This window comes from Bradyrhizobium sp. USDA 4532 (genome assembly GCF_024171315.1).
Taxonomy (GTDB): domain Bacteria; phylum Pseudomonadota; class Alphaproteobacteria; order Rhizobiales; family Xanthobacteraceae; genus Bradyrhizobium; species Bradyrhizobium australafricanum.
On the sequence record NZ_JALJZN010000001.1, the window covers coordinates 509,317 to 564,430 of the forward strand.

Consider the following 55,114-nt stretch of genomic DNA (forward strand, 5'->3'; position numbering starts at 1 on the left):
TGATGCAATGCCCTGAAATATGCTGATGGTCATCGAACGCCCGAAGCCTACTACGCGGCGCAGGAGCTGACTATCGCTTTCCGTCCCGGCAGGGATTGGGCCCTTGCGACGTGGCACGACTAGCGGTCGACGTGTGGGTTGAGCTTCTTCGCCGCAGCGATATCAGCTTCGCCAGCCGCGACGTCGCCCTTCAGGCGGGCAGGGTCCGCCCGTGGGTTGCTCAAGAAACTAACGTCAGCGCCTGGCGGGCAGATGAGGGATGCGCGGTCAGAACTGGCGTTTGTCGTCAACCTGCGGATAGATTTATCGCCATGCAGTTCGACACCAAGATCGCGGTCGTGATCCGCACCGACTTGGAAGTCTGGCAGAAGCTCAACGTGGCGTCGTTTCTTGCCGGCGGCATCGCGGCTTCCTTCCCCGAATGTATCGGCGAGAATTACCAGGACGGGTCGGGGACCAGATATCTCTCTTTGATCGGCCAGCCGATCCTGATCTACGGCGCCGACGGGCCCGCGCTGTCGCGGGCGCTGGAGCGCGCGCTGGCGCGCAACGTGCAGCCGGCGCTCTACACCGAGGACATGTTCAAGACCACGCATGACGCCGCCAACCGCGAGGTGGTGAGGGCGGTCGCGCGCAGCGAGCTCAACCTGGTCGGCCTCGCTATTCGCGCCGAGCGCAAGGTGGTCGACAAGATCCTCGATGGGCTGAAGTTTCACACCTAGCGGACAGCGCGCGTGTGCGGTCCGGCGCTTATCGGCTCGCCTCCTTGTCCGGCATGATCTGCAGCAACGGCGTCGGCGCAATCGATATCTGGCCGGTGAATGGTCGATCATGCGCGGCAATCAGCAGAACCGATGTGGCCACGCCGGTCGCGAATAGTCCCATCGCGATGGCGGATCCCAACCGGTTGTCGCAGTGAACAAGGGCAATGACCAATAGCTCGCAGATGGCCTGAAGGTAGAGGCACCACCATTTGATCGAGTCGACTTCCGTCTGGCTGACGATGATCCGTTGTCGTCGCGCATCGAGTGCCGAATTCAGATTGGTGATGATCTCGTGCTGCGTCGTCTGCTGGCCCGGGTTTTGCGCGGGCGTTGATACGACAAGCCGCAACGCCGCGGTCAGCGCAGGAGGAGCTGCCTTGAGCGATGCAGCCTGGCGCGCCATCATCGGCCATTCCACGGCGACCGTTTCCTCGACGTAGTCGCGAACGAGGCCGCGCAGGCGCGCCTCCTGCTCCGGCGGCAGGCCGCCGGCGAGCAGGATGACCGCCCGCAACGAACTGGCTTCGCGGCTCACCGCCGCGGTGGCGCGGTCGCTGTCATTCCAGACCTGTGCCGCGGTGAATGCGACAAACAGGCCGAAAAGGATGCCGAGCACCGGCAACATGCCGGGAGAGATCGATTTGAAAGACGTTGCGCGCTCCTTGGTCGACAGGATCGCAACGCCTGCGAAAATGAGAATGGCAACAAGGTAGGTGAAGCCGAAGACGATGAAGGCCATCCACGGCACAGAAAGGTTGTGTAACCAATCGCTCATTGGTGTTCCCCCAGCGGACCGCTTGTATCAAATTCCCCCCAATCTCGCCGGGGAGAGCACGAAGTGAGCCGTAGCGCATCGCGCAGGGAAAGCCGGATTGCTCCGGTTACACCTGTGGTGCCACCCCTGTGCCTTTTTGTTGCACAGGGCCCGCGGGTGCGATCGGCACCCGGCTTTCCCAGCGCCCACTGTTCCCCATAGGGCGGACATAAGCAGCAAATTCGGGCATTTGCGCCGCGAGATCGCGAATCTATGCGCACCCTGAGGGGCCGGGAAGGCCGACAGGAACGCTTCCGGCCGGCAGGCGTTTTCTCTGAACATGACAATGACTGACTGGTCAGTCATATTATGGCCATGACAAAGCGCATCGAAAAGACGACCCGCTCCCGGCCCGCCAAGCGCCGGACCACCGCGATCCGGGCTGCCGCGGCGAGGATCCCGAAGGTGGCCTCGGCAAAGCTGCCCGAGGCCAAGCCTGCTGCGAACCGCGCCGAGAAATCGGCGGAGCGGCGCGCTGCGATCGTCGAGGCGGCGATGGACGAGTTCATTGCGCGCGGCTTCGCCGCGACGCGGCTCGACGATGTCGCCAGGCGGGCGGGCGTCGCGAAGGGCACGCTCTATCTGTACTTCAAGGACAAGGAGTCGATGTTCGAGGAGTTGATCCGCACCGCAGTCGTGCCCTTGGTCAATCGCATGGCCGCGCCGCCCACCATCACCGGCCCGGTGCGCGATGCGGTGGAGAGGTTTGCCGAGACCTTCATCCGCGAGATCGTGTCGACCCGGCGCGGCGACATCGTCCGTTTGATCGTCTCCGAAGGGCCGCGCTTCCCGACGATCGCCGACTTCTATTTCCGCGAGGTGGTGTCGAAGGGGATGGCCGCGATGCAGGCGCTGATCCAGCTTGCGATCACGCGCGGCGAGATCAGGCAGCGCCAACTCGCGCAGTTTCCGCAACTCGTCGTGGCGCCCGCGATCGTCGCGGTGATCTGGCAGGGCCTGTTTGCCCGGCACGCGCCGCTCGATGCCCTCGCGATGTTCAAGGTTCATCTCGATCTGATCTTCGGCGAACGGAGCAAGCCATGACCGGCTCGCGCATGATGAAGCTCGTGACCGCAGTCGTGCTGGCGGCGGCGCTGGCCGGTTGCCAGGAGAAGCGTGATCCCGGCTTCCAGGGCTGGGTCGAGGCCGACATGATCTTCGTCAGCCCCGATGAATCCGGCCGCGTCATCAAGCTCAATGTGCGCGAAGGCGACGAGGTCAAGCCCGGCGATCTGCTCTATTCGGTCGACGACGATTTGCAGCGCGCCGATCTCAACCAGAACAATGCGACCCTCGCCAATGCGCGGCAGAGCTATGACCGCGCGGCCTCGCTGCGCGGCACCGGCGCCGGCACCCAGGCCAATCTGGATTCCGCGGTCTCGGCGCTGCGCGTCGCGGAGGCGCGGGTCAACACCTCGCAGACCCGGCTCGACCGTCGCAAGGGCTTTGCGCCGATCGCGGGCTCGATCCAGCAGATCTATTTCCGCGAGGGCGAGATGGTGCAGGCGCAGCGCCCGGTGCTGTCGATCATGCCGCCCGGCAACATGAAGCTGCGCTTCTTCGTGCCGGAGGCCGAGCTGCCGAAGCTTGCGCTCGGCGACGAGGTGAGGGTGACCTGCGACAATTGCGCCGCCGACCTCACGGCAAAGATCTACTTCATCGCCACCACGGCGGAGTACACGCCGCCGGTCATCTACAGCCTCGATGAGCGCAACAAGCTGGTCTATCTGATCCAGGCGCGGCCGAGCCGGCCCGATGTGCTGCGCGTCGGTCAGCCGATCAGCATCTACCTCAATCCCAAGACGCCGGTGGCGGAGCGCAGATGAACGGCGGCTCCACCAGCGCGCGGTCCGACGCACCCTCCATCGCGATCGATGTGAAGGGGCTGACCAAGTCGTTTGGCGGACGCGAGGTCGTCCATGACCTGTCGATGCAGGTCAAGCGCGGCTCGATCTACGGCTTCCTCGGTCCCAACGGCAGCGGCAAGACCACGACCATCCGCATCCTGTGCGGCCTGCTGACGCCCGACAGCGGCGAGGGCACCTGCCTCGGCTACGACATCCGGCGCGATGCCGACAAGATCAAGCGCAAGGTCGGCTACATGACGCAGCGCTTCAGCCTCTACCAGGATCTGTCGGTGCGCGAGAATCTCGAATTCGTGGCGCGGCTCTATGGCATGCCGGACGCGCGCGGCGCCGCGGCCGACATGATCGCGCGGATCGGGCTGAAGGGCCGCGAGGAGCAGCTCGCCGCCAACCTTTCCGGCGGCTGGAAGCAGCGGCTGGCGCTCGGCGCCTGCACGTTGCCCAATCCGCAATTGCTGCTGCTCGACGAGCCGACCGCCGGCGTCGATCCCAAGGCGCGGCGCGATTTCTGGAACGAGATCCACGCGCTCGCCGCCGAAGGCCTCACCGTGCTGGTCTCGACCCATTACATGGACGAGGCCGAGCGCTGTCACGAGATCGCCTACATCGCCTACGGTCATCTCTTGGCCCATGGCACGGTGGACGAGGTGATCGCGGCGTCCGCGCTGTCGACCTGGACGGTGACGGGCGAGGATTTCAACGGCCTGATGGCCGAGCTCACGGACAAGCCCGGCGTCGACATGGTGGCGCCGTTCGGCACCAGCCTGCACGTCTCCGGCCGCGACAAGGCGGCGGTCGAGGCCGCGATCGCGCCCTATCGGGACAATTCGAAGTGGCATTGGCAGGCCAGCGAGCCGTCGCTCGAAGACGTCTTCATCGATCTGATGGGGCGCTCCAAGGATAATTTCCAAGGATAATCTCCAGGGATAATTGCGATGAGCGCAACGGAATCGATCCAGAACAGCGAGGCGAGGGAGCCGGCATTCGGCTTCTGGCGGCGCAGCTACGCGATGCTGGTCAAGGAGTTCATCCAGCTTCGCCGCGACCGCGTCTCTTTCGCCATGATCATCATGCTGCCGGTCATGCAGCTGACGTTGTTCGGCTACGCCATCAACACCACGCCGCGCAATCTGCCGACCGCGGTGCTGACCCAGGAAGACAGCGATCTCGGCCGTTCGATCCTGAAGGCAATGGAGAACACCGCCTATTTCCATTTTGTCCGCGAGGTCCACACCGTCGAGGAATTCGACGAGCTGCTGCAATCCGGCAAGGTGCTGTTCGGCGTCGAAATCCCGCGCGGCTTCGAGCGCGCGGTGCGGCGCGGCGACAGACCGGCGCTGCTGGTCGCCGCCGATGCCACCGACCCGGTCGCGTCGGGCTCGGCGCTCGGAGCACTCGGGCCGCTGGTGCAATCGGCGCTGGCGCATGATCTGCACGTCGGCGATCCCCCGGACATGCCGTTCGAAATCCGCGCCCACGCCCGTTACAACCCGGCGGCGGACTCGCGCCTCAATATCGTGCCCGGTCTGGTCGGAACTATCCTGACCATGACCATGCTGATCTTCACCGCGCTCTCGGTGACGCGCGAAATCGAGCGCGGCACCATGGAGAGCCTGCTGTCGATGCCGATCAAGCCGGTCGAGGTGATGTTCGGCAAGATCATCCCCTATGTGCTGGTCGGCTTCATCCAGGCCACGCTGATCATCGCCATCGGCATTTTGCTGTTCGGCGTGCCGGTCCTCGGCAGCCTCACGCTGCTGGCGCTGCTCACCACGCTGTTCATTACCACCAATCTGTCGATCGGCTACACCTTCTCGACCATCGTCCAGAACCAGCTGCAGGCGATGCAGCTCTCGATGATGTTCTTCCTGCCGAGCATCCTGCTGTCCGGCTTCATGTTTCCGTTCGCGGGCATGCCGGTCTGGGCGCAATATATCGGCGAGGGGCTGCCGCTGACCCATTTCGTGCGCATCGTGCGGGCCATCATGCTGAAGGGCGCGGCGATGCAGAACCTGCAATACGACACCGCCGCATTGGTCGCCCTGATGCTGTTCGCCATGACGATCGCGGTGACGCGCTTCCGCCGTACGCTCGATTGAGGCTATGATGGATGCCATCAATGATCGTCATTTCGGGGCGATGCGAAGCATCGAACCCGGAATCTCGAGATTCCGGGTTCGCTTCGCGCCCCGGAATGACGGGGTGGGAGGCATGGCGGAATCTTCGGACAAAAACAGCGTAGCGGCAGACACAACCGTATCCGCCGACTTCCATCACGCCCTGATGCGCGAGGTGATGACCACCGAGTTGCTCCGCATCAAGGTGCTGATCGCTACCGCCGCTGCCCTCGCGGCGATCAGTCTGCTGGTGTATTTCTTTGCGCCCGATGCGGTCAGCCGCGTCTGGCACGGCAACCTCAGCCCCGTCTACGTCTTCTACGTCACCATTCCGCTGATCCTGTTCGAGTTCTGGGTGCACGGGGCGATCAGCTGGCACATGCGCAAGGGGCGCGACCTGCCGGTGGTCCGGCGCTACATCGGCGTGCTCGTCGAGACGTCGCTGCCGACCGTCGTGCTGGCGCTGCACATGAATAGCATGGGGCCGCAAGAGGCGCTCGGATTCGTGGCGCCGCTGATCTATTTCGTCTTCATCATCCTGTCGACGCTGCGGCTCGACTTCTGGCTCTCGACCTTCACCGGCTTCGTCGCGGCGGTCGAGCTGTTCTATATGGCGGTGTTCTTCCATCCCTCGGGCGGCGGCGCGGCCGAGACCAGCATCTACTATCACGCCGCGCGCAGCGCGATCATCCTGATCTGCGGCATGCTGGCCGGCGCAGTCGGCATGCAGCTGCGCCGGCAGTTCGCGGCCAGCATCGCGGCCGCCACCGCGCGCGATCGCATCACCAACCTGTTTGGCCAGCACGTCTCGCCGCAGGTGGTCGAACGTCTGATGACGGAGGGGGCCGGCACCGGCAGCGACATCCGCCGTGTTGCGGTGATGTTCGTGGATTTCCGCAGCTTCACGGCCGGTGCGCGCACCCGCTCGCCGCAGGAGGTGGTCGACAGGCTCGATGGCGCCTTTGCCGTGCTGGTCGATATCCTCGATCGCCATGGCGGCATCGTGAACAAGTTTTTGGGCGACGGCTTTCTCGCGCTGTTCGGTGCCCCGTTCGAGACCGGCGACGCCGCGCATCAGGCGGTCGCCGCCGCGCGTGAAATGCTCGCCGCGAACGAGCGCACCAACGCGGCGACGAGCTGGCCGCTGCGCATCGGCATCGGCGTCCACATCGGCGAGGTCGTCGCCGGCAATATCGGCTCGCCCCGGCGCAAGGAGTACACCGTGATCGGCGACACCGTGAATTTTGCCGCGCGGCTCGAGGCGCTGAACAAGGAGCTCGGCTCGCAGTTTTTAATTTCCTCCGCGGTGCGCGAGGCGCTCGGCGATGACTGCAAGGACGCGGTGTCGCGCGGCGAGATCCCGGTGCGGGGCTACGAGCACCCGGTGCACGTCTGGCAGTTGGGGTAGGCGGCGACGCTCACATGATCCGAGGCAATCACGCACGGCTCCTCAAGCCGCGCGAGCTGCCTGCATGTGACTTGCCCGCGATTGTACCGAGTGCTCTGAAGGGCATCGCTCGGGCCGTGGTACGGTGACGTCATCGGAATGACCGGAGCACGAGGACAAGCAGGATGCAGCGGCGCTATATCACCGTCGACGTTTTCACCGACCGCGCCTTCGGCGGCAACCCGCTCGGCGTGGTGCTCGACGCCGAAGGGCTCTCGACCGAAGAGATGCAGGCGATCGCGACCGAGTTCAACTATTCCGAGACGACCTTCGTGCTGCCGCCGCAGGACAAGGTCAACGACGCCCAGGTTCGCATCTTCACGGTGCGCTCGGAAATTCCGTTCGCCGGCCATCCCAATGTCGGCACCGCCTTCGTGCTGGCAAGCCGGGCCGCGAAGGCGCCGGCGCGCTTGAGGTTCGAGGAGAAGGCGGGCCTCGTGCCGGTCGAGATCCTGTCCGACGGCGGCAATGTGGTCGGGGCCGAGCTGACCGCGCCGCAGGCGCTACAGCGGACCAATGAGGTCAGCGCGGCCGCCGCCGCCGCGTGCCTGTCGCTGACGGCGGCTGATGTGAAGACCAATCGGCACGCGCCGCAGGTCGTCTCGGTCGGGCTGCCATTCCTGGTGGTCGAGATCGCCTCGCGCGAGGCGCTGAGGCGCGCCCGGCCGGATGCTGCGGCGTTCGCCAGGACGCTGGCCGAGATCGGCCGCGACGTGGTCTATTTCTACACGCGCGACGTGCCGGCGAGCGAGCAGCCGCTCGACCTGCAGGCGCGCATGTTCCATCCGGGCGCCAGCGGCCTGTCCGAGGATCCCGCCACCGGCAGCGCGACCGCGGCTTGCGCGGCGCTGCTCGCCGATATTGATCCCGCGCGCGATGGCGAATTGCGGCTGCGGATCGGGCAGGGCGTCGACATGGGCCGGCCGAGCCTGTTGCTGACGCGCGTGCGCAAGCAAGGCGGCGTGATCACTTCGGTGCATGTCGGCGGCGGCTGCGTGACGATGATGGAGGGAACGCTGAACGTGCCGGGCGAGGCAGGCTAGAGCTGCGGTGCCGCCAGGTTCTCGATCCTGACGCCGTCGCGCTCTTCAATGATCTCGGCGATCCATCGACGGTGGCAGTGCTGGTGGTCGCGCTCGTAGCAGAGGATGCAGACCGGGCCGGACTGCTTGACCAGCGCCGACAGCTCGTCGAGCTCTTCCTTGGCCTGCGCCGTCTTTAGGTGCGCCGAATAGATCTTGTGCAGCAGCGCATATTGCCCGCTGCGTGCCGCTTCCCGTCCGCTTTTCGGGGTGCCGAGACCGCGCAGATGGACGTAGCCGATGCCGCGCTCGTCGAGACCGGCGGCGAGCTGGGTCTTGGAGAAGCCGGGCCGGCGCGAGGAGGCGATGGCGCGGACGTCGACCAGCAGCTTGACGCCGGCCTGCTCGAGCTCGTCGAGCACCGCCTTCGACGGCGTCTGCTCGTAGCCGATGGTGAACAGCTTCCTGGCCTTCGCCATCGGTTCTCGCTCACTTCACCCGTTCGATCAGTTCCATCGCGCCGGCCGGCGCGCGGACCTTGCCCTCGTGGATCACATAGGCGAACACGTCGCGCGGCGCCTTCTTGGGCGCGGTCTTCTCGACCTTCGGCAGGTCGTCGGGCTCGCTGCCGGCGGCCCAGTCCTGAAACCGCTTGGCCCAGGCGTCGAGCTGCTTCGGCGGATAGCAGGTCTTCAATTCGTCATTGCCCTTCTGCAGCCGCGCATAGACGAAGTCGCTCGCGACGTCGGCGATCGCCGGATATTTGCCGTGCTCGGCGAACACCACCGGTACCTCGTGCTCGCGAATGAGGGCGACGAATTCGGGCACGCAAAAACTGTCGTGGCGGACCTCGACGACGTGGCGCAGCGCGCGGCCGTCGAGCTTGCGCGGCAGCAGCTCGAGGAACTTGCCGAAATCGGCGCCGTCGAACTTCTTGGTCGGCGCGAACTGCCAGAGCACCGGCCCGAGCCGGTCCTTCAGCTCCAGCACGCCCGAATCATAGAACCGCTTCACCGAATCGCCGGCCTCGGCGAGCACGCGGCGGTTGGTGGCGAAGCGTGGTCCCTTCAGCGAGAAGATGAAGCCGTCGGGCACTTCGCTGGCCCATTTGCGAAAGCTCTCCGGCTTCTGCGAGCCGTAATAGGTGCCGTTGATCTCGATCGAGGTCAGCTTGGAGGCGGCGTAGGACAGCTCCTTCGCTTGCGCGAGCTTCTCCGGATAGAACACCCCGCGCCACGGCTCGAAGGTCCAGCCGCCGATGCCGATATAGATGTTGCCTGCGTCGGTCTTGGTTTTGGTCGCCTTGGTGGGAGCTTTGGCCACGACTGCACTCATCGTGAGGGAGGGAACAGGAAGCAAGACTAATCAAAATAATCGTGATTGGCCAGTTTGCCAGATCGGCACGGCGGCGCTTATCGTCGCTGTCGCTCTTCGCTACGATGCGCCGAAATGGAGAACAACAATGCGCATGCTGGTTGCGGCCGCCCTCTTGATCATGTCCTCCGCCGCCATATCCTCCGCTGCAATGGCCGATGAGGTCGACGATGCGCACAAGCTCGCGATCACCGGCCGCGACGCCTACTGGAATTGTCTCGCCCGCGAATATCCCCGCGACAGCAACAAGGCGATGTCCGACCAGGAGTTCACCTCGCTGATCGCCAATGTCTGTCCGTCGGAGCGGCAGAACTTCCGTGTGTCGCTGATCGACTTCCTGTCGCTGCAATTTCCGAAGCAGGACGCCGACGCGAATCTGACGACCGCCAACCGTGCGATCGAGCTCGCGCAGAAGGACATCGTGACCGCCTTCACCCGGCGCAGGGCCGCGGCCAAATAGGTTCCCAAATCCTGTTGCGGCCGGCCGATTTTTGATATCAATCCGCGCAGGCGAGGGGATCATCGGCATGAGATCACAATCGACGGCAGGTTTCTTGGGCGCACTGGTCGCGGCCGTCGCGCTGGCGGCGGCGTTCATCTACGGGCCGTCGCCGAGCCAGCTCCGTAACCCGACCCGGTCCGCCGCACAGCCGCAGGCGGCTCCAGCTGCCGAGGCCGCGCCGGCAGCCCCGGCGCCACGCGGCCCGGTGATCCGGGAAGTCCCGAACAACTAGCGCCTCCTGCGCCCCTTGCGGACCGCCTGGGACCTTCCTATCTTGCTTCCAACGGCGACGTTGCAGCTTCAGGGCTCCGGCGCCGGACGACCACGACATTGATTGGCTGCGCCGGATGTACGCGCGCCCCTTGTTCGTGGTCGTTGGCATTTTCAGGGGTGTTTTGCCCCGTTTTCCCGCTTTCCGAGCGTGCGTTTGGGTCGGCCTGCCTTGGCAGCGGGAGAGGCTGCGGCTATACGCTGGCGCTCATGAACCAAGCCATCAAGCCGAGCCCCGAAACCTCATCGCAGGCAGCAAGCTTGCCGCTGCTTTCGGTGGTCGTCCCGACCTTCAACGAACGCGACAATGTCACGGTGCTGTACCGCCGGCTCGACGCGATCCTGAAGGACGTGTCCTGGGAAGTCATCTTCGTCGACGACAATTCGCCCGACGGAACCTGGGACGTGGTGCGCGCGCTGGCGCGGAAGGATTCCCGCGTGCGCTGCATCCGCCGGATTGGCCGGCGCGGCCTGTCCGGCGCCTGCATCGAGGGCATTCTGGCCTCGAGCGCGCCCTATGCCGCGGTGATGGACGCCGACCTGCAGCATGACGAGACCCAGCTGCCGAAGATGGTGGCGCTGCTGCAGAGCGGCGAGGCCGAGCTCGTGGTCGGCAGCCGCTACATCGAGGGCTACAAGGCCGACGGCTTCAACAAGCAGCGCGCCGGTGCCAGCGCGTTCGCCACCGAGATCGCGCGCCGCGCGCTGAAGGTCGAGATCGCCGACCCCATGAGCGGCTTCTTCATGATCCGCCGCGACCGTTTCGAGCAGCTCGCGCCGCAGCTGTCGACGCAGGGCTTCAAGATTCTGCTCGACGTCGTAGCGACTGCGGAGGGCAAGCTGCGCGCGGTCGAGATTCCCTACACGTTCGGTGCCCGCCAGCATGGCGAGAGCAAGCTCGACTCCATGGTCGCGCTCGACTTCCTCGGTTTGGTGCTGGCGAAGCTGACCAATGATCTGATCTCGCTGCGCTTCATTTTGTTCGCGGCGGTCGGCGGGCTCGGCCTGGTGGTGCACCTCACCGTGCTGTTCATCGCGCTCGAACTGTTCAAGGCGCCATTCCCGGAGGCCCAGGCCACCGGTGCGATCGTCGCCATGACCAGCAATTTCATCCTCAACAATTTCCTGACCTATCGCGATCAGCGGCTGAAGGGCTTTGGCATCCTGCGCGGCCTGCTGCTGTTCTATCTGGTCTGCAGCGTCGGCCTGCTCGCCAATGTCGGCGTCGCGTTCTCGGTCTACGACCAGGAGCCGATCTGGTGGCTGGCGGGCGCAGCCGGCGCGCTGATGGGCGTGGTGTGGAATTACGCGATGTCCGGGCTGTTCGTCTGGCGCAAGCGATGACGGTGGCATGAACGCGGACGAGGCGCGGCTGGCCCGAAACACCGCGCTTGCGGTGTGCGCGCTGGTCGTGTTGCGGCTGGCCGCCGCTGCATGGACGCCGCTGACTTTCGACGAAGCCTATTACTGGATGTGGTCGAAGTCGCTCGCCGGCGGCTATTACGACCATCCGCCGATGGTGGCGGTGGTGATCCGGCTCGGCACCATGATCGCGGGCGATACGCCGTTCGGCGTGCGGCTGGTGTCGATCCTGCTCGCACTGCCGATGAGCTGGGCGATCTACCGGGCGGCCGAGATCCTGTTCGGCGGCCGGCGCATCGCCGCGAGCGCAACCATCCTGCTCAATGTCACGCTGATGGCCGCCGTCGGCACGCTGATCGTGACGCCAGATGCGCCGCTGCTGGTCGCTGCCAGCCTCCTGCTGTACGCGCTGGCAAAGGTGCTGGAGAGCGGTCGCGGCGAATGGTGGCTTGCGGTCGGCGCCAGCGCCGGCGCGGCGCTGCTGTCGAAATACTCGGCGCTGTTCTTTGGTCCGGCGATCCTGATCTGGCTTGCGATGGTGCCGAAGCTGCGGCGCTGGTTTCTGTCGCCCTGGCTCTATCTCGGCGGCCTGGTCGCGCTCGGCCTGTTCAGCCCGGTCATCCGCTGGAATGCCGACCATCACTGGGTGTCGTTCATCAAGCAGATGGGCCGCGCGCGGATCGAGGATTTCCGGCCGACCTACATCGCCGAGCTGATCCCGACCCAGTTTGCGTTCGCAACGCCATTGGTCTTCATCCTCGGCGTGATGGGCCTCTACGCGCTCTATCGGCGCCGCGCCGGCGCGCTGGAGGCGCGCGTGCTGGTCAACACGATGTTCTGGACCATCGTCGTCTACTTCACCTGGCACGCATTGCATGCGCGGGTCGAGGCCAACTGGTTCGCGCCGGTCTATCCCGCCTTTGCCGTAGCGGCCGCGGTCGCGGCAGTCCAGGTGCAGTGGGCGCCGCGCGAGCAGCGCACGGTCGATTTCTGCCGCCGCTGGGCCGCGCCCCTCGGCGTCGTGCTGTTCGCGCTGCTGATCGTGCAGGCCAACACCGGTTTGCTCTCGGGCTACCGCCGCGACGCCACCGTGCGCAGCGTCGGTGTCGGCTGGCCGGAGCTTGCGGACGAGATCGAGGCGACCCGCGTGCGGACCGGCGCGAGCTGCGTGCTGGCGGCGGATTACGGCACCACCGGCTGGCTCGCCTTCTATCTCCCCAAGGGCACCTGCGTCGCCCAGCAGGGCCAGCGCATTCGCTGGGTCAACATGTCAGAGCCGAGCCCTGAGCAGTTGTCCGGCAAGCTGCTCTATGTGCATGAGGTCGAGCAGGCGATGCCGGCCTCGCTGCGCGACAATTTCGCCCATATCGAAACGGTGGCCGAAGCCAAGCGCATGCGGGGGCCGCTGACCATCGAGACCTACGCGCTCGACCTGCTGGAAGGCGCAAAGGGCGAGATCCTCGACCGTTCCTCGCCGCCGGAACTGCAATAAATCCTCGCCGTTGAGTGTCGGATCGTCCGGGGCCGGCTCGTCTTCCAGACAGCCCGTCAACCACGCGAGGTTCCAACCATGACCAGTTCCGTCCTCAAGCCCGCCACCGAGCTCGCCACGACCAATGTTAGGCGCTTTCCCAATGAGAGCGCCGAGTATCGCCGCGCCCGCCAGGAATTGCTCGTCGAAGAGATCGAGCTGCGCCGGCATATCGAGCGCGTCGCCGCGCTGCGCCGCGCATTGCCGCCGGGCGGCGAGGTGGCCAAGTCCTATGAGTTCATCGGAGAGGCCGGTGCGACATCGCTCGCCGATCTGTTCGGCAGCAAGCCGACCCTCATCATCTACAGCTACATGTACGGCCCGCAGCGCGAGAAGCCGTGTCCGATGTGCACATCGTTCATGGGCACGTGGGAGGAGAAGCTGCCCGATATCGAGCAGCGCGTGTCGTTCGTGTTCGTGGCGCGCTCGCCGATCGCACGCCTGATCGAGGCGAAGAAGGCGCGCGGCTGGACGCGTCACAGGATCTACTCGGATGCATCGGGCGATTACACGCGCGACTATGTCAACAAGGATGACAGCGACCTGCCGGGCTACAATGTCTTCACACGCCACAACGGCACGATCCGTCATTTCTGGGCCGGCGAAATGGGGGCGGGCACGATGGACCCCGGCCAGGACCCGCGCGGCGCGCCGGACATGGATCCGCTGTGGACCTTGCTCGACACGACGCCTGAAGGACGCGGCAAGGACTGGTATCCGAAGCTCAGCTACTGAGAGATGGTTTTTGCTCGATCCCCGCGCGATTACGGGGCGATCTGCAAGGAAATTCTCCCCTGAATATATTCCGGTATGCCGCGCTGGAGCGGCATACCGGAATGTCCCATGATGGGACAGAAAAGCCGCTTTGGCGGTCCAATGTCATCTTAAAAAAGCCCTACGCCACAGGCACTTCCCGCGCTGCAGGGGATCGCATCCGGTTAAGTCGCATTTAACTAAAAGTCGCCTTAATGGCCGTCTGTGCCCCCGCGCGACGTTGAGCCGAACACCCGTTCGACCCCGCGTCGAGTGAGGGACAAAGGTGGACCTGTTTTGAGCGCCGGGCGTATGGGTACGAGTGCGTATGTTCTTGGGGCGCCAAGCCGCAAGAAATCCTCCCGAAAAATTCTCCCACAGCATTTCCTCGGCAGCGCCGCGGTGGCGGGGCTGGTGCTTGGCTGCGCCTGGACCGTTTACGCCAACATTTTTGCGGCGAGCGTCTATCCCTCCGTGGGCAATGCGTCGTTCGATGCGCCGGTGGTGAAGCGGCCCGTCGCGGTCGCTGCGCGGCCGACGCCTGCCTTCAACGAGGTGTTCGCGTCCCTGACGCCAGCACCGGCGGCGCCCGCGAAGACCGAGGTCGCGAAGTCGGAAGCCCCGGCATCGTCGCTTATGTTTAACGATCGGTTTGCGGCCGCCTCGCCCGAGGGCGTCGCATCCAGCGTCGTGGCTGACGCCGCATCGCAGATCGACCCGATCAAGCAGGCCGCTGCGCCCAAGGTCGCCGAAGCGGCGAGGGCGGTCGTCTCCGCGGAGCTTGCCGAGACATCGAAGGCGTTGCCGGCGCCGAAGTCGGTCGAGACCGCCAAGAAGCAGGCCGCCGCCAATCTGAAGGTGGCGCTCAACGATCCCGCTGCGGACGTTCAGCCCAAGGGGGCCGATAAGGCGTCCGAGGCGAAGCCTGCCGAGTCCAAGCAGGCTGCGAAATCCGGCGGCGTTCGCGACATGGCCGCGCGCGCCAAGGCCGCGGTGATGTCGATCGCATCGAACGACCGGCAGACCATGGTCGAAAAACTGTGGGGCAAGCGGGAGTCGAGCGGCGGACTGCTCTCCTTCGCTTCAGCCGACGCGAACGTGACCGGCAGCATCCCCTCGACGTTGGACCAGAACCCGATGCTCGGCGGCTCGCCGCCCTATGACCGTCAGACCGCAGTCTACGACATCTCGGCCAAGACCGTGTACCTGCCCGATGGCACGCGCCTCGAGGCGCATTCGGGCCTCGGCTCCAGGCTCGACGACCCCAGATCCTCGCATCTGAAGATGGTCGGCGTGACGCCACCGCACATTTACGAACTCAAGCCGCGCGAGGCGCTGTTCCACGGCGTGCCGGCACTGCGGCTCAATCCGATCGGCGGCGAGGGCAAGATCTTCAACCGCGACGGCCTGCTCGCGCACACCTTCATGCTCGGTCCGAACGGCGACTCCAACGGCTGCGTCTCGTTCAAGGATTATTACGCGTTCCTCGACGCCTACCGTAACAAGGGCATCCGCCGTCTCGCGGTGCTCGCGCGGATTCAGTAGTCAGAGCGGGCAGCGGCCCACCGTTGCGGCCTGATCGACGTCTGGAACCCGATGCCATAGTCGCTATATTGTGCTGATCCAGGGCGAGTCCAAGCTCGGCAACGGATCTGGTGCAAGCGAACATGTCTCCTACACCCTCCATCGAAACCCCGCCGCCGATCACGACCGAAGCGTTCGTCGATGCCGCCGCGGCCGTTGCCCGCCTCGAAGAGATCTACGTGCGCAACACTGAATTCCTGCGCAATCGCTTTGAGGCCTATGTCAACGGCGTGCCGTTCACGACGCGGGTGCGGGCACATTACCCGTTCGTCCGCATCACGACCTCGTCGCATGCGCGGCTCGACTCGCGGCTTGCCTACGGCTTCGTCGCAGGACCCGGCGTCCACGAGACCAGCATCACGCGCCCCGATATCTTCCGGACCTATCTCACCGAGCAGATCGGGCTTCTGATCAAGAACCATGGCGTGGCGGTCGAGATCGGCGAGTCGAACGAATCTATCCCGATCCATTTCGCCTATCGCCGCGACATCAATATCGAGGCGGCGCTGACCATCGCCGACAGTTCGGCGTTCACAAGGTCGCTGCGCGACATCTTCGATACGCCCGATCTCGCGGCGATGGACGATGCGATCGCCGACGGGACCTTTGAGCTGACGCCGGGCGTGCCGGAGCCGCTGGCGCTGTTCCGCGCGGCGCGGGTCGATTACTCGCTGCGCCGGCTCTACCACTACACCGGCACCGACCCGGAGCACTTCCAGAATTTCGTGATCTTCACGAACTACCAGTTCTATGTCGATGCCTTCGTGCAGCTTTCCCAGGAGCGCCTTGCGTCGGGCGAGGCCGGTCTCGAGGCCTTCGTCGCGCCCGGCAATGTGATGACGCACAATGCGCGGCTCGGCGGCGGCATCACCGGGACCCCGTCCGAACGCGTCCCGCAGATGCCGGCCTTTCATCTGGTCCGGCCCGGCTATCGCGGCATTACCCTTATCAATATCGGAATCGGTCCGTCCAATGCGCGCAACATCACCGATCACGTCGCGGTGCTGCGGCCGCATGCCTGGCTGATGATCGGGCACTGCGCCGGACTGCGCAACACGCAGCGGCTCGGCGATTATGTGCTCGCCCATGGCTATGTGCGCGAGGACCACGTGCTCGATCACGAGCTGCCGCTCTGGGTGCCGATCCCGGCGCTTGCGGAGATGCAGGTCGCGCTTGAGGAAGCCGTCGGCGAGGTGACCGGGCTCACCGGCTTCGAGCTCAAGCGGCTGATGCGCACCGGCACGGTCGCCAGCGTCGACAACCGCAACTGGGAGATCAGCGGGCCGCAGGTGATCCGGCGCATGTCGCAGTCGCGCGCGGTCGCGCTCGACATGGAATCGGCGGCGATCGCCGCCAACGGCTATCGCTTCCGCGTACCCTACGGCACGCTGCTATGCGTCTCCGACAAGCCGCTGCACGGCGAGATCAAACTCGCAGGCATGGCCAGCGAATTCTACCGCCAGCGCGTCGGCCAGCACCTTGAGATCGGTCTCAAGGCGCTGGAGCGGCTCAAGCAGCAGGAATCCGAACGCCTGCATTCGCGCAAGCTGCGCAGCTTCGCCGAGGTCGCGTTTCAGTAGCGCAACGCCGGGCGGGGCGGCCCTCAGGCAAGCGCGTTGCCGCGGGCGATGATCGCGAAGCGGTCGGACAGTTCGGCGAGCGCGACGTCGTGAATCAGCCTTGCGGCAATCGTGCCGCCGACGCCGTCGGGCAGGTCGCGGGTGGCGCAGCTGTCGGCGTCGATCGTGGTGCGGAAGCCGAGATCGAGCGCGGCGCGGGCCGTCGAGCTCACGCACATATGCGTCATGAAGCCGGCCAGCACCAGCTCCTTGCGGCCGGTCGCGGCAAGCTGCGCGTTGAGGTCGGTGCCGGCGAACGCGTTCGGCAATTGCTTCTCGATCACGATCTCGCCCGGCCGCGGCGCCAGCGGCGCGACGATCGCGCCACGCTCCGCGCTGCGGTCGAACAGGCTGCCCGGCTGGCCCTTGTGCGCGATGTGGATGATCGCGGCGCCGCTTTCACGGGCGCGCGCGAGCAATGCGGTGGCGCGCGCAATCGCCGGGTTGGCGTCGGGCAGCGCCAGCGGACCGGCCAGATATTCGTTCTGGATATCGATCAGCACCAGGCAGCTGTCGCCGAGGCGGGGCGGGGTGAGGTCGATACCGGCAAGCTGCATCAATGTCTTGGCTGACGTCATGGTCGTTCTCCAGCGGATGTATCGCCGAAAACATAGCCCGGGATCGGCCTGCCGTTATGCAGGGATACTGCAGCCAGTGGCTGCGTTATTGCAGGTGGCCGCCGCAGGATGTAGCCTGCCGCCATGAACTGGGACGATCTTCGCATCATCGCGGCCGTCAGGGATGAGAGCACTTACGCGGGCGCCAGCGCGCGGCTGCGCATCGACGAGACCACGGTCGGGCGCAGGCTGGCGCGGATCGAGCGCGCGCTCGGCCTGCGCCTGTTCGAGGCCGTCGATGGCGTTCGCAAGCCGACCCGGCAGTGCGACATGGTGCTCGCGCATATTGAGGCGATGGCCGCGCATGCCGAGGAGATCGGCCGGATCGGCGAAAGCCTGCCTGGTCCGGTCGGGCGGCTGCGCATCGCCTCCACCAGCGCGATCGCCGAGGAGGTGCTGGCGCCGCGCACAAGTGAATTCCTGCGCGCCCATCCAGGCCTGACGCTGCAGTTTCTGACGTCGAGCGACAATGTAAAATTCTCGCGCTGGGAGGCCGATCTCGCGATCCGCTTGCGCAAGCCGGACAAGGGCGACTTTGCGATCTCGAAGCTTGCCGAGGTCAGGTTGTATTTCTTCGAGCCGGCCGCGACGACAGCGGGCGAAGCGATGCTGTGCGCCTATCCCGACGAGCTTGGAGGGATTCCGGAAATGCAGTTCCTGCGCGCGAAGCGGCTTCGCGCGCGCTGCGTCACCGACAATGTCCGGATCATCCACACGCTGATTCAGTCGCATCACGCGGTCGGCGTGTTGCCGGAGCACAGCTGTGCCGACCTGCTGACCGACCAGCGTTTGCGCGCCACGCTGCTGCCGAAGCGACGCGACGTCTGGCTCCTGGTGCAGAACCATCTCAAGCGCGACGCGGCGACGCGCGTCACCATCGACTGGCTGCGCGCCTGCTTGTAGGATGCCACGCAGAGGGGGTGAGGTGCCCTCGCAATGACGGGACGTGCCGCGACGCGTGGGTCACAGCAGCGCCCCGTCATGAAAAAATCACACGCAGCCCTCTTGCAACCCGGACGTGCTTCGTCTATTAGCCCGCTCCTTCGCTTCGGCCACGGGTTCGGGCTCGTTGAGATCCCGACTGGCGCGAGCCGCTTTGCGGTGTCGTGTTCCGCCGAAATGAAGATCGCGAGATGAAGCTCATGGTCGAGCGTCGGGGATGAAGTCCCGAAGGCATCGGTTCGAATCCGGTCTCTCACAAAGGATAGCTCAGTTGGTTAGAGCAGGTGAATGATACTCATCGGGTCGCGGGTTCGATTCCCGCTCCAAGCGCTCCGTTTCAGCCTGTAAAGCTGATACCTCTGAAGGGGACCGGACGCGCGTTTCAGTCGCAGTCCGGCCGTCCTGCCGCAAGGCATTTCGTCCGAACATCGACACTGTGAGACCGGCTTTGCGCCGCGGTGGATACCGCTTGCGCTGATGCCGGGTGGCTCCGCTCGGCCGCGCGACATTCGTCGCGCGAACGCGCGCGTGCGCCCGTCATCGCGCAAGCCTTAAGCCACGGCCCGCTTGGCTGACAGGAAGCCGCGTTCGCGTCCTCACGTCCTTTGCCAAATGCAACCCGCTCTCAGGCCCATGGGCCTGATGGCAAACGATGGAGGCGTGTCATGACCTGGCACTTCTTGACGACCAATTTGACGGTGAAGGATGGCGAGCGCGCGTTGCTGACGCGCAACGGCCGGCTCGAGCAGGTGCTCGCGCCCGGACGTCACCGCCTGTTCGATCCCCTGCATCAGCTCAAGGCCGAGCTGTTCAGCGTCGTGCGGACCGAATTCCCCGCGGATCGCTTCGCGGTGATCAAGGCCGCGCGGCCTGATCTCGCCGACGAGCTGTTCGAGGCGGTGGAAACCCGCGCGAACGAGATCGCGATCGTCAGCCTCGACGGCCGTCCCGTGCAACTGATGACGCCTTGGCAGACGCGCGTGTACTGGAAGATCGCGACGTCGGTCGAGGTCGAGCGCATCGACGTCACCAGCGATCCCAGGGTCACGGCACGCCACCTCGCGATGATCCAGCCCAACCGGGCCGGCGTCATCACCGAGGCGGTGGTCGAGAACCACGAGGCCGGTCTGCTCACGGTCGAGGGCAAGCTGGTCGAGCGGCTCGCGCCCGGCCGGCACGCGTTCTGGATCGCGGGCCGCAAGATCGAGGTCAAGCGCCTCGATTTGCGTCCCCAGGCGGTCGAGATCACGGCGCAGGAGATGCTGACCAAGGATCGCATCGCGCTGCGCGTAACGCTGACCGCGTTCCGCCGGATCGTCGATCCCGAGCGGGTCGTGGCAACGGTGCCCGACGTGGATGCGTGGCTGTACCGCCTGGTGCAGTTCGCGATCCGCGAGGCGGTGGCCGGCCGCACGCTGGACGAGGTGCTGTCCGCGAAGACGGCGCTCGATACGGAGCTTCGCGACTTCGTCCGCGATCGTGTCGCGGACAGCGGCGTCGAGGTCACCGAGCTCGGCGTGAAGGACGTGATCCTGCCCGGCGAGATCCGCGAGCTGGTCAACAAGGTGGTGGAGGCGGAGCGGGTGGCGAAGGCCAACCTGATCCGCCGCCAGGAGGAGACCGCGGCGACGCGTTCGCTCCTGAACACCGCCAGGCTGATGGAGGAGAACCCTCTGCTGCTCCGGCTCAAGGAGCTGGAGTCGCTCGAGCGTCTGGTCGAGAAGGTCGGCCGCATCGACCTGCATGCGGGGGAGGGCCAGGGCCTCGATGCGCTGCTGACCAAGCTGGTGCGTCTCAAGGCGCCCGAGAGCGCGTAAGACAGGAAGGGCCGCCCACGGGCGGCCCTTCGATTTTTTCGCCGGGACGGACCGCCGGCACTCGTACGAATGTTAGCGTGCAGACGGCTGTAACCGGGCACCGCCACTGCACAATTCGCATCTCCTGCGTCACGCCGCAAAACAGAGGTGCCACTCCGGTCAGATTGCGATAACGTTCATGCACCGTGGTCCATTCGGCCAGCCGTCAACCCGTCGGTGAAGCCAGTGCAGCAGATTGCGGAATGGCTCGAGAAGCTGGGACTTGGGCAATACGCGCTGCGTTTTGCCGAGAACGGGATCGACCTCGGCGTTCTTCCCGAACTGACGGATGAAGACTTCGACAGGCTCGGCGTCCTGCTCGGCCATCGCCGCAAGATGCTGCGCGCGATCGCCGATGTCAATCAAGCCGAACTGATCGCCGCGCCGGTTTCACCGCACGATGCCGAGCGCCGCCACCTCACCGTGATGTTCTGCGACCTGGTCGGCTCGACGGCGTTATCGGCACGTCTCGATCCCGAGGACATGTGGGAGGTGATCCGCGCCTATCGCGCGGCCTGCGCGCAGGTGATCACGACATATGACGGCGCCGTTGCCAGATTTATCGGCGATGGGATCCTTGCTTATTTCGGCTATCCCCGCGCCCACGAGGATGATGCGGAGCGCGCGGTGCGCGCCGGCCTCGACGTCATCGCCGCAATCGGCAAGCTCGAGACCCGCGCGGACGAGGGGGTTGCGGTGCGGATCGCAATCGCGAGCGGGCTCGTCGTGGTCGGCGACCTCGTCTCCGGCGGCGCGTCGGAGGAGCAGGCGCTGGTCGGCGATGCGCCGAACATCGCCGCGCGGCTGCAAAGCCTGGCGGAGCCGGGCGTGGTCGTCGTGGCGGCCTCGACCCGCCGGCTGCTCGGCAATTTGTTCACGCTGCGCAACCTCGGCCGCCGCGAGGTCAAGGGCATCTCCGAGCCGATCGCGGTGTGGGCCGTCGAAGGCGAGCCGGCATCGGAAAGCCGTTTCGAGGCGGTGCGCACCGCGCGCTCGATCGGCTTCGTCGGCCGCAAGGCGGAGATCGAATTTGCGCTGTCGCGCCAGCAACTGGCGTGGCAGGGCCAGGGCCAGGCCGTGCTGATATCGGGCGAAGCGGGTATCGGCAAATCGCGCATCGTGGCGATGCTCTCCGACAGCCTGGCGCCCGGAACACACCGCCGTGTGCGGTATCAATGCTCGCCCTATCACACCAACAGCGCGCTGCACCCCTTTGTCGGCCAGCTCGAGCGTGCCGCCGGCATCAGGTCGGAAGATGCGCCGGAGCAGAAGCTGGACAAGCTCGAAGCCATGCTGGCGCTCGGCACGCAGCACGTGCCCACCGTGACACCGCTGATCGCAGCGCTGCTGTCGATCCCGACCGGCGAGCGCTATCCGCCGCTCGGCCTCAGCCCGGCGCAGCAGCGGCGGCAGACATTCGCAGCGCTGCTCGACCAGCTCGAGGGCCTCGCCCGGCAGCAGCCGGTGCTTGTCGTCTGCGAAGACGTGCATTGGGCCGATGCCACGTCGCTCGAGCTGCTCGACCTCGCGGTCGACCGGATCAGGGGGCTGCCGATCCTGATGCTCATGACGTTCAGGCCGGAGTTCGAGCCGCCATGGGCGGGGCTCGCCAATGTCAGCCTGCTGCGGCTCGATCGGCTCGACCGGCAGGATACGCGCGCGCTGATCGAGCAGGTGACCGTCGGCCGGTTGCTGCCCGGCGAGATGATGGCGCAGATCGTCGAGCGGACGGACGGTGTCCCGCTGTTCGTCGAGGAGCTGACCAAGATGGTCATGGAGTCGGGGCTGCTGGTCGAGAATGCCGGGCGCTATCGCCTCGACAATCCGCTGCCGCCGCTGGCGATCCCGGCAACGCTGCAGGACTCGCTGATGGCACGGCTCGACCGGCTGGCGCCGGTCAAGGAGGTGGCGCAGATCGGTGCCGCGATCGGCCGTGAGTTCTCATATGCGCTGCTGCGCAGCGTGGCAGGGCGCGACGATCTGACGCTTGCCGCGGCGCTTGCTCAGCTCGAAGAGGCCGAGCTGCTGCTGCGCCGGGGCGTGCCGCCGGACGCAAGCTACAGCTTCAAGCACGCGTTGGTCCAGGAAGCGGCTTACGAGAGCTTGCTCAAGAGCCGCCGGCAATTGCTTCACAAGCATATCGGCGATGTGTTGCGCGACAAGTTTGCCGAGATGGCCGAGATCGAGCCGGAAGTCGTCGCCTACCATTTCACCGAGGCAGGGCTCGGCGAGACCGCGCTGGCGTGGTGGCGCAAGGCCGGTCAGCAGGCGCTGAAGCGCTCGGCCTATTGTGAGGCGATCGCGCATCTCGGCAAGGCGGTCGCCATCGCCGATGAACTTCCCGACGAGCCGGATCGGATGATCGGCCGGCTCCATCTGCAAATCGCCTACGGCCGCGCGCTACGGGGCAGTCTCGGGCACAGCGCCCCCGAGACGGTCGCCGCCTGGACCCGCGCCCGGCAGTTCGCCTCCGATATCGATGATCCGATCGAAATGGCGCCGATCCAGTCGGGCCTCTTCAACGCCTGCTTGACCCACGGCGAGCTCGCGCCGATGCGGGAGTTGGCGGAGGCGATCATGGGCGCAGCGGAGCGGCACCCGCAGTCGCCGGTGGCGAGCGTCGTCGCGCGCTGGACCAGCGGGGTAACCTGCTGGTTCGCGGGCGAGTACCTGAACGCGGGCATCCATCTCGAGCAGGCCTTCGCGGCCTATGCGACCGAGCCGGATCCGGCAACCTTCAAGGCGTCGACGCTCGACTTGCCGTTCGTCATCATGAGATTTCTCGCCCTGGTGCTTTGGCCGCGCGGCGAGATCGATCGGGCCCGGCAGCTCGCGGGCGCCGCGGTGGACGTCGCCGGGAAACAGCGCGCGCTCGCGCGCGCCAATGCGCTGGTTCACAAGGCCGTCTTCGACGGGCTGTGCGGCAGCAGGTTGCGTCAGACCGAGACGATCCTGGCCCTGGGCCTGGCGCGCGACCACACGATGCCGTTGTATGTCGCCGCCGGCACCTATCTCAACGGTCTGGAGAAGTGGCGTGCCGGCGACCGCGCCGCAGGTCTCGCGGAGATGCAGCGTGGCTGGTCGTTGCTTCACGAGAACGACTGCTACCTCTGTGAACCGTTCTGGGGATTGCAGATTGCCGTGGCGAATGCGGAGGCCGGGCATGTCGATGCCGGGCTCGACATCATCAATGAGTTGATCGAGGCGACGGAGCAGTCCGGGCAGCACTGGCTGGATGCCGAGCTGTACCGCGTGCAGGCTGGGCTGCTGTCGCATCGTCACAGCCCCGACATGTCCAGCGCCGAGGATGCCTTCCGTCGTGCCCTCGAGATTGCTCGAAGGCAGCAGACCAGGACGTTCGAGCTGCGCAGCGCGCTGGGACTTGCACGTCTTTACAGCCGCAGCGGCCGCGCAGAGGAGATATCTCAATTGCTGGCGCCGGTGCTCGCCGGTTTCGATCCGGCGCTTGATCTCGGCGAGATCAAGGACGCGCAGGAACTGCTCACGCAGGCGCATCGGTGGCCGGACCGCCACTCGCGCGCGTCTTGACGGGTGCCGCAGCGGCGGCGCGGTCGCACCGCGTCCGCCCACGCCCGCGCAGATGGTGAAAGAGAAGGGTCGGATCTGGCGCGCGGCGCGAGCGATGCGAAACTGGAACTGTTGGGTTCCCGAAGTTCTACGGTGTAACGATGCGCATTTTGCTATTGCGTCCGGCGGCGCATTTGCATCTAACTTTAAGGACGCCGCCGCGGAGAATTCCGCCTTGCGGTCAAGCGTTTGGAATATGTTTTTGATCCCGTGTTCGAGTGAGTATGCTGTGCGACCCTTGACGTTCCCGCAGGTGAGCATTTCCGGTGGAACTTGTAATCGCCTTCTCGCGACATTGTCGCCGGCGGATCTGGACCTCCTGAGACCCGAACTTGAGACCGTTGCGCTCGAACAGGATGCAGTCCTGGCGCGCGCCGGTGACGAGATCGACCACGTCTTCTTTCCTCACAGCGGCGCGATCCTGTTGATGATCGACATGGCGGATGGGCAGACGGTCGCAACCGGCGTGGTCGGATGCGACGGGGCCGTGGGCAGTCTTTCGGTTCTCGGAGCCTCGCCGTCAGGCATTACCGCCGTCGTTCGTGCGGCTGGTACCGCCTCGCGGGTTCCGGCGGCGCGCTTTCACGCCGCTTTCGGGCGCAGTCCGGGGATTCGGCAGGCAATCCAGAAGCACGTCAGATCGATGCTGATCCAGTTTCAGCTCGGCTCCGCTTGCAATGCGCTCCACCCGGTCGAGGCGCGGATGGCGCGCTGGCTGCTTCAGCTTCGCGACCGCGTCGACAGCGACGTCCTCCCGCTGACCCAGCAAGCGCTGTCGCAAATCCTCGGCGTGCGACGAACGACGGTGACCTTGCTGATGGGCAATCTGCGCAAGCGCGGTGCGATCAGGTCAGATCAACGAGGCCAGATCGAGATCGACCGGGCGCGGCTATTGGCGGCGGCGTGCGAATGCCATCGCGTCATGCGTATCGAGGCCGAGGAGATCTTCTCGGGCGACAGGGTTCGAACGCGAGGAATGGCGCCGGCTAACGATCCGGGTATCCCGGAAATCGAGGCTGACGACGCCGTGTGAGCGCGTTCCCTGCTGCGATCAGCTTCCCGGCCGCCGATCAAGCTCCCGCGTCGGGGAGGATACCCTTTCGAGCTCCGCAATCTCACGCAGCACCTTTGCGGTCTCGCGCAACTCATTGCGCTTCGGACCGGGCTTCAGCCGTCGTGCTTCATCGAGAAAGTCCTTGGCCTGCAGCAGCCAGGCAGATGTTTCGGTCGAGATCTGTACCTGCGCCATGGTGTCCCTCCATCGCGGTCGTCAAAAGTGGTGGCCATTTCAGGCCGGTGAACCGCCGCCGCGGCGCCGCCGCACGCGGATGCTCGGCTCATCGACCCAGGCGTCCCGCGCAAACCAGGCGTGATCCGCGCGGCAAAATGGACAGGGCGTGCGCGAGAAGAACACGGTACTGCGTCGAAAGCTCTCGCGATCGGTCTTGATTCCGGTGGAAATCGCGTGCCCGGTTTGCGGACATCTGACCATCACCATGCCCATGAGCGCCTCCCTCCCATATTGCCTTTTGCTTTTTGCCTGTTGCCTTGCAGAATAGTCCGGCCGGTTGGATTGGCCTGATCGGTGCGCGGGGTAGTTGGGGGGCATCGCGCACCTGCGGCGGTTGACGGAGCATCGGGCAGTGGGGGCTGCATGCTCTCGTCACTGGGCTTCTTCCAACCGGCCAGGTCCCTCCTTGAACGAATCCTCGATGTGACTTCAACGCCGCTTCTTCAGGCGGCTCGGCTGAAAACCTTGTCGCTTTCGCTCACTGCACTGCCTCCCTCGCAAGTGAAAGCATTCTCCGCAACGCTTGCCCGCGTCACGGGAGCTGACGCTCCGTGCTCAATTCAGATTGTTGGAGTGAACTTCGATCTTGTCCCGAAGCTACTGTGGGGGACGAAGATGACGCTGTCGGTTCGGTTTGCGACTCTCGCACGAAATTTTTTTTGAAATTGTCAACTCAGACCAACGTATGTTTACGGAGAGTGTTGTGCATAACCTGCATGCCGTGAGCAATGTGAGGCGCTTGCATCAGCGCGAGGTTGTGGAAGTATTCGCATTGGCCGCGCTGCGGTAAGTCGCCCGGCGAGCCTGCCCCAAACAAAAACCCCGGCATCGCTGCCGGGGTTTTGCGTGTGTGCCGAGCATGACCGGCAGCTTGGAGGTGGAAGTCCTCTATCCAGCCTGATGACGGTGAAGGATTAGCGAAGCGCAAGGGCGTCATCGCGAGGTGGGGTCTGAAGGAAGCGTGGAGCAAAGCCGCGGCCCGATGGACAAAAACCGGATAAACGAGGCCTACCCGGCCGGACGAGCGAGCACGTGATCGCGAAGTCCACGGTCATCGGGGCCGGGGTGGTAAATCCGGCGGGCGTGCGGCGAAGGCGGTCGATCTTACCTCGGGAGATCTGCGCTGCGTCTCGGCAACGAGACTGAGGTCGTCGTAAGGCGATCTGACCGCAGTGCAGAAGTCAGCAGAGGGCATAGTAGGCGGAACGAGTTTCGCCGAAGGCCTGAACGCTGGAAGTGACGAGTAGATGCAGCGATATCGCATCGGCCATGCGACTGAATTCCGGGCAACTGGCCTCGGAACGGCGGGAAGGGGTGAAACCCTGACTGACGCTGATCAGAGGAGTCGAAGCTGGCGCGACGATTGCTGACACCCAAACTACGGCGGCAACAGAACAACTCTTGCCGCTTAATCCAGCGAACCGCCGTATACGGACCCGTATGTACGGTGGTGTGGGAGTTGCGCCTTGCAAGCGCGTTGAAGTCTGCCGTCTGAGATGACGGCCGCGGCAAAGCCTAGCGAGCAGCCGCGAACCGAGTCTTGCGTGGCGTCCGGTAACGGCCGTTGCGAAGCGTAGACAGGGAGGTTGTAGGCCGGAATGAAGTGAACGGGAAAATAGCCCCGAAATCGAACGTGATCGGAGTAGCCGACCCTGTCTCTCAAAGGGGAAGGCGGAACCGCAGGCCGCGACAACGCGAGCGGTCAGAGGTGCTCCCGGGGTTCGTACCGCCAGCATGCAATCAAAGGAAGCAGCGTGAACAAGGGAGATCCATCCGGTTCAAGCGCAAGCTTGTAAGACCTGCCAAGCCGCTGAGGTGAGAAGGGTCTGACGACCGGGTGGAAGTCAGACTGACCGATAGTACTCCGAGGACGGGAGAGCCGGCCACATGGGGAAGCGGTCAGCGGTAGTTGAATTGTTCTTGGGCGACATGGGCTCCATTCAACGGGAGTTACGGCCTTCTATGCAAAGAGAAGATCAGCTGACCATGGAAACGAAACTTGAACAAATAGCAGTGAAAGCTCGGCGCGAGACAAATCTTCGCTTCACCTCGTTGGCCCATCACATCACGCGCGACCGAGTGCAAAAGAATCTATTACAGATTCCGAAGCGCTCCGCCGCCGGGGTGGACGGACAGACGGTGGAGGCGGCGAAGGAGAGCTTCGAGGACTGGATAGGGCCAATGCTCCAATCCATCCATCGCCAGGGATATCGGGCGCCGAACATTCGGCGGGTCTATATCCCCAAGCCCGGTAAGACGGAGAAGCGCCCCCTCGGGGTTCCAACTGTCGCCGACCGGGCGCTCCAGCGCAGCACGGCTGAGGTGCTGGCCGCTATTTACGAGCAGGACTTCTTACCCTGCTCGTTCGGCGGCAGGCCGAAGCTCAGCGCCCATCATGCCTTGGCGACCCTCAATGAGGTGATCGCCGGCGGCATGATCAGCTGGGTGTTGGAGGCGGATTTGAAGAACTTCTTCGGGAGTCTCGATCATGATCGGGTCCTCCGGTTTGTCGAACATCGAGTCGGTGATCCGCGCCTGATCAGCTTGATCCGGCGCTGGTTGAAAGCGGGCATCCTGGAAGACGGAGCGGTGCACCCGAGCGAACAAGGAACGCCACAAGGCGGATCGATCAGTGTGCTTTTGAGCAACCTCTACCTTCATTACGTTCTCGACCTCTGGTTCGAACGCGTGGTGAAGGGTCGGTTGCGGGGCGAAGCCCGACTGGTGCGCTATATCGACGACTTTGTGATCTGCTTCCAATATCGATCGGACGCCACCCGCGTACAGGAGGCCTTGCGTCTTCGGTTGGGGAAGTTCGGCCTCACTCTAGAGCCGACCAAGACCAAGTTGGTCGAGTTTGGTCGGTTCGCGCAAAGACATGCGGGCAAACGCGGCAGAAACCGCCCGGAAACAATCTACTTTCTGGGGCTGACGCTCTATTGCACGCGAAACCAAAAAGGCAACTTCAAGGTTGGGATGCGCACCGAGAAATCTCGGCTAAAGCGCAGCCTTATGTCTCTGCAGGAGCTGATGCGGCAAATACGGCATTACAAGATCAGTGACCAGGCCGATGAAATCAACCTCGTCCTGCGCGGCTACTATGGCTATTACGGCGTCGCCGGAAATCTCCGGAGCCTCGTAAAAGTCTATCGGGCCGTGGAGCGTTACTGGCGCGGAATGCTGCGCAGCCGCAGCTGGGCAGGCCGACGCCTCACTTGGGACGCCTTCAACCAAATCAAAGAACGGACACCGTTGCTGAAGCCTAAGCTGCGCCTCCCTTATCGGGAGCTGCAAGCGCTTGCAGTGCTGTGAACCAACTGTCGAAGAGCGTCGGTGCGGGAAATCCGCACGCCACGTTCTGTGGGAACCGGGGGCGGGCGACCGCCTCCGGTGACCCGGTGGGAGGGGCTGCGAGGCTCCCCCCTATCCCGATTTCGTTGTCGTTGAGCGAGATCCCGGCTCTGCGGTGCACCGCTTCGCGCTGCACCGCGTCCGGGACGACTTCGTCGCTTAGAAGTCCATGCCGCCCATGCCGCCGCCCGGAGGCATCGCGGGGCCGCCGGCGTTCTTCTTCGGCAGCTCGGCAACCATCGCTTCCGTGGTGATCAGGAGCGCGGCAACCGAGGCAGCGTTCTGGATCGCGGTGCGCACGACCTTGGTCGGGTCGATGATGCCCTTCTTGACGAGGTCGGCATAGTCGCCGGTCTGGGAGTCGAAGCCGTAATTGTAGGTCTTGTTCTCCAGGATCTTGCCGACGATGACCGAACCGTCTTCACCGGCGTTGATCGCGATCTGGCGAGCGGGAGCCGACAGCGCCTTGCGCACGATCTCGACGCCGGTCTTCTGGTCGTCGTTCTTGGTGCGCAGGCCCTTGAGCTGCTCGGAGGCACGGAGCAGGGCGACGCCGCCGCCCGGGACGATGCCTTCCTCGACAGCCGCACGGGTCGCATGCATCGCGTCATCAACGCGATCCTTGCGCTCCTTCACCTCGACCTCGGTCGCGCCGCCGACGCGGATCACCGCGACGCCGCCCGCGAGCTTGGCGAGACGCTCCTGCAGCTTCTCACGGTCGTAGTCCGAGGTGGTCTCCTCGATCTGCGCCTTGATCTGGGCAACGCGGGCGTCGATGTCGGCCTTCTTGCCGGCACCGTTGACGATCGTGGTGTTCTCCTTGTCGATCATCACCTTCTTGGCGCGACCGAGCATCTGCAGCGTGACGTTCTCGAGCTTGATGCCGAGGTCTTCCGAGATGGCCTGGCCGCCGGTCAGGATCGCGATGTCCTGCAGCATGGCCTTGCGGCGATCGCCGAAGCCCGGAGCCTTGACGGCCGCGACCTTCAGGCCGCCACGCAGGCGGTTGACGACGAGAGTGGCGAGAGCTTCGCCTTCGACGTCCTCGGCGACGATGACCAGCGGCTTGCCGGTCTGCACCACGGCCTCGAGCAGCGGCAGCAGCTCGTTCAGCGAGGAGAGCTTCTTCTCGTTGATCAGGATGTAGGCGTCGTCCATCTCAACGCGCATCTTGTCGGCGTTGGTGACGAAGTAGGGCGAGATGTAGCCGCGGTCGAACTGCATGCCCTCGACGACGTCGAGCTCGGTCTCGAGCGACTTGGCTTCCTCGACCGTGATCACGCCCTCGTTGCCGACCTTCTTCATGGCGTCGGCGAGGAACTTGCCGATCTCGGCATCGCCATTGGCCGAAATGGTGCCGACCTGGGCGATCTCCTCGTTCGAGGTGACCTTCTTCGAGTTCTTCTGGAGGTCCGCAACGACGGCTTCGACCGCGAGGTCGATACCGCGCTTCAGGTCCATCGGGTTCATGCCGGCGGCGACCGACTTGGCGCCTTCCTTCACGATCGCCTGGGCGAGCACGGTTGCCGTGGTGGTGCCGTCGCCGGCCGCGTCAGCGGACTTGGAGGCGACTTCGCGCACCATCTGGGCGCCCATGTTCTCGAACTTGTCGTCGAGCTCGATCTCCTTGGCGACGGTGACGCCGTCCTTGGTGATGCGGGGAGCGCCGAACGACTTCTCGAGCACCACGTTGCGGCCCTTCGGACCGAGGGTGACCTTCACCGCGTTGGCGAGAACGTCGACGCCGCGCAGCATCTTGTCGCGCGCCTCGACGGAGAATTTGACTTCTTTAGCTGCCATCTGAGTTTTTCCTTGAAAGATTTAACCTGGGAGGGAGGGAGGCGCTTAGGCCGCCTTCTTCTTGGAAGCGGGGACGTCGAGCACGCCCATGATGTCGCTTTCCTTCATGATCAGCAGGTCTTCGCCGTCGATCTTGACCTCGGTGCCCGACCACTTGCCGAACAGGACGCGGTCGCCGACCTTGACGTCGATCGGGATCAGCTTGCCAGCTTCATCGCGGCCGCCCGGGCCAACGGCGATGACTTCGCCCTGGGAGGGCTTTTCCTTGGCACTGTCCGGAATGATGATGCCGCCAGCGGTCTTCTCTTCGGCGTCGATACGCTTGACCACGACGCGGTCGTGAAGCGGACGGAATTTCATGCAGTCCTCCTAAACATTTGTAGATGCTCTAGATTTTTGGAGAGTTAGCAGTCCAGTCCAGCGAGTGCCAGACTGGTTGGGCAGGAGATAGGCCAAGCCTTGGCGGCGGGCAAGTGCCTCTAGCAGAAAAATTGGCACTCGTGAGTACCGCCTGCCAAGAGGATGCCGAGATCATTTCGGCATCCTTAATGCCGCCCAAGAGGGGTTGCCGGGGCTATTAGCAGATGCGGTAAGCTGCTGCCAACGCAAGAAATTTCAACAACCTATTAAACATTTAGGCTTGAGATGGGTTAGTCGCGTGCGTCACATTTCTCTCATGTGAGCGCATCCATTGCCGGTGGTCCGGCGGGGGAGGTCGGCCACCACGTGAATGCGCTCCGTCACAGGAGGTTGGCATGGTCTCGCGAGTTGGTGGGGTTGTTTCCGACGATTTCCGGAAGCAGTTGCTGGGGTACGGGCTGACGACGGCGCAAATCCTCTATCGGATGCCGGATCACCCCTCGTTGCTGCAGACCTATGTCTGGCAGAACTACGACCTGTTTCCGAAATTTCCGGCGCTGCAGGATTTCCTCGCGTTCTGGCAGGCGAAGCTCGAAGGCCCGCTGTTTTCGGTGACGGTGGCGCATTCCAAGCTGGTTAAGCCGGCCGAGCTGCGTGCCGTCGACGGCGTGTTCCGGCTGCATTGATCAGCAAACGTAGCAGGGCGCGGCTCTGCGCCTTTGCTCGCCTCGCGGCGCGCGACTTGTGTTAGCCTCTCTCCGTCACAAAAAGACGGGAGGCGAAACAATGGCCAAGAAGACGGCATCAAGATCGGCAGCCAAGACCGCGGTGAAGAAGAAATGGTCGGGGCTTGGCGCAGGCGCCAAGAAGACGTCCGCGAAATCGTCCGCGCGCAAGACCATCAAGTCGAAAGGCCGCGTCCCGGCGGCCAAGAAGAGCGCGCCGAAAGCCGCAGCCAAGGCGTGGCCGAAGCAGCGCGTCGCGATCAGCCATCACCGCGAAGAGGACTTCAAGGCCGACGGGCTGCGCGCCTACGCCAAGTACCGCGACCTCGGCATATCAGCCGCGTCGCATGGCCTCGCGCAGGCACATGTCATCCGGCTGCAGGGACCGTGCAATCCCGATGAAGTGTCGAAGCTGCACTTCCACGATGTCGACTTCCAGATGGTCTATGTGCTCAAGGGCTGGGTGAAGACCTACATGGAAGGCGAGGGCGAGACGCTGATGCAGCAAGGCAGTGCCTGGACCCAGCCGCCGCGCATCCGGCACATGATCCTGGACTATTCCGACGACGTCGAACTGCTGGAAGTGATCCTGCCGGCCGAGTTCAAGACGGTGGAGCTGAAGGCGTAGTGCTCACGCACTCGTCGTGGCCGGGCTTGACCCGGCCATCCAGCTTGCTTCGCAAGATTCTCCTTGGTCGATGGATGCCCGGGTCAAGCCCGGGCATGACGATTTTCTAGCTAGGGCTGTGTACCCATAAAACCGTCGGCGTGACTCTACGTCCGCTTTGCCCCGATAGCGACCAAGTTCGTGCGGCAACGCAAGATGTCGCGATGGGCCAACTGCCGACGTTCCAAAGTGAATGAGACCACCAACAGTTATTCTGTCGGCGCTATTGGAGGAGCGGCGTCAAGTAGCCCGAAACAGACTATCCCCGCAATCAGACTGCAAGACGATCCAAAGGAATCGAAACCCTTAACCTGAGCCCGCTCGGTAACCAATCATATTCCACCTTGCCGCCCAGTTGAGCGGCAATGCTGCGCTCCGCAAGCACACTCCCAAAACCCTTTGCCGAAGGCGCAGCAACAATCACTGGGCCGCCTGTCTCTTCCCATTCAAGATGCAAGTCCCCGCCTTGCGTGTCCCATGCGATGTTTATTGAACCGGTTGGTTCCGACAACGCCCCATACTTGGCCGCATTCGTAGTGGTTTCATGCAGCGCGAGTGCGAGGCTTGTAACGGCCATAGCACCCACGGGGACAGCTGGTCCTCTTACCATGATGCGTTCGCTGGACGCGTCATCTTCATACGGCCGCAAGACCGTTCGCACCACGTCTCCCACCGTCGTTCGCTCGCTATGCGCCTCCGTACCCATGATTCCAGGACGGATTAGGTCCTTGGCCTGCATTAGAGCGTCGAGACGGCCTCGTAACGATTGAGCCATCTCTTGCGGAGTTCTGGCTGACCGAGCGCTCAGACTTATGATGCCATGGAAAACGGCAAACATGTTCTTCACGCGATGGTTTGCCTCCCGAGCGAGCAACCGTTGGCGTTCTTGCGCAATTACACGTTCGGTAGTCTCACTAACGATGCAGAGTACACCGCCAGTTTCGCCAGCCTCGTTCTGAACTGGAGAATACGAGATGTCGAAATAAACTGTCTCTGGGTAGCCGTGCCGCTCAATGTAGAAGGGGCGGTCCTTCGCGAAGACTGTTTCGCCGGTGTCGAGGACGCGCCTGAGAAGCGGTCCTAAATCGTCCCACAGCTCGGCCCAATTATCGCGTGCTGGTCGCCCAAGTGCCTTTGGATGCTTCTGACCTATCGTAGGAGCATAGGCGTCGTTGTAGAGAGCGACAAATTCGGCTCCCCAAAACAGCACGATTTGTGCTTTGGCCGGCAGCATAAGGCTCACCGCGCTCCTGAGGTGCGTTGGCCACCCAACGATTGGTCCCAAGCTGGTGCTGGACCAGTCGAAAGACCGGATGAGTGCGGCAGCTTCGCCCTCAGCCCGCGGAAAATCGCCTTTTACTTCTCGAACAGTGCCCATGGCGATCAACAAAGCAAACATTGGAATCGGGAACAATGGCCCACGAAACACTGATGTCAACAGAGCAACGACGAGATGGGCATAACGAGCTGTCGCAACGGGCCATAAGCAGTCATCAACCGCCGCTGTAGGTCGGCGGTCGGCCGAGAATGTTCCCGCCACGACGCCAAATTAGCAAAAGAACTCAATGGCTTGGAACGTTGCGCCCCTCTGTAGGTTGGCTGACCAGCATCCGAGGAGCCAACGATGGTCCCCCAAGCGCAGCAAAAGAGCGAACGGATCAGGGTTTTGTTCGTGGAGGACGAATGGTTCATCCGATTTGACGTAGCTGAGCAGCTTCGAGGCGCGGGGTTTGAGGTTATTGAGGCGAGGACCGCCGATGACGCGATGGACTACATCTCATCAGGCGAGCGGATTGACGCGCTGATAACCGATATCCGGATGCCCGGAACCCTTGATGGTCTGGAGTTGGCTGGGAAGGTCCGCGTCATGCAACCGATGCTCCTTATCCTCGTTGCCTCTGGAAGCACAGAATTGGAGAGCGCAGCGAGCCGCGTAGGTAGGTTCATCAGCAAGCCCTACGATCCCAGGCAGATCGCGATGCTGATCGCGGAGATGCTCGGCCCGGCGCTGTAGTAAGCATGCAAGCAACAACTGTATTGATCGTCGAGCAGGACGTGCTCGTGCGCCATCCGCTGGCGGAGTACCTTCGTGAGTGCGGCTATCGCGTGATGGAAGCAACTCAACACGATGAGGCACGTGAATGCCTCGAAGGCGGGAAACACTGTATTGAAGTCGCCCTGATCGACGTAGGCGGCGCCACCGGCTCTGGGTTTGCTCTTTCTGCGTGGATACGGAGCAACTACCCAACTGTGAAGACAATGCTGGGCGCGACGGTCGGCAAGGTCCTCGCGCTCGCGGGTGACCTTTGCGAGGAAGGCCCGCAGGCAGCGAAGAAGCTGAATTATCGCCCCGTGTTGGATCACATTCGCCAACTGCTCGCGACCCGGAAGCCGCCGAAAATCACCAGCCGCGATACCCGCGCAGGATAGGTGGCTGCAAACAGTGCGCTCATCGCGCTGCCTTCGGAATTCCCCATGATCACCGCTTGTGATGCGCCAATTGTTGTATCCATGATGGCGCGAACGTCGTCCATGCGTTGCTCAAGGGAAGGAGCAGCGGAATCCGGTCGGATAGTCCGTCGCCCCTTTTGTCGAATGTAGTGACACGCGCAAAGGCTGAAAGCCGCTGCAAGAATGCCGTATATCCGGACGTTTCGTGCTGAAAATCGACGTGCGAGAACCCACCAAGAACCATGATGATGTCGATAGGTCCTTCACCCATCACTTGACAGGCGATATTGACCTCGCCGCTCAGAGCATATCTGGTTTCGGCTAAGGCGAACTCTGACATCCGGTCGTCGCGAGACCCGACAATTCTCCTCGGCTGAACTATGGGGGTCAGCGGATAAAGTCACCTCAGAAGTATGGCAATGTCCACAGCGGGTCATTCACGTCGAATCGCATCGGGCGGAGCCGCCGGTCGATGTCCGCAATGCTCCGTTTGCGTCCACGCCGGCACTGCGCGGCAAACGACGCTAGGGGCCAATAGCTGCCCCGCAATGTTAAGACGGCGGCGCGCACTTCGAAACTAACACCGGCACGTCCGGTCGAATCTTCCGTGCCAACGCGACGCGCTCGTCCAACCGCAAGTAAAATGGCGAAAACCCTCTGAGAAATCTGCTACACTCGATTTATGAAAACCTTTTCAGATAAGGTCCGCGACATCGTGCGCAAGATCCCAAAGGGGAAGGCCATGACGTACAAAGCTGTCGCTGCTAAAGCCGGCAATCCGAAGGCTGCGCGCGCGGTCGGTGCCATAATGCGCACGAATGACGACCCATCGATCCCCTGTCATCGCGTTATTGCAAGCGACGGCTCAATGCGCGGCTACGTGCGCCCGCGCCGTCGGCCGGCCCAACAATGATCCGCTTGGCAGGGAGCTTCACCGCGTCAGCACCGCCCCGGATTGCGCGGAGCCTGTCATCGCGCGACCCGTTGGCTCCATCCGGGCTACTGCGACTACGGCTGCGTCAGCATCCCCACGATCGCGCCCATCAGGCAGGTCGTCAGCGTGCCCGAGACGATCGACTTCAGCCCGAGCGCGTTGATCTCGTCGCGCCGCTCGGGCGCCATGATGCCGAGGCCGCCGATCATGATGCCGAGGCTCGCGAAGTTCGCAAAGCCGCACATCGCGTAGAGCATGATCAGCCGCGAGCGCGGATCGAGCGCGTCGGGGCCGAGCTTCGACAGGTCGACATAGGCGATCAACTCGTTCAGCACGGTCTTGGTGCCCATCAGGCTTCCGGCCGTGATCGCCTGCGGCCAGGGCAGGCCCATCAGCCAGCACACCGGCGCCATGACGTAACCAAGCAGGCGCTGCAGCGAAATCTTCGCGCCGCCGATCTCCGGCAGCAGGCCGATGATCGCGTTTGCCAGATACACCAGCGCGACCAGCACGAGCAGCATCGCGATGATGTTCATCAAGAGCTCGAGCCCGGCTGCCGTGCCCTTCACGATGGCGTCCATCGTCGACGACACCTGGATATCGGGATTGTCGAGCGATCCGCCGGTGCGCTTGCCGGACGTTTCCGGCACCATGATCAGGCTCACTAAAATAGCGGCCGGCGCGCCGAGCACCGAGGCGATGACGAAATGCGCGGCCGCATCCGGGATCAGCGGCGCCAGCAGCGTGGCGTACAGCACAAGCACCGTGCCGGCGATCCCGGCCATGCCGCCGGTCATCACCAGAAACAATTCGGAGCGCGTCAGCTGTGCGAGATAGGGGCGGATGAAGAGCGGCGCTTCGACCATGCCGAGGAAGATATTGGCCGCGGTCGAGAGCCCGACCGCGCCGCCGACGCCGAGCGTGCGCTCCAGGATCCAGGCCATGCCGCGCACGACAGGCGGCAGCACGCGCCAATAGAACAACAGCGTCGTCAGCACGCTCATCACAAGCACGATCGGCAGCGCCTGGAAGGCGAGGATGAAATCCGAGCCGGGCGCCTTGGGATCGAACGGCGCCGGGCCGCCGCCGACATAGCCGAACACGAAGGCAGTGCCGGCGCGCGTCGCGGCGGCGATGGTGCCGACGGCGTCATTGATCGCGCCGAAGGCCTGCGTCACCAGCGGCACTTTGATCAGCACCAGAGCCGTGACGATCGTGACGACAAGCCCGATCGCCGCCTGGCGCAGCGACACCTTCAGGCGATTCTCGCTCAGCGCCCAGGCGATCAAGAGCAACGCCACCACGCCGAACGCCGATTGCAACTGCAGCATCACGCCCCCAAGAACTCTCGCGGGATTATGGGCAGGGGCCTCGCGCAGCGCAATGCTGTTGCGCGTTCATCTCGTATCCATTGACAAGTTGCAGGCGCTCGGCCACGCAATCATCCATGTCCTCCGCCACGCCGGCCGGCGCCCGCGATCTGCTCGGCCACAGACCGTTCCTGTTCTTCTTGTCGTCGCGCAGCCTGTCGCGCTTCTCCAGCCAGATCGGCGCGGTGGCGATCGGCTGGCAGATCTATAATCTGACCGGCAGCGCGTTCGACCTCGGCATGGTCGGACTTGTGCAGTTTTTGCCGACGGCGCTCCTGGTATTCGTCGCCGGCCACGCCGCCGACCGCTTCGAGCGCAAGCGCGTGGTGCAGGCCTGCCAGATCGCGGAGGCGCTGACCGCATTGTTTCTCGCCGGAAGCACCTTTGCCGGCACCATCTCCGAGATCCAGATCTTCGTCGCGACCTTCGTGCTCGGGATCGCCGGCGCGTTCGAGAGTCCGGCGACCGCCGCGCTGTTGCCGCTGATCGCGCCGCAAGGCTCGCTGCAGCGGGCGACCGCGATCTCGAGCGGCGCGGCGCAGGTCGCGACCATCACCGGACCCGCGCTCGGCGGCTTCGCCTATGCCCTGATGCCGGGCGCGCCCTACGGCATCATGATGGTGTTCTGGCTGTTCGGTGCGCTGCTGACCGGCGGCATCGGCCGGCTGCAGCAGGCGCCGGTGAAGAACGGCGGGTCGTCGGACGACCTGTTTGCCGGCGTCACCTTCGTTCGCAGCAATCCGGCAATCCTCGGCACCATCTCGCTCGATCTGTTCGCGGTGCTGTTCGGCGGCGTCACCGCGCTGCTGCCGATCTATGCGCGCGATATCCTGCAAGCCGGTCCGCTCGGCCTCGGAATCCTGCGCGCTGCGCCCGCGGTCGGTGCGCTCTTGATGACGATGGTGCTGGCTCGGCACACCATCAACCGCCGCGTCGGCATGCGCATGTTCCAGGCGGTGATCGTGTTCGGCGTTGCGACGGTGGTGTTCGCGCTGTCGCACTGGATGTGGCTGTCGGCGCTGGCGCTCGCGGTGCTCGGCGCCGCGGATACGATCAGTGTCGTGATCCGCTTTTCGCTGGTGCAACTCGCCACCCCCGACGAGATGCGCGGCCGCGTCGGCGCGGTGAACTTCCTGTTCATCAACGCGTCGAACCAACTCGGCCAGTTCGAGAGCGGCGTCACCGCGGCGCTGCTCGGCACCGTGCCGTCGGCCGTGCTCGGCGGCGTCGCCACGGTCGCGGTCGCGCTGCTCTGGATGAAGCTGTTCCCGACGCTGCGGGACGTCGAGAAGCTGGAGTAGGGCACTTCCCTTACCTCGCCCCGCTTGCGGGGAGAGGTCGGATTGCGCAGCAATCCGGGTGAGGGGGACTCTCCGCGCGTTTGTCTCTCACCATCCTCGTGGAGACTCCCCCTCATCCCGACGTTCTCCCGCGCGCGGGGAGAAGGGGAAGATCAGCCCCGGGGCAAGCTTTTCATGATTTCGGAATAATGGAAAAGTATCGCTGATTTGCCCGACGTGTCAAGTTGCCGTGTCGAACGCCGGCAGCTGCCGGCTCCTTTGCATGGGGTTGTTTTCGATAATTTGGCAGCGTGCCCCGGCGCCGGCCGGCCGGGACAAGCCCGGCCGGCCGTCGTGAGGGTCCTGCCGCAAGCAGGGAGGAGAAGATCAGCCCCGGCCGACGAACGGCATCTTGGTCGCCATGACCGTCATGAACAACACGTTGGCGTCGAGCGGCAGGCCGGCCATGTAGGCCACGGCGTCGCCGACCGCCTTGGCGTCCATGCGCGGCTCATGCTTGGTGGTGCCGTCCGGCTGCAGCACGCCGGGGCCGTTGACCATACGGTCGGTCATCGGGGTCGCGGCATTGCCGATATCGACCTGGCCGACCGCGATGTCATACATGCGGCCGTCGAGGTTGGACGACTTGGTGAGGCCGGTGATGGCGTGCTTGGTCGAGGTGTAGGCGGCCGAGAACGGCCGCGGCGCATGCGCCGAGATCGAGCCGTTGTTGATGATGCGGCCGCCGCGCGGCTTCTGGTCCTTCATGATGCGGAAGGCGTGCTGGGTGCACAGGAACGGCGCGGTGAGGTTGGTGTTGACCACCGCCTGCCACTGCTCGAGCGGCAGATCCTCGAAGTTCACCGGCGGCGCGCCCATGCCGGCGTTGTTGAACAGCACGTCGAGCCGGCCATAGGTCGCCTTCACCTTGTCGAACAGGGCTGCGATCGCGGCCGGATTGGCCATGTCGGCCGACACGCACAGGCTCTTGCCGGCGGGGCCGAGCTTGGCGGTCTCTTCCAGCATCTCCATGCGGCGCCCGGCGAGCACCACGGTGTAGCCCTTGTCCATCAAAGCGAGCGACGCGGCGCGTCCGACGCCGGTGCCGGCGCCGGTCACGAGTGCGATCTTGCTGGTTGCCTCAGTCATCCGAGTTTCCTCTTACTTGGTTTTTGCTTCGGTTTCGTTCTTGTAGGGGGGGCGTGGAATGTTCTGGTGCGCCGCGCGCAGCGCCGCCGACCAGCGTGAGCGCAGGTCGTGGAAATAGGGCTCGCCGGCCTCGATGCGGTGGTTGAGGTCGGCCTCGCAGGCGTCCGTGCGCACCACCAGCACGTCGATCGGCAGGCCGACGCCGAGGTTGGAGCGCATCGTCGAATCCATCGAGATCAGCCCGGTCTTCAGCGCCTCGTAGAGCTCGACGTCGTAATGCATGGCGCGGTCGAGCACCGGCTTGCCGTATTTGTGCTCGCCGATCTGCAGGTACGGCGTGTCGGTGGTGCACTCGATGAAGTTGCCGGCGGTGTAGACCATGAACAGGCGCATCCGCGAGCCCTTGATCTGGCCACCGAACAGGAACGAGACGTCGAAGGAGATGTCCTCGGCGCGCAGTGCGTCGCCCTCGGTGGCGTGCACGGAGCGGATGGCGCGGCCGATCCGCTGCGCCGCCTGGAACATGGTCGGGGCGTTCATCAGCGTCTCGAGCTCGCCGGTGTCCGGATTTTCCATGCCCTCGGTCAGGGTCGACAGCACCGACTGGCTGATCGCGAGATTCCCGGCGCTGGCGATCGCCATGATGCGGTCGCCAGGCTTTTCGAAGATGTGCAGCTTGCGGAAGGTCGAGACGTTGTCGAGGCCGGCATTGGTGCGGGTATCGGCGATCATGACGAGCCCGTCGCGCACCAGAATTCCGCAGCAATAGGTCATTTAAAGCCCTCAGACGGTCCGAGTTTCTCGGCGGGAAACGTGTAGCCAATTTCGAGGATGCATCCAACCCCAATTCCCCGTGACGGGACGTGCGATGGCCGGTCGCGCGGGTCGGGGCCGCCGGTCCCGGCGGTGGTCCGTCCGGGCGCCCTGTTCCGGCCATCGAGGTCGCGAGCATTCCGGTCTCGCTCTGCGTGGCGCGCAGCCGGCAATGATCTTCGCCTTGCGTCGTTGCGAGGGGCGGGGTGTTGTGCTCGACTGCCTGCAACCGACGACAACAAGAAATTTCGGGAGGCGGGAATGTCGTTCAAACTGGCCGCGTGCATTGTGGCATTGGGTATCGCGGCGCTGGCCGCGAGCCCTGCATCGGCGCAGAAGAAGGGCGGCACCCTGCGGCTCTATCACAACGACAACCCGCCCTCGACCTCGCTGCTCGAGGAATCCACCATCGCCTCGGTGATGCCGTTCGCGGCCGTCTTCAACAACCTCGTGGTGTTCGATCCGGCCAAGGTGCACGAAAGCATCGACACCGTGATCCCCGATCTCGCCGAGAGCTGGTCGTGGGACCAGACCAACACAAAGCTTACCTTCAAGCTGCGGCACGGCGTGAAGTGGCATGACGGCCAGCCGTTCACGGCCAAGGACGTGCAGTGCACCTGGCGGATGCTGATCGGCAAGAGCGAGACCCAAGACGTCAAAACACCGGACTTCAAGCGCAACCCGCGCAAGGTCTGGTACTCGAAGCTCAGGGATGTCAGCGTCAATGGCGACGACGAGGCGACGTTCGAGCTGACCGAGCCGCAGCCAGGTCTCTTGGCGCTGCTCGCCAGCGCCTTCTCGGTTGTCTATCCCTGCCACGTGCCGCAGCAGGTGATGCGCACCAAGCCGGTCGGCACCGGGCCGTTCAAGCTCGTCGAGTTCCGGCGCGGCGACTCTATCCGTCTGGTCCGTAACCCCGATTACTTCAAGAAGGACCGGCCGTATCTCGACGAGATCACGGTGCGCTCGATCGATAGCCGCGCCACCCGCATGCTGGCGTTCGCGACCGGCGACTACGACATCACCTTTCCGTCCGACGTCAGCATTCCCCTGATGAAGGACGTCAAGGCGCGGGCGCCGAACGCGATCTGCGAGATGACGTCGACCAATCTGCAGATCAATCTTCTGGTCAACCGCGTCAATCCGCCGTTCGACAATCCGGATATCCGCAAGGCGATGTCGCTGGCGCTGGATCGCAAGGCCTTCAACAGCATCCTGTTCGAAGGCAGCGGGAGGCTCGGCGGCGCGATGCAGGCCAAGCCCGAAGGCGAGTGGGGCATGCCGCCGGAGATCCTGTCGACGCTGATGGGATACGGTCCCGATACCGGGAAGAACCTCGCCGAGGCGCAGGCGATCATGCAGAAGCTCGGCTACAGCGACGCCAAGCCGCTGTCGATCAAGATCCAGACCCGCAATCTGCCGACCTATCGCGACCCGGCGGTGATCCTCGCCGACCAGCTCAAGAAGATCTATATCACGGCCGAGCTCGACATTCTGGACACGCCGCGCTGGTACTCGCGGCTGCAGCGCAAGGACTACACCATCGGCCTCAATGTCACCGGCGTCAGCGTCGACGATCCCGACGGCAATCTGGTGGAGAACTATTCCTGCAACTCCGAGCGCAACTACACCCAGTATTGCAACGCCGAAGTCGACAAGCTGCTGGCGGCGCAGTCGCGCGAGGTCGACAGGGACAAGCGCCGCAAGATCGTGTTCGACATCGAGCACCTGCTGGTCGACGATGCCGCGCGGCCGGTCATCCTGCACTCATCGGCCGGCAATTGCTGGCAGCCCTATGTGAGGAATTTCCATCCGCACGACAACAGCCAGTACAACAATCTGCGCTTCGAGGATGTCTGGCTGGATAAGTAACGCGTGGTGCCTCGCCGGCGACGACGTGCGCCGTCGCCCTCGTGCCCTTCGTATCCTTATTTATTCACACGACCAAAGCCGCGGCTGGTCCTGCGCATGCGCGCACTCCCGCGCCGATCGCCGGGGCAAGTCTGCGACGGCGCCCGTCAGTCAGGCCGCGTCGAGATCCATCGGGATATCCGACGTAGCTACGGGAGCTCGGATATCAGCTTGGTCCACTCCGCCTCGGGCCAGGCCCGTGAGGTGCAAGTCCGTATGTTTCCCAGAGAGCTGAGGGCAAGCGCGAGTTTTGTGATGTTGTCGCCGAGCGGTGCTTCGGCGAGGAGAAGGATGTCATGCTCGCCGGAGGTGAGATAGACCTCCTTGATTTCGACACCTAGCGTCTTGGCGAGTTCTTTCGCCGCTCGGCTGCGCTTGGGAGCTTCCTTGACATTACGAATTCCCTGGTCGGTCCAGTCGATCCTCAATATGAATGTCGCCATGTCGTCCTCCAAGGGTTAAGCACTGCCCTTGTCTGCCGCGCGCGCGGCAGGCCAACCTGTTTCATGTTGAAGTTGAGGGAGCGCCACATAAGGCAGGCGCTGCTTTCAGACTGCGATGCCTGCCGACGGCCTGACCGCTGCCCGTTCCTTCAAACGGCGACGTCGGCCCGTCCCGTCTAAGGGCAGCTCGCTGCAGATTACGCCATGTCCCTTGCTCGAGAAAGAGGGCTCCCCGCGTTGTGATCGGGACCGCGGTGGCCTCGCGTAAGCGAGGGCGCCGCGTCAAGATCACACCCTCTGCGCAAGGATGCGGCCGCAGACCTTCGCGCGCCGGGCAGCTATCCGATGCAAGTCAGCTGTGGGTGTAGTCACCGGGTTTCAACCCGAGCGCCTTGACAGCTGCTTCGGGAAGCGGCCCCCACGCTTCGACCGTTTCATTCGGGGCCATCATGTCCGCAATAATGGCCGTGGCCTTTGCCGCGTCTCCTTCAGCCACGAAGAAGACCGAGCGAACAGGCGGGCCGCCGTCCAACGGCGCAGTTGTTACGAGGACAACCTGACCATTTGCCATGCTCTCTTATACCGCAGTCGCGGCGCTGTTCCACGGATCCTGTCGATCGATCCTTACGACCCGGCCGCTGACGCGTGCGCCAAGAGCGATGCTGCTACGGTATTGCATCGTCGCGGCCCTAACACCAAATAACTGAATGTGGGAGGCAGAACCGCTCCAGGAATGAGCGCGTGGCCAGCAAAAGAGCAAACGAAGAGCTCCCCGTCATTGCGCGCTTTGAGGTGCGCCGCCGCAATTACCTCGCGCCCGACGGCTCGACAGAGCGGCCGCTTCCTGCCTTCGCCACCGATGCCAAGCTGCTGGTCGAACTTTACCGGTCGATGGTGCTCTTGCGTCTGTTCGACCGAAAGGCTGTTGCATTGCAGCGCACCGGTCGGCTGGGAACCTATGCCATTTCGCTCGGCCAGGAGGCGGTGTCGGTCGGGATTGCGAGTGCGATGCGGGAGGATGACGTTCTGTTGCCCTCCTATCGCGACAACGGCGCGTTGCTCTGGCGTGGCGTCGCGCTGGAGGAGATCCTGCTGTTCTGGGGCGGCGATGAACGCGGCAATCAATTCTCCGGTCCGGTGCACGATTTCCCGTTCTGCGTTCCCGTCGGATCACAGGCGCCGCATGCCGCCGGCGTTGCCTACGCCCTGAAGTTGCGCAAGGAGCCGCGCGTGGCCGTCTGCATGTTCGGCGACGGCGCCACCTCGAAAGGCGATGTCTACGAGGCCATGAATTTCGCCGGCGTTCACAAATTGCCGCTCGTGTTCGTCGCCACCAACAATCAATGGGCCATATCGGTGCCGTTGCGTCTGCAGACGGGTTCCGAGACGCTGGCGCAGAAGGCCATCGGCGCCGGGTTCAGCGGCGAGCAGGTGGACGGGAGTGACGTGGTGGCGATGCGTGCCGCGGCCGAGGAGGCCATTGCCACTGCCCGCGACGGCAAGGGCCCTCACTTCATCGAAGCGGTCACCTATCGGCTCGGCGATCACACGACGTCAGATGATGCATTGCGCTATCGTTCGGCCGAAGAAGTCCAGGCGCATTGGAAGGAAGAGCCGATCGCGCGCCTCCGGTCCTATCTTGTGGGTCAGAAGATGTGGACCAAGGCGGATGAGGAGCGGCTTGCCGCCGAGTGCCATGAGCGCATCGAGGCGGCGGTGGAGCGCTATCTGAAGACGCCGCCACGCCGAGCAGAAACCATGTTCGACAACCTTTATGCCGATCTGCCCGAGGCGTATGCCGCGCAGCGTCGCGAACTTGCAGGAGAGGACGATGCCTGAACTCACGTTGGTCGAAGCCATCAATCTGGCGCTCGGCCGCGCGATGGCGGATGATCCCGATGTGGTCGTGCTCGGCGAGGATGTCGGCGTCAATGGCGGCGTCTTCCGCGCGACCGTCGGCTTGCAGGAGCGCTTCGGTCCGGAGCGCGTCCTCGATACGCCGCTTGCCGAACTCCTGATCAGCGGGCTTTGCGTCGGCATGGCCGCGCAGGGACTGAAGCCCGTGGGCGAAATCCAGTTCATGGGATTTATTTATCCCTGTCTCGATCAGCTGGTGAACCACGCATCACGGCTGCGCAACCGTACCCAGGGACGGCTCACTTGTCCGATGGTCCTGCGGACGCCGCATGGTGCCGGCATTCGCGCGCCCGAGCATCATTCCGAAAGCACCGAGGCGATGCTGGCCCACATTCCGGGCTTGCGTGTCGTGGTGCCTTCGTCGCCGGAGCGCGCCTATGGACTTCTCCTCGCCGCGATCCGCGATCCCGATCCGGTGGTGTTCCTGGAGCCGACGCGGTTGTACCGCGCCGTGAAAGGCGAGGTCGAGGACAACGGCGAAGCCTTGCCGATGGATCGCGCCTTTGTCGAGAGGGAAGGTCGCGACGTCACGCTGATCAGCTGGGGTGCGATGCTGAAGGAAACGATGGCCGCAGCGGACGCGCTCGCCGACGAGGGCATCGCTGCCGAGGTTATCGACCTCGCCACGCTCAAGCCCTACGATGAAAACACCGTGCTCAGGTCGGTCACAAAGACCGGGCGCTGCGTCATCGTGCACGAGGCCGCGCACACCGGCGGATTTGGGGCGGAGATCGCGGCCATGATCGCCGAGCGCGGACTGTCCTCGCTGCTCGCACCCGTGACCCGCGTCACCGGCTACGACACGATCATTCCGATGGCCCGCCTCGAGCAACGCTACATGCCGTCGGTCGGACGCATCGTGACCGCAGCCCGAAAGGCGCAACAGTACAACTGAACACCGACGGACCTTGTGCCATGCGCCAGTTCACGTTGCCGGACCTTGGTGAAGGTCTTGAAGAAGCCGAGATCGTCACCTGGTACGTCAACGAGGGCGATCACGTCGTGACCGATCAGCCGCTCGTTTCGGTCGAGACCGACAAGGCGGTGGTCGAGATACCGGCGCCGTCGAGCGGACGCATCGCGCGCCTGTTCGGTGCCAAGGGCGATATCGTGAAGGTCGGCGCGCCGCTCGTCGAGTTTGCCGAGGACGCCGGGCAGGACACCGGCACGATTGTGGGCGAACTCGACACCGGCGAGCAACGGCCGGCGCCAGCAACTGCCTCGCCGCCCAGCGGGCAGGGAGCCCAAGTGTTTCCGGCAGTGCGCGCCCTTGCGCGCAAGCTTGACGTCGCGCTCGATCTCGTCGAGGCGACCGGGCCCGGCGGCACCATCACGCGGGCCGATGTCGAGAGGGCGGCGAAGCGGATGTCTCACAGCGGACCCGCCGAGCCGCTGCGCGGCTTGCGCCGCGCGATGGCCCAACGCATGACGGCAGCGCATGCGGAAATCGTCCCCGCGACGGTCACCGATGAAGCCGACATCGACGATTGGCGGCAGGGCGAGGACGTGACAATCCGCCTGGCGCGGGCGATCGCCGCTGCCTGCAAGGCAGAGCCCGCGCTCAATGCCTGGTATCATTCCGGTACGGGAGAACGGCGCCTGATCGAGCGCATCGATCTCGGCATCGCTGTCGACACCGGCGGCGGCCTGATCGTCCCCGTGCTGCGCAATGTCGCGGAGCGGAGCGTATCGGACCTGCGGGCCGGACTCGACCGTCTGCGAGCCGACGCAATCGCGCGCGCGATACCCCCGGGGGAACTGCGCGGTGCGACGATCACGTTGTCGAACTTCGGCATGATCGGAGGCCGGTTTGCTAATCTCATCATCGTGCCGCCACAGACGGCGATCGTCGGCGCCGGGCGGATTTCGGAGCGCGTGGTCGCGCTTCGCGGGCAGGTTGCGGTCCGACGCACGCTGCCGCTATCGCTGACCTTCGATCATCGGGTGGTGACGGGCGGCGAAGCTGCCCGTTTCCTGGTTGTCCTCAAATCCGACGTTGAGCGCATTTCGTGACATCACTCATCCGCGGGACAGGCAGGAGCGTCACGGCTCCTGGCTTCGTCCCGCAGGTGCATCGACGAGGAAGGCCTCGTCGACCGGCACGCCAAGCGCCGTGACCAGCCGGTTGGTCTCGGCGGCCATGCCGACGATTGCCAGCATTTCCTGATATTCGGCGTCGGTCATGCCCTTGGCGCGGGCGCTCGCGGTGTGCGAGTGAATGCAATAGCTGCAGCCGTGGGCCACCGAGACGGCGACGTAGAGCATCTCCTTGACCTTCGGGTCGAGCGCGCCGGGTGCCATCACCTCCTTGATGCTCTCCCAGGTCCGCCGCAGGGTCTTCGGATCATGCGCCAGCGCGCGCCAGAAATTGTTGACGAAGTCCGAGTTCCGCGTCTTGCGGATGTCGTCGAAGACGGCGCGTGCCTCCGCCGAGAGCTCGTCGTCGGAAAGCAGTTTTACGGTGGCCATGGCTTGTCCCGCTGGTTTGGTTTGAAGCAGCGATCATAGCACCCCTGCCGTCATGAGGAGCGAAGCGGCGAAGCAATCCATGCCTCCGCAAGCGATCAGATGGATTGCTTCGCGGAGCCTGTCCTCTGGCGCGCGTTCGCGCGACCCGTTGGCTCGCAATGACGGACGCGGAGAGGGATCGGCCCTACGACTGCGTCTGGCTCTGCCACTGGCCGGGACGGCCGGCCTGGTCGACCTTGACCGCGACCGTCAGCGTCTCGTTGCCGCCGCCATAGCGGGTGCCGCGGACCGGGGCGGCGCCGAGATAGTCGAGCCCGATCGCGACGCGGGCATGGGCGTCGGTGGTGCAGATGCCGTTGGCGGCGTCGAAGCCGATCCAGCCGAGATCGGGCACGAAGGCCTCGGCCCAGGCGTGGCCGGCCTGCTGGTTGACCATGCCGTCGGAGCGCAGGAAGTGGCCGGAGACGAATCGCGCCGGAACGCCGCCGGCGCGCGCGCAGGCGATCAGGATGTGCGCGTAGTCCTGGCAGACGCCGCGCTTCAGCGCGAACGCCTCGGCGGCCGAGGTGGCGCTGTTGGTCGGGTCCTCGTCGAAGGTCATGTGCTCGTAGATCTGCACCATCAGCGCGTGCAGGAAACCGAGCACGTCGGCGCCGGCGTCGGCGCGCAGCTCGCGCACGACGGCCGTCATTGCCGGGTTGAGGTCGGTCAGCGGTGTGGGACGCAGGAACAGGCTCGGCGGAAACCGCTCGTCGCTGCCGCGCAGCACGCCGCCGGTATCCTGGGTCTCGATCAGGCCCTCGCAATGGATCGTGAGGTCGGCGATCGAGCCGTGCGTCAGCACATGGGTGACGTTGCCGAAAGCGTCCTCATGGGTGTCGAGCCGGGAATCGGTCGAGACGTCGATCTGCCAATCCGCGACATACTGGCCGTCATGGCTGCCGGGCGTCATCCGCAGAATCTGGATCACGCCCGAGGCCGCCGGCTCGTAACGATAGGTGGTGGTGTGGGCTATCCGCAGGCGCATGGCTCAACCGGTGTTCAATCGGTTTTTTCAGGGCAGGACTGTCATGCCCGGACCCTTCCCGGGCACCCACGTCTTTCTTCCTAATCGGCCGCGAAAGCAAGATGTCGATGGCCGGGACACCCATGCGAAGACGCGCTTCGCGCTTTTGGCCCCGCCATGACGACAATTTGAGCGTTTTTCGGCCGTATCGGTTAGATCAGGTACTGCTTGGTGATGATCTCACCCAGCCGTGAGTTGTCCGCGATGAACTCCTGGATGAATTCGTGCACGCCGTGCTGGAAGATATCGTCCATGTTGCTGTGCTCGAGCCGGTTCCTGATGCCGCGGGCATGGCGTTGCGAGGCGCCCTGGCGGCCATAGGCGACGCCGATCTGGTCGAGGTTGCGCACGAGGTTGCTGTAGCAGCTCGCAAGCGAGCGCGGCAGCGTATCGTTGAGGATCAACAGGTCGGCGATCAGCCAGGGCTTCAGGGTTTCCCGGTAGACCCAGTGATAGGCGGTCGTTGCCGACACCGAGCGCAGAATCGAGGTCCACTGGTAGTAATCCAGCGGGCCGCCGACATGCTCCTCCTCGGGTAACAGCATGTGATACTTCACGTCGAGAATCCGCGCGGTATTGTCGGCGCGCTCGAGATGGACCCCGAGCCGCGAGAACCAGTAGGCGTCGTTGCGCAACATGGTGCGGTAGGCCGAGCCGTCGAAGCGCAGCGAGGTCTCCTGTACGAAGCGCAGGAATTTGGCGAGCTCCTCGCGGTTGGCGGGACCCTTGTTCCAGACCGCCTGCAGCTCGATCCACGCCGAATTGATGGTGTCCCACATCTCCGACGTCAGCGCTGTCCGTACCGAGCGTGAATTGAGCCGCGCCGCCTCGATGCAGTTCTTGATCGAGGACGGATTTTCCGACGAGAAGGAGAGATACTCGATGACGTTCCGCTCGTCGGCTTCCTCATAGTGATCGTAGAAGCTTGCGCCGACGCCGGCGGTGAGCAGTGCGGAATCCCACTCATTGGTCTTGCCGACATAGGCCGCGGGCAGCGCGGTGACGCGCAACGTCGCATCGATGGTGCGCGCCAGATATTCGGCGCGTTCGACATAACGGGCCAGCCAGAACAGGTTTTCGGCGGTGCGCGACAGCATGCTTTCAACTACTCACTCAGTATCCAGGTGTCTTTGGTGCCGCCGCCCTGGCTCGAATTGACGACGAGCGAGCCTTCCTTTAGCGCGACGCGGGTCAGCCCGCCGGGCACGATGGTGGTGTGGCTGGAGCCGGTCAGCACGAACGGGCGGAGGTCGACATGACGCGGCGCCAGCCCCTTGTCGGTGCAGGTCGGGCAGGTCGACAGCGCCAGCGTCGGCTGGGCGATGAAGCCTTCTGGCTCGCGCTTGAGCTTGTCGCGGAATGCCTCGATCGTCGCCTTGGTTGCGGCGGGGCCGATCAGCATGCCGTAGCCGCCCGAGCCGTGCACCTCCTTGACGACGAGGTCGGTGAGGTTGTCGAGCACGTAGGACAGATCCTGCGGTTCGCGGCAGCGCCAGGTCTGCACGTTCTTCAGGATCGGCTCCTCGCTGAGATAGAATTTTACGATGTCCGGCATGTAGGAATAGATCGCCTTGTCGTCGGCGATGCCGGTGCCGACCGCATTGGCGAGCGTGATGTTGCCGGCGGCGTAGGCCGACATCAGTCCGGGGACGCCGAGCGCGGAGTCCGGCCGGAAGGTGAGGGGATCGAGGAAATCGTCGTCGACGCGGCGATAGATCACGTCGACCCGCTTCAGCCCCTCGGTGGTGCGCATGAACACCTCGTCGTTCTTGACGATGAGGTCGCGCCCCTCGACCAGTTCGATGCCGAGCTTGTCGGCGAGGAAGGAGTGCTCGTAATAGGCCGAGTTGTAGACGCCGGGCGTCATCAGCGCGACTGTCGGCTCGGCGGAGGCGCTGTGCGGCGCCACCGACCGCAGCGCCGACAGCAGCTCGTCCGGATAACGGTCCACCGGCGCGACGCGGTGCCGCGCGAACAGGTCCGGAAACAACCGCATCATGATCTCGCGGTTTTCCAGCATGTAGGACACGCCGGATGGCGTGCGCGCATTGTCCTCCAGCACGATGAAATTGTCGGGATCGGTGCGGATGATGTCGATGCCGGCGATGTGGACGTAGATGTCGTGCGGCACGTCCTGGCCGTTCATCTCCGGCCGGAACACCGGGTTCTGGAAGATCAGGTCCTCGGGGATGACGTTGGCGCGCAGGATGTCGCGGCCGTGATAGATGTCTTTCAAGAACATGTTGAGCGCGAGCACGCGCTGCTTGAGGCCCTTCTCCAGCAGCGTCCACTCGGTCGCCGACATGATGCGGGGGATGACGTCGAACGGGATCAGCCGCTCCTGGGCCTCGGCATCGCCATAGACCGCGAAGGTGATGCCGATCCGGCGGAACAGCAGCTCCGCTTCCTGGCGTCGATATTCGAGCGCATCCGGCGGCGTCTCTTTGAGCCAGCGGGAGAGCTCCTGGTAGGCCGGGCGGAGATCCTCGCCGAGGCCATTCATCTCGTCGAACGCGACTGCCATATAGCCCGACTGCCCTCCCAAGCCCTGTGACACAGTGCATGACTTGATGGGATGGTAGCAAGGGGCGGGCCAGCGCGATATGCATTGGCTTGCGGCATTTGCTATGGGTGAGGTGGAAGGCCTGCCCGAAAAACCGGCTGAGGTCTGCTTAATTCGGCGGCAAAACCCCGTGACATCAAGGCATTGGATCGGCAATGTCAGGGGATCAAGTTAGGGAATGAGACCATGAGCGAGATCGTCACGGCGGGGATATTGGTGATCGGCGACGAGATCCTGTCCGGCCGGACCAAGGACAAGAACATCGGCTTCATCGCCGAATACCTGACCAACATCGGCATCGACCTGAAGGAGGTCCGCGTCGTCGCCGATGACGAGGCCGACATCGTCTCTGCCCTTGATGCGCTGCGGCATAGGTACACCTACGTGTTCACCACCGGCGGCATCGGGCCGACCCATGACGACATCACCGCTGACAGCGTGGCGAAGGCGTTCGGGGTCGATATCCATCATCACCCCGAGGTGGTGGCGCGGTTCAGGGAGCGCTGGAGCGAGCAGGACCTCAACGAGGCGCGGCTGCGGATGGCCCGGGTGCCCGACGGCGCCGAGCTGATCCAGAGCGCGACCATCCTGGCGCCGGGCTTCAAGCTCGGCAATGTCATCGTGATGGCCGGCATCCCCAGCATCATGCAGGCGATGATGGACATCGTGGCGCCGACCCTGAAGTCCGGCGTGCGGATGCTGTCGGATTCGGTCAGGGCCGATGCGCGGGAAGGCGACATCGGCGGCCCGCTGCGGGCGATCGCGGAAGCCAATCCCGACACCATCATCGGCAGCTATCCGTTCCAGGACGAGAACCAGAAGCCGAACACCAATCTCGTGGTCCGCTCGCGCGATCCGGAAAAGCTCGCCGCGGCGATGATCGCGGTGAAGGAGATGCTGAAGCAAGTGCAGGCCGCGCAGAAGAAGCCGGCGGGTTGAGACGATATGGCTGAACGAAATTCCGAACCGAGTGTACAGGAGCGAGCCGGCAGGCCGTTTCCGGTCTCGTGGGATCAATTCCATCGGGACTGCCGGGCGCTGACCTGGCGGCTCAATGAGGTCGGCCCGTTCCAAGCGGTGATCGCGATCACCCGCGGCGGGCTGGTGCCCGCGGCGATCGTGGCGCGCGAGCTCGGCTTGCGGGTGATCGATACCGTCTGCGTCGCCAGCTACGACCACGACAAGCAGGGCGACCTGAAAGTGCTCAAGGGCATTTCGGAGCAGACTGCCAAGCTCGGCGGCGGCACCGGCAAGGGGCTCTTGATCGTCGACGACCTCGTCGATACCGGCAAGACCGGCAGGCTGGTGCGCCAATTGCTGCCCGATGCGCATTTCGCGACCGTGTACGCCAAGCCGAAGGGCCGGCCGCTGGTCGACACCTACATCACCGAGGTGTCGCAGGACACCTGGATCTACTTTCCCTGGGATACCGCGCTGTCGTTCCAGCCGCCGATCCGCGACGGGGCGGCGTGAGGAGTCACCTCGCCCCGCTTGCGGCGAGAGGTCGATCGCGGAGCGATCGGGTGAGGGGGAGTCACCGCGAGTTCATCTCTCACTATCTTTGCGGACAAGCCCCTCACCCCAACCCTCTCCCCGCAAGAGCGGGGCGAGGGGGAAGTAAGAAACATGCCCCTGCAAAACCGCGTCACGCCCACCGGCGACATCGTCGCGACGGACCATCGCGGCACCTTCACCGGCAATCGCGGCATCATCCACGATCCGGCGACGCGCACGCTGCTGAACAAGCGCTGGTCGAGCCCGGCGTGGCTCACCTGCGTCTGCGAGTTCAGGGGACGGCGGCGCGAGGTGATGAGCCGGCAGAGCTGGACCGAGCTGTTCTTCCTCGATGAGGCCACCGCGTTCGCGGCCGGACACCGGCCCTGCTTCTACTGCCGCCGTGACGATGCCAAGCAGTTTCGCAGCTGCTGGGAGCAGGGCAACGGCGTAAGCGATCTCAGCGCCAAGGCGATGGATGCGGTGCTGCACGCCGAGCGGCTCGACCGCGGCAAGAAGCGGCTGCATCCGCTGCCGATGCGATTGCGCGACTTGCCCGACGGGACGATGGTGCAGGCGAGCGGGGAGAGCTACCTCGTCGCCGACGGCGCCACGTTGCGCTGGTCGTTCGCCGGTTACAGCCGGGCCGACGTACCCGAGCCGGCCATGCTGCTGACGCCGCCATCGACGTTGCGCGCCTTCCAGGCCGGCTACCGGCCGGTGTTGCATCCGAGCGCGATGGCCGTTCTGGGTTGATTGGCCGGCGTCATCCTTACGCCAGCCGCTGCCGCGCCAGCTTGGTACCGGCGCCCAGCGCGATCAGCTTGGCTTCCGCGATGTCCCGCCGCATCGGCGCCATGCCGCAATTGGTGGTCGCGATGATGTTGCCCTTCGGCACGTGCTTCGCGACCGCCTCGATCGCCTTGACGACGTCCTCCGCGGTTTCGATCTCGTCGCTGGCGACGTCGATCACGCCGGCCTGCACGATCTTGCCGGGGAGTGCCGCCAGCAGTTCGATCGGCACCTTCGAGTTGCGGCATTCGATCGCGACCTGCTGGATCGTGCTCTTGTCGATGACGGGAAACGTCTCCTCGTATTGCCGCCACTCGCCGCCAAGCGTCTGCTTCCAGTCGGTGTTGGCCTTGATGCCGTAGCCATAGCAGATGTGCACGGCGGTGGCGCAGGTCAGACCTTCGGCGGCGCGCTCCAGCGCCTTGATGCCCCAGTCGCGCACTTGGTCCATGTAGACGTTGAAGGCGGGCTCGTCGAACTGGATCATGTCGACGCCGTCGGCCTGCAACGCCTTCGCCTCCTGATTCAAAAGCTCGGCGAAAGCGAAGGCCATCTTCACGCGGTCGCCGTAATATTTGTCGGCGATGGTATCGATGATCGTCATCGGGCCGGGCATGGTGAATTTCAGCCGGTTCCTGGTGTGCGCGCGGGCCGCACGGGCCTCGCTCTCGTGGACGCGTCCCTTGAGCTGCAGCGGTGCGACCACCTGCGGCACCATCGCCTTATAGCGGTCCTTGCGGATACCCATCTCGACCTTGTGGGCGAAATCGATGCCCTCGATCCGCTCCAGGAAGCCGTGCACGAAATGCTGGCGCGCCTGCTCGCCCTCGGTGACGATGTCGACGCCGGCATCTTCCTGCAGCTTGACCGCAAGCACCGTGGCATCGCGCTTGGCGCGGGCGAGCTCGGTGCCCTCCGACTTCCAGGGTGCCCACAGCATGTTCGGCTCCGCCAGCCATTCCGGCTTCGGCAGCGAGCCAGCGATCGTGGTTGGAAACAGCATGGGTGCCTCCCGTTGGGTTCTGATTGAGGGCCTGTGTGCCATGTCCTAAGGTGGAGGTACAGAACAACAAAAGTCTTTGTGATGGGGAATAGAACGCCGATGATCGATCTGCACTACGCGCCGACGCCGAACGGCTGGAAGATCTCGATCATGCTGGAGGAACTGGGGCTGCCCTACAAGGTGATCCCGGTGAACATCCGCGCCGGCGAGCAGTTTCGGCCCGAATTCCTGGCGATCAGCCCGAACAACCGGATCCCCGCGATCGTCGACCATCAACCGGCCGACGGCGGCGGGCCGTTCTCGGTGTTCGAGACCGGCGCGATCCTGATCTATCTCGCCGACAAGACCGGCCGTTTCCTGTCGCGGGAGTTGCGTGCGCGGTCGAACGTCATCCAATGGGTGATGTGGCAGATGGGCGGCCTCGGGCCGATGCTCGGCCAGCACGGCCATTTCGCGCTCTATGCGGCCGAGAAGATTCCCTACGCGATCGAGCGCTACCGCGACGAGACGGCGCGGCTCTATGGCGTGCTCGACCGCCAGCTCGGCAGGACCGGCGCCTATATCGCAGGCGACGACTATTCGATCGCCGACATCGCCTGCTTCCCCTGGACCATGACCCACAAGGCGCAGGGCTTCACCCTCGACGATTTTCCGAACATCAAGCGCTGGTACGCCACCGTGCGCGCCCGGCCGCAGGTGCAGGCGGGGCTTGCGATCGGAAAGTTCGTCAAGGAGCCGTTTGACGAGGAATCACGCAAGAACATGTTCGGCCAGCGTGCGAAGGAATTGGTCGAGAAGAAATGATGCCCGTTATTCCGCAGCGCGACACAGTCGCAAGCTCTGCGCCTTGCGGTGCATCCCGGAATGACGAGAATGAATGTGGAAAAGACAAAGGAAACGCCATGATCGAATTCTTCTTCGACTGCTCCAGCCCGTGGACCTATCTCGCCTGGCACAACATCCAGCCGATCGCGAAGGAGTTCGACGCTCCGATCACCTGGCGGCCGATCCTGGTCGGCGGCATCTTCAACACCGTCAACCCGTCGGTCTATGCGCAGCGCGAGAAGCCGGTGCCGCTGAAGGCGCGCTACATGAAGAAGGATCTCGCCGACTGGGCGCGCTCGGCCGGCCTTGCGATCAAGATGCCGCCGACCGTATTCCCGGTGAACAGCGTCAAGGCGATGCGCGGCTGCATCCTTCTCGGCAACGAGAAGATGGTGCCGTTCGCACGCGCGGTG

General features: G+C 64.3%; 55 protein-coding genes and 2 tRNA genes (2 of these 57 running past the window's edge). 36 read left to right on the forward strand and 21 right to left on the reverse strand.

Going from position 1 to position 55,114, the window contains the following annotated elements; translation table 11 throughout:
- Position 1, reverse strand: a 1-nt sliver of a protein-coding gene (locus J2R76_RS02375) for an FAD-binding oxidoreductase (protein ID WP_076828522.1). The gene continues 1,217 nt to the left of window position 1, outside the view; just 1 of its 1,218 coding nucleotides falls inside the window; only part of the start codon is in view: it crosses the left edge, with 1 base visible at position 1; its stop codon lies off the left edge, out of view.
- A gap of 310 nt (positions 2 to 311) precedes the next feature.
- On the opposite strand from J2R76_RS02375, the gene J2R76_RS02380 reads away from it, so the two are divergent.
- A complete protein-coding gene (locus J2R76_RS02380; RefSeq protein ID WP_076828524.1) occupies positions 312 to 722 on the forward strand; it encodes a DUF2000 family protein in 411 nt (136 codons plus the stop codon).
- Between the two features lie 28 nt (positions 723 to 750).
- Here the strand turns inward: J2R76_RS02380 and J2R76_RS02385 are convergent, their stop codons facing one another.
- Positions 751 to 1,539, reverse strand: coding sequence for a DUF4239 domain-containing protein (locus J2R76_RS02385; protein ID WP_076828526.1), 789 nt, complete (start codon positions 1,537 to 1,539; stop codon positions 751 to 753).
- Positions 1,540 to 1,887: 348 nt separating this feature from the next.
- Here J2R76_RS02385 and J2R76_RS02390 point away from each other — a divergent pair, with 348 nt between their 5' ends.
- The 6 genes from J2R76_RS02390 (at position 1,888) to J2R76_RS02415 (ending at position 8,050) form a co-directional block, all read left to right on the forward strand.
- Entirely contained in the window at positions 1,888 to 2,622 is a 735-nt protein-coding gene (locus tag J2R76_RS02390; RefSeq protein WP_076828528.1) for a TetR/AcrR family transcriptional regulator, read from the forward strand.
- Positions 2,619 to 3,404, forward strand: coding sequence for an HlyD family secretion protein (locus tag J2R76_RS02395; RefSeq protein WP_038388292.1), 786 nt, complete (start codon positions 2,619 to 2,621; stop codon positions 3,402 to 3,404). The genes J2R76_RS02390 and J2R76_RS02395 overlap by 4 nt, the downstream gene beginning before the upstream one ends.
- Positions 3,401 to 4,360, forward strand: a complete 960-nt coding sequence (locus J2R76_RS02400; RefSeq protein ID WP_076828530.1) for an ABC transporter ATP-binding protein — start codon at positions 3,401 to 3,403, stop codon at positions 4,358 to 4,360. Before J2R76_RS02395 ends, J2R76_RS02400 begins: the two co-directional genes overlap by 4 nt.
- Before the next feature lie 18 nt (positions 4,361 to 4,378).
- Positions 4,379 to 5,542: an ABC transporter permease gene (locus tag J2R76_RS02405; protein ID WP_076828531.1), complete on the forward strand. Its 1,164-nt coding sequence runs from the start codon at positions 4,379 to 4,381 to the stop codon at positions 5,540 to 5,542.
- Between the two features lie 112 nt (positions 5,543 to 5,654).
- Positions 5,655 to 6,968, forward strand: a complete 1,314-nt coding sequence (locus tag J2R76_RS02410) for an adenylate/guanylate cyclase domain-containing protein (protein WP_076828564.1) — start codon at positions 5,655 to 5,657, stop codon at positions 6,966 to 6,968.
- Between the two features lie 164 nt (positions 6,969 to 7,132).
- Entirely contained in the window at positions 7,133 to 8,050 is a 918-nt protein-coding gene (locus J2R76_RS02415; protein ID WP_076828533.1) for a PhzF family phenazine biosynthesis protein, read from the forward strand.
- Here J2R76_RS02415 and J2R76_RS02420 read toward each other — a convergent pair.
- Positions 8,047 to 8,508, reverse strand: coding sequence for a DUF488 family protein (locus J2R76_RS02420; RefSeq protein WP_057018441.1), 462 nt, complete (start codon positions 8,506 to 8,508; stop codon positions 8,047 to 8,049). The genes J2R76_RS02415 and J2R76_RS02420 overlap by 4 nt on opposite strands.
- 10 nt (positions 8,509 to 8,518) lie before the next feature.
- On the reverse strand, positions 8,519 to 9,352 hold the full coding sequence (locus tag J2R76_RS02425; RefSeq protein WP_076828565.1) for a DUF72 domain-containing protein: 834 nt from the start codon (positions 9,350 to 9,352) through the stop codon (positions 8,519 to 8,521).
- Between the two features lie 139 nt (positions 9,353 to 9,491).
- On the opposite strand from J2R76_RS02425, the gene J2R76_RS02430 reads away from it, so the two are divergent.
- The 7 genes from J2R76_RS02430 (at position 9,492) to J2R76_RS02460 (ending at position 16,985) form a co-directional block, all read left to right on the forward strand.
- Positions 9,492 to 9,863, forward strand: coding sequence for a hypothetical protein (locus J2R76_RS02430; RefSeq protein WP_028339943.1), 372 nt, complete (start codon positions 9,492 to 9,494; stop codon positions 9,861 to 9,863).
- 67 nt (positions 9,864 to 9,930) lie between these two features.
- Positions 9,931 to 10,137, forward strand: coding sequence for a hypothetical protein (locus J2R76_RS02435; RefSeq protein ID WP_057018442.1), 207 nt, complete (start codon positions 9,931 to 9,933; stop codon positions 10,135 to 10,137).
- 248 nt (positions 10,138 to 10,385) lie between these two features.
- On the forward strand, positions 10,386 to 11,519 hold the full coding sequence (locus tag J2R76_RS02440) for a glycosyltransferase family 2 protein (protein ID WP_076828534.1): 1,134 nt from the start codon (positions 10,386 to 10,388) through the stop codon (positions 11,517 to 11,519).
- A 7-nt stretch (positions 11,520 to 11,526) separates the two neighbouring features.
- The gene (locus J2R76_RS02445) at positions 11,527 to 13,029 is read left to right on the forward strand and encodes a glycosyltransferase family 39 protein (protein ID WP_076828536.1); all 1,503 of its coding nucleotides are present in this window, start codon (positions 11,527 to 11,529) and stop codon (positions 13,027 to 13,029) included.
- A gap of 78 nt (positions 13,030 to 13,107) precedes the next feature.
- Complete coding sequence (locus tag J2R76_RS02450) at positions 13,108 to 13,803, forward strand: DUF899 family protein (protein ID WP_076828538.1); 696 nt, start codon at positions 13,108 to 13,110, stop codon at positions 13,801 to 13,803.
- A gap of 330 nt (positions 13,804 to 14,133) precedes the next feature.
- A complete protein-coding gene (locus J2R76_RS02455) occupies positions 14,134 to 15,366 on the forward strand; it encodes a tlde1 domain-containing protein (protein ID WP_256520316.1) in 1,233 nt (410 codons plus the stop codon).
- A gap of 122 nt (positions 15,367 to 15,488) precedes the next feature.
- Positions 15,489 to 16,985, forward strand: a complete 1,497-nt coding sequence (locus J2R76_RS02460; RefSeq protein WP_076828540.1) for an AMP nucleosidase — start codon at positions 15,489 to 15,491, stop codon at positions 16,983 to 16,985.
- 23 nt (positions 16,986 to 17,008) lie between these two features.
- Here J2R76_RS02460 and J2R76_RS02465 read toward each other — a convergent pair whose 3' ends face one another.
- Positions 17,009 to 17,602 carry a cysteine hydrolase family protein gene (locus tag J2R76_RS02465; protein ID WP_028336826.1) on the reverse strand — a complete coding sequence of 198 codons (594 nt, stop codon included), beginning with the start codon at positions 17,600 to 17,602 and terminating at the stop codon, positions 17,009 to 17,011.
- A 123-nt stretch (positions 17,603 to 17,725) separates the two neighbouring features.
- Between J2R76_RS02465 and J2R76_RS02470 the strand changes: the two genes are divergently transcribed.
- The 6 genes from J2R76_RS02470 (at position 17,726) to J2R76_RS02495 (ending at position 25,060) form a co-directional block, all read left to right on the forward strand.
- Positions 17,726 to 18,544, forward strand: a complete 819-nt coding sequence (locus J2R76_RS02470; RefSeq protein ID WP_076828541.1) for a LysR family transcriptional regulator — start codon at positions 17,726 to 17,728, stop codon at positions 18,542 to 18,544.
- A 225-nt stretch (positions 18,545 to 18,769) separates the two neighbouring features.
- Positions 18,770 to 18,841, forward strand: a tRNA-Phe gene (locus tag J2R76_RS02475).
- Positions 18,842 to 18,843: 2 nt separating this feature from the next.
- Positions 18,844 to 18,910: transfer RNA gene (locus J2R76_RS02480), tRNA-Ile, on the forward strand.
- 338 nt (positions 18,911 to 19,248) lie between these two features.
- A complete protein-coding gene (locus tag J2R76_RS02485) occupies positions 19,249 to 20,400 on the forward strand; it encodes a slipin family protein (RefSeq protein WP_076828543.1) in 1,152 nt (383 codons plus the stop codon).
- A gap of 225 nt (positions 20,401 to 20,625) precedes the next feature.
- The gene (locus J2R76_RS02490) at positions 20,626 to 23,988 is read left to right on the forward strand and encodes an adenylate/guanylate cyclase domain-containing protein (protein WP_076828545.1); all 3,363 of its coding nucleotides are present in this window, start codon (positions 20,626 to 20,628) and stop codon (positions 23,986 to 23,988) included.
- A 334-nt stretch (positions 23,989 to 24,322) separates the two neighbouring features.
- The gene (locus J2R76_RS02495) at positions 24,323 to 25,060 is read left to right on the forward strand and encodes a Crp/Fnr family transcriptional regulator (RefSeq protein WP_083715044.1); all 738 of its coding nucleotides are present in this window, start codon (positions 24,323 to 24,325) and stop codon (positions 25,058 to 25,060) included.
- 18 nt (positions 25,061 to 25,078) lie between these two features.
- On the opposite strand, the gene J2R76_RS02500 is transcribed toward J2R76_RS02495, so the two are convergent.
- The gene (locus tag J2R76_RS02500; protein ID WP_057018449.1) at positions 25,079 to 25,276 is read right to left on the reverse strand and encodes a hypothetical protein; all 198 of its coding nucleotides are present in this window, start codon (positions 25,274 to 25,276) and stop codon (positions 25,079 to 25,081) included.
- A gap of 39 nt (positions 25,277 to 25,315) precedes the next feature.
- Positions 25,316 to 25,531, reverse strand: coding sequence for a hypothetical protein (locus J2R76_RS02505; protein WP_028352345.1), 216 nt, complete (start codon positions 25,529 to 25,531; stop codon positions 25,316 to 25,318).
- A 1,749-nt stretch (positions 25,532 to 27,280) separates the two neighbouring features.
- Here J2R76_RS02505 and ltrA point away from each other — a divergent pair.
- The gene (gene ltrA, locus J2R76_RS02510) at positions 27,281 to 28,630 is read left to right on the forward strand and encodes a group II intron reverse transcriptase/maturase (protein ID WP_253623740.1); all 1,350 of its coding nucleotides are present in this window, start codon (positions 27,281 to 27,283) and stop codon (positions 28,628 to 28,630) included.
- A 198-nt stretch (positions 28,631 to 28,828) separates the two neighbouring features.
- Here the strand turns inward: ltrA and groL are convergent, their stop codons facing one another.
- Both groL and groES read right to left on the reverse strand, forming a co-directional pair.
- Positions 28,829 to 30,469, reverse strand: a complete 1,641-nt coding sequence (gene groL / locus J2R76_RS02515; RefSeq protein ID WP_076830236.1) for a chaperonin GroEL — start codon at positions 30,467 to 30,469, stop codon at positions 28,829 to 28,831.
- Positions 30,470 to 30,514: 45 nt separating this feature from the next.
- Positions 30,515 to 30,829 (reverse strand): co-chaperone GroES, encoded by a 315-nt coding sequence (gene groES, locus J2R76_RS02520; RefSeq protein WP_021077770.1) that lies wholly within the window; start codon positions 30,827 to 30,829, stop codon positions 30,515 to 30,517.
- Positions 30,830 to 31,224: 395 nt separating this feature from the next.
- Between groES and J2R76_RS02525 the strand changes: the two genes are divergently transcribed.
- Positions 31,225 to 31,515: an usg protein gene (locus J2R76_RS02525; RefSeq protein ID WP_026192965.1), complete on the forward strand. Its 291-nt coding sequence runs from the start codon at positions 31,225 to 31,227 to the stop codon at positions 31,513 to 31,515.
- Positions 31,516 to 31,615: 100 nt separating this feature from the next.
- The gene (locus J2R76_RS02530) at positions 31,616 to 32,182 is read left to right on the forward strand and encodes a cupin domain-containing protein (RefSeq protein ID WP_076830233.1); all 567 of its coding nucleotides are present in this window, start codon (positions 31,616 to 31,618) and stop codon (positions 32,180 to 32,182) included.
- A gap of 310 nt (positions 32,183 to 32,492) precedes the next feature.
- On the opposite strand, the gene J2R76_RS02535 is transcribed toward J2R76_RS02530, so the two are convergent.
- Positions 32,493 to 33,455, reverse strand: a complete 963-nt coding sequence (locus J2R76_RS02535) for an HWE histidine kinase domain-containing protein (protein ID WP_244558904.1) — start codon at positions 33,453 to 33,455, stop codon at positions 32,493 to 32,495.
- Positions 33,456 to 33,845: 390 nt separating this feature from the next.
- On the opposite strand from J2R76_RS02535, the gene J2R76_RS02540 reads away from it, so the two are divergent.
- Entirely contained in the window at positions 33,846 to 34,235 is a 390-nt protein-coding gene (locus J2R76_RS02540) for a response regulator (RefSeq protein WP_076830227.1), read from the forward strand.
- Between the two features lie 5 nt (positions 34,236 to 34,240).
- Positions 34,241 to 34,651 carry a response regulator gene (locus J2R76_RS02545; protein ID WP_076830224.1) on the forward strand — a complete coding sequence of 137 codons (411 nt, stop codon included), beginning with the start codon at positions 34,241 to 34,243 and terminating at the stop codon, positions 34,649 to 34,651.
- Between the two features lie 49 nt (positions 34,652 to 34,700).
- Here J2R76_RS02545 and J2R76_RS02550 read toward each other — a convergent pair whose 3' ends face one another.
- On the reverse strand, positions 34,701 to 35,012 hold the full coding sequence (locus tag J2R76_RS02550) for a hypothetical protein (RefSeq protein WP_076830221.1): 312 nt from the start codon (positions 35,010 to 35,012) through the stop codon (positions 34,701 to 34,703).
- Positions 35,013 to 35,354: 342 nt separating this feature from the next.
- Here J2R76_RS02550 and J2R76_RS40925 point away from each other — a divergent pair, with 342 nt between their 5' ends.
- Positions 35,355 to 35,585 carry an MGMT family protein gene (locus J2R76_RS40925; protein WP_076830218.1) on the forward strand — a complete coding sequence of 77 codons (231 nt, stop codon included), beginning with the start codon at positions 35,355 to 35,357 and terminating at the stop codon, positions 35,583 to 35,585.
- A gap of 95 nt (positions 35,586 to 35,680) precedes the next feature.
- Here the strand turns inward: J2R76_RS40925 and J2R76_RS02555 are convergent, their stop codons facing one another.
- Positions 35,681 to 36,937, reverse strand: coding sequence for a NupC/NupG family nucleoside CNT transporter (locus J2R76_RS02555; protein ID WP_253623741.1), 1,257 nt, complete (start codon positions 36,935 to 36,937; stop codon positions 35,681 to 35,683).
- Positions 36,938 to 37,053: 116 nt separating this feature from the next.
- Between J2R76_RS02555 and J2R76_RS02560 the strand changes: the two genes are divergently transcribed.
- The gene (locus tag J2R76_RS02560; RefSeq protein WP_253623742.1) at positions 37,054 to 38,277 is read left to right on the forward strand and encodes an MFS transporter; all 1,224 of its coding nucleotides are present in this window, start codon (positions 37,054 to 37,056) and stop codon (positions 38,275 to 38,277) included.
- A 366-nt stretch (positions 38,278 to 38,643) separates the two neighbouring features.
- On the opposite strand, the gene J2R76_RS02565 is transcribed toward J2R76_RS02560, so the two are convergent.
- The gene (locus J2R76_RS02565; protein ID WP_016846385.1) at positions 38,644 to 39,405 is read right to left on the reverse strand and encodes an SDR family oxidoreductase; all 762 of its coding nucleotides are present in this window, start codon (positions 39,403 to 39,405) and stop codon (positions 38,644 to 38,646) included.
- Between the two features lie 12 nt (positions 39,406 to 39,417).
- A complete protein-coding gene (locus J2R76_RS02570) occupies positions 39,418 to 40,179 on the reverse strand; it encodes a hypothetical protein (protein WP_057019101.1) in 762 nt (253 codons plus the stop codon).
- Positions 40,180 to 40,479: 300 nt separating this feature from the next.
- Here J2R76_RS02570 and J2R76_RS02575 point away from each other — a divergent pair, with 300 nt between their 5' ends.
- Positions 40,480 to 42,090, forward strand: a complete 1,611-nt coding sequence (locus tag J2R76_RS02575) for an ABC transporter substrate-binding protein (RefSeq protein WP_076830213.1) — start codon at positions 40,480 to 40,482, stop codon at positions 42,088 to 42,090.
- 188 nt (positions 42,091 to 42,278) lie between these two features.
- On the opposite strand, the gene J2R76_RS02580 is transcribed toward J2R76_RS02575, so the two are convergent.
- Positions 42,279 to 42,572: a GYD domain-containing protein gene (locus tag J2R76_RS02580; protein ID WP_026192964.1), complete on the reverse strand. Its 294-nt coding sequence runs from the start codon at positions 42,570 to 42,572 to the stop codon at positions 42,279 to 42,281.
- Positions 42,573 to 42,924: 352 nt separating this feature from the next.
- Positions 42,925 to 43,143 (reverse strand): hypothetical protein, encoded by a 219-nt coding sequence (locus tag J2R76_RS02585; protein WP_057019099.1) that lies wholly within the window; start codon positions 43,141 to 43,143, stop codon positions 42,925 to 42,927.
- A gap of 221 nt (positions 43,144 to 43,364) precedes the next feature.
- Between J2R76_RS02585 and pdhA the strand changes: the two genes are divergently transcribed.
- From pdhA to J2R76_RS02600, 3 genes are read left to right on the forward strand one after another with little or no spacing between them, the layout of a single operon-like run.
- Positions 43,365 to 44,411: a pyruvate dehydrogenase (acetyl-transferring) E1 component subunit alpha gene (pdhA, locus tag J2R76_RS02590; protein ID WP_083715114.1), complete on the forward strand. Its 1,047-nt coding sequence runs from the start codon at positions 43,365 to 43,367 to the stop codon at positions 44,409 to 44,411.
- Entirely contained in the window at positions 44,404 to 45,384 is a 981-nt protein-coding gene (locus J2R76_RS02595) for an alpha-ketoacid dehydrogenase subunit beta (RefSeq protein WP_057019116.1), read from the forward strand. The genes pdhA and J2R76_RS02595 overlap by 8 nt, the downstream gene beginning before the upstream one ends.
- A 20-nt stretch (positions 45,385 to 45,404) precedes the next feature.
- Positions 45,405 to 46,502 (forward strand): dihydrolipoamide acetyltransferase family protein, encoded by a 1,098-nt coding sequence (locus J2R76_RS02600; protein ID WP_076830210.1) that lies wholly within the window; start codon positions 45,405 to 45,407, stop codon positions 46,500 to 46,502.
- A gap of 30 nt (positions 46,503 to 46,532) precedes the next feature.
- On the opposite strand, the gene J2R76_RS02605 is transcribed toward J2R76_RS02600, so the two are convergent.
- The 4 genes from J2R76_RS02605 to J2R76_RS02620 form a co-directional block, all read right to left on the reverse strand.
- The gene (locus J2R76_RS02605; protein WP_076830207.1) at positions 46,533 to 46,958 is read right to left on the reverse strand and encodes a carboxymuconolactone decarboxylase family protein; all 426 of its coding nucleotides are present in this window, start codon (positions 46,956 to 46,958) and stop codon (positions 46,533 to 46,535) included.
- Positions 46,959 to 47,142: 184 nt separating this feature from the next.
- Entirely contained in the window at positions 47,143 to 47,985 is an 843-nt protein-coding gene (locus tag J2R76_RS02610; RefSeq protein ID WP_057019096.1) for a transglutaminase family protein, read from the reverse strand.
- Between the two features lie 191 nt (positions 47,986 to 48,176).
- Entirely contained in the window at positions 48,177 to 49,121 is a 945-nt protein-coding gene (locus tag J2R76_RS02615; protein ID WP_016846373.1) for an alpha-E domain-containing protein, read from the reverse strand.
- A gap of 8 nt (positions 49,122 to 49,129) precedes the next feature.
- A complete protein-coding gene (locus J2R76_RS02620; RefSeq protein ID WP_076830254.1) occupies positions 49,130 to 50,548 on the reverse strand; it encodes a circularly permuted type 2 ATP-grasp protein in 1,419 nt (472 codons plus the stop codon).
- A gap of 225 nt (positions 50,549 to 50,773) precedes the next feature.
- Here J2R76_RS02620 and J2R76_RS02625 point away from each other — a divergent pair, with 225 nt between their 5' ends.
- The 3 genes from J2R76_RS02625 (at position 50,774) to J2R76_RS02635 (ending at position 52,837) form a co-directional block, all read left to right on the forward strand.
- Positions 50,774 to 51,526: a molybdopterin-binding protein gene (locus J2R76_RS02625; protein WP_076830204.1), complete on the forward strand. Its 753-nt coding sequence runs from the start codon at positions 50,774 to 50,776 to the stop codon at positions 51,524 to 51,526.
- A gap of 6 nt (positions 51,527 to 51,532) precedes the next feature.
- Positions 51,533 to 52,060 carry a xanthine phosphoribosyltransferase gene (gene gpt / locus J2R76_RS02630; protein WP_076830201.1) on the forward strand — a complete coding sequence of 176 codons (528 nt, stop codon included), beginning with the start codon at positions 51,533 to 51,535 and terminating at the stop codon, positions 52,058 to 52,060.
- 153 nt (positions 52,061 to 52,213) lie between these two features.
- Positions 52,214 to 52,837 (forward strand): hypothetical protein, encoded by a 624-nt coding sequence (locus tag J2R76_RS02635; RefSeq protein ID WP_076830198.1) that lies wholly within the window; start codon positions 52,214 to 52,216, stop codon positions 52,835 to 52,837.
- Positions 52,838 to 52,853: 16 nt separating this feature from the next.
- Here the strand turns inward: J2R76_RS02635 and J2R76_RS02640 are convergent, their stop codons facing one another.
- A complete protein-coding gene (locus tag J2R76_RS02640; protein ID WP_076830195.1) occupies positions 52,854 to 53,876 on the reverse strand; it encodes a methionine synthase in 1,023 nt (340 codons plus the stop codon).
- Positions 53,877 to 53,975: 99 nt separating this feature from the next.
- Here J2R76_RS02640 and J2R76_RS02645 point away from each other — a divergent pair, with 99 nt between their 5' ends.
- The gene (locus J2R76_RS02645; RefSeq protein ID WP_076830192.1) at positions 53,976 to 54,680 is read left to right on the forward strand and encodes a glutathione binding-like protein; all 705 of its coding nucleotides are present in this window, start codon (positions 53,976 to 53,978) and stop codon (positions 54,678 to 54,680) included.
- Between the two features lie 98 nt (positions 54,681 to 54,778).
- Positions 54,779 to 55,114: the 5' portion of a 2-hydroxychromene-2-carboxylate isomerase gene (locus J2R76_RS02650; protein WP_076830190.1), read on the forward strand. 276 nt of this gene lie beyond the right edge of the window; only the first 336 of its 612 coding nucleotides appear in the window; it begins with the start codon at positions 54,779 to 54,781; the stop codon falls past the right edge of the window.

Excerpts from the sequence above, each read along its gene's own strand:
- J2R76_RS02385 (WP_076828526.1), bottom strand. The coding sequence starts at position 1,539 with ATGAGCGATTGGTTACACAACCTTTCTGTGCCGTGGATGGCCTTCATC.
- groES (WP_021077770.1), bottom strand. The coding sequence starts at position 30,829 with ATGAAATTCCGTCCGCTTCACGACCGCGTCGTGGTCAAGCGTATCGAC.
- J2R76_RS02585 (WP_057019099.1), bottom strand. The coding sequence starts at position 43,143 with ATGGCAAATGGTCAGGTTGTCCTCGTAACAACTGCGCCGTTGGACGGC.
- J2R76_RS02380 (WP_076828524.1), top strand. The coding sequence starts at position 312 with ATGCAGTTCGACACCAAGATCGCGGTCGTGATCCGCACCGACTTGGAA.
- J2R76_RS02470 (WP_076828541.1), top strand. The coding sequence starts at position 17,726 with ATGAACTGGGACGATCTTCGCATCATCGCGGCCGTCAGGGATGAGAGC.
- J2R76_RS02545 (WP_076830224.1), top strand. The coding sequence starts at position 34,241 with ATGCAAGCAACAACTGTATTGATCGTCGAGCAGGACGTGCTCGTGCGC.
- J2R76_RS02450 (WP_076828538.1), top strand. The coding sequence starts at position 13,108 with ATGACCAGTTCCGTCCTCAAGCCCGCCACCGAGCTCGCCACGACCAAT.
- J2R76_RS02445 (WP_076828536.1), top strand. The coding sequence starts at position 11,527 with ATGAACGCGGACGAGGCGCGGCTGGCCCGAAACACCGCGCTTGCGGTG.
- J2R76_RS02460 (WP_076828540.1), top strand. The coding sequence starts at position 15,489 with ATGTCTCCTACACCCTCCATCGAAACCCCGCCGCCGATCACGACCGAA.
- J2R76_RS02410 (WP_076828564.1), top strand. The coding sequence starts at position 5,655 with ATGGCGGAATCTTCGGACAAAAACAGCGTAGCGGCAGACACAACCGTA.
- J2R76_RS02565 (WP_016846385.1), bottom strand. The coding sequence starts at position 39,405 with ATGACTGAGGCAACCAGCAAGATCGCACTCGTGACCGGCGCCGGCACC.
- J2R76_RS02640 (WP_076830195.1), bottom strand. The coding sequence starts at position 53,876 with ATGCTGTTTCCAACCACGATCGCTGGCTCGCTGCCGAAGCCGGAATGG.
- J2R76_RS02575 (WP_076830213.1), top strand. The coding sequence starts at position 40,480 with ATGTCGTTCAAACTGGCCGCGTGCATTGTGGCATTGGGTATCGCGGCG.
- J2R76_RS02455 (WP_256520316.1), top strand. The coding sequence starts at position 14,134 with ATGGGTACGAGTGCGTATGTTCTTGGGGCGCCAAGCCGCAAGAAATCC.
- J2R76_RS02540 (WP_076830227.1), top strand. The coding sequence starts at position 33,846 with ATGGTCCCCCAAGCGCAGCAAAAGAGCGAACGGATCAGGGTTTTGTTC.
- J2R76_RS02530 (WP_076830233.1), top strand. The coding sequence starts at position 31,616 with ATGGCCAAGAAGACGGCATCAAGATCGGCAGCCAAGACCGCGGTGAAG.
- J2R76_RS02595 (WP_057019116.1), top strand. The coding sequence starts at position 44,404 with ATGCCTGAACTCACGTTGGTCGAAGCCATCAATCTGGCGCTCGGCCGC.
- J2R76_RS02420 (WP_057018441.1), bottom strand. The coding sequence starts at position 8,508 with ATGGCGAAGGCCAGGAAGCTGTTCACCATCGGCTACGAGCAGACGCCG.
- J2R76_RS02485 (WP_076828543.1), top strand. The coding sequence starts at position 19,249 with ATGACCTGGCACTTCTTGACGACCAATTTGACGGTGAAGGATGGCGAG.
- J2R76_RS02550 (WP_076830221.1), bottom strand. The coding sequence starts at position 35,012 with ATGTCAGAGTTCGCCTTAGCCGAAACCAGATATGCTCTGAGCGGCGAG.
- J2R76_RS02555 (WP_253623741.1), bottom strand. The coding sequence starts at position 36,937 with ATGCTGCAGTTGCAATCGGCGTTCGGCGTGGTGGCGTTGCTCTTGATC.
- ltrA (WP_253623740.1), top strand. The coding sequence starts at position 27,281 with ATGCAAAGAGAAGATCAGCTGACCATGGAAACGAAACTTGAACAAATA.
- groL (WP_076830236.1), bottom strand. The coding sequence starts at position 30,469 with ATGGCAGCTAAAGAAGTCAAATTCTCCGTCGAGGCGCGCGACAAGATG.
- J2R76_RS02500 (WP_057018449.1), bottom strand. The coding sequence starts at position 25,276 with ATGGCGCAGGTACAGATCTCGACCGAAACATCTGCCTGGCTGCTGCAG.
- J2R76_RS02395 (WP_038388292.1), top strand. The coding sequence starts at position 2,619 with ATGACCGGCTCGCGCATGATGAAGCTCGTGACCGCAGTCGTGCTGGCG.
- J2R76_RS02405 (WP_076828531.1), top strand. The coding sequence starts at position 4,379 with ATGAGCGCAACGGAATCGATCCAGAACAGCGAGGCGAGGGAGCCGGCA.
- J2R76_RS02400 (WP_076828530.1), top strand. The coding sequence starts at position 3,401 with ATGAACGGCGGCTCCACCAGCGCGCGGTCCGACGCACCCTCCATCGCG.
- J2R76_RS02430 (WP_028339943.1), top strand. The coding sequence starts at position 9,492 with ATGCGCATGCTGGTTGCGGCCGCCCTCTTGATCATGTCCTCCGCCGCC.
- J2R76_RS02435 (WP_057018442.1), top strand. The coding sequence starts at position 9,931 with ATGAGATCACAATCGACGGCAGGTTTCTTGGGCGCACTGGTCGCGGCC.
- J2R76_RS02605 (WP_076830207.1), bottom strand. The coding sequence starts at position 46,958 with ATGGCCACCGTAAAACTGCTTTCCGACGACGAGCTCTCGGCGGAGGCA.
- J2R76_RS02465 (WP_028336826.1), bottom strand. The coding sequence starts at position 17,602 with ATGACGTCAGCCAAGACATTGATGCAGCTTGCCGGTATCGACCTCACC.
- J2R76_RS02615 (WP_016846373.1), bottom strand. The coding sequence starts at position 49,121 with ATGCTGTCGCGCACCGCCGAAAACCTGTTCTGGCTGGCCCGTTATGTC.
- J2R76_RS02635 (WP_076830198.1), top strand. The coding sequence starts at position 52,214 with ATGCCCCTGCAAAACCGCGTCACGCCCACCGGCGACATCGTCGCGACG.
- J2R76_RS02645 (WP_076830192.1), top strand. The coding sequence starts at position 53,976 with ATGATCGATCTGCACTACGCGCCGACGCCGAACGGCTGGAAGATCTCG.
- J2R76_RS40925 (WP_076830218.1), top strand. The coding sequence starts at position 35,355 with ATGAAAACCTTTTCAGATAAGGTCCGCGACATCGTGCGCAAGATCCCA.
- J2R76_RS02600 (WP_076830210.1), top strand. The coding sequence starts at position 45,405 with ATGCGCCAGTTCACGTTGCCGGACCTTGGTGAAGGTCTTGAAGAAGCC.
- J2R76_RS02560 (WP_253623742.1), top strand. The coding sequence starts at position 37,054 with ATGTCCTCCGCCACGCCGGCCGGCGCCCGCGATCTGCTCGGCCACAGA.
- J2R76_RS02440 (WP_076828534.1), top strand. The coding sequence starts at position 10,386 with ATGAACCAAGCCATCAAGCCGAGCCCCGAAACCTCATCGCAGGCAGCA.
- J2R76_RS02610 (WP_057019096.1), bottom strand. The coding sequence starts at position 47,985 with ATGCGCCTGCGGATAGCCCACACCACCACCTATCGTTACGAGCCGGCG.
- J2R76_RS02390 (WP_076828528.1), top strand. The coding sequence starts at position 1,888 with ATGGCCATGACAAAGCGCATCGAAAAGACGACCCGCTCCCGGCCCGCC.
- J2R76_RS02620 (WP_076830254.1), bottom strand. The coding sequence starts at position 50,548 with ATGGCAGTCGCGTTCGACGAGATGAATGGCCTCGGCGAGGATCTCCGC.
- J2R76_RS02580 (WP_026192964.1), bottom strand. The coding sequence starts at position 42,572 with ATGGCGACATTCATATTGAGGATCGACTGGACCGACCAGGGAATTCGT.
- J2R76_RS02415 (WP_076828533.1), top strand. The coding sequence starts at position 7,133 with ATGCAGCGGCGCTATATCACCGTCGACGTTTTCACCGACCGCGCCTTC.
- gpt (WP_076830201.1), top strand. The coding sequence starts at position 51,533 with ATGGCTGAACGAAATTCCGAACCGAGTGTACAGGAGCGAGCCGGCAGG.
- J2R76_RS02625 (WP_076830204.1), top strand. The coding sequence starts at position 50,774 with ATGAGCGAGATCGTCACGGCGGGGATATTGGTGATCGGCGACGAGATC.
- J2R76_RS02570 (WP_057019101.1), bottom strand. The coding sequence starts at position 40,179 with ATGACCTATTGCTGCGGAATTCTGGTGCGCGACGGGCTCGTCATGATC.
- J2R76_RS02505 (WP_028352345.1), bottom strand. The coding sequence starts at position 25,531 with ATGGGCATGGTGATGGTCAGATGTCCGCAAACCGGGCACGCGATTTCC.
- J2R76_RS02525 (WP_026192965.1), top strand. The coding sequence starts at position 31,225 with ATGGTCTCGCGAGTTGGTGGGGTTGTTTCCGACGATTTCCGGAAGCAG.
- J2R76_RS02535 (WP_244558904.1), bottom strand. The coding sequence starts at position 33,455 with ATGCTGCCGGCCAAAGCACAAATCGTGCTGTTTTGGGGAGCCGAATTT.